Here is a 47,131-nt window from a genome sequence, read left to right as displayed (position 1 = left end):
GTGACCCGCCGTAAGGGCGGAACCCTAAGTGGCCGTTACCGCAGCAACGGATATGTACTCGATAACCACCAAACACCAAGGCCCGAGTCCGATAACCGCCCACAAAAAAAATGCCCCGATCTCTCAACCAGGGCATTTCACTCAAACCACGTAACCAGAACTTAGTGCGAAACCGCCCCGCTCGCCCCAAGGCCAGTCTGCGAACGCACAAACTGCGGGAAGAACAGCGCCCGCTCGTTCTCGGCTGCTGCGGACTTGTCGGTAATCGAGAAGAACCAGATCCCGATGAACGCGATCACCATCGAGAACAGCGCCGGATACTCGTAAGGGAAGATCGCCTTCTCGTGATGCAGAATCTGCACCCAGATGGTCGGGCCAAGGATCATCAGCCCCACCGCACTCACCAGCCCCAACCAGCCACCGACCATCGCGCCGCGGGTGGTCAGCTTCTTCCAGTACATCGAAAGCAACAGCACCGGGAAGTTGCAGCTCGCCGCGATGGAGAACGCCAGGCCGACCATGAACGCGATGTTCTGGCTCTCGAACAGGATACCCAGACCGATCGCCAGCACGCCCAGGGCGATAGTGGTGATCTTCGACACGCGAATCTCATCCTTGTCGTTGGCCTTGCCCTTCTTGATCACGCTGGCATACAGGTCGTGCGACACCGCCGAAGCACCGGCCAGGGTCAGACCGGCCACCACCGCCAGAATGGTCGCGAACGCCACCGCCGAGATGAAGCCGAGGAAGATACTGCCACCCACTGCGTCAGCCAGGTGCACCGCCGCCATGTTGTTGCCGCCGAGCAGAGCGCCCGCTGCATCCTTGAAGGCCGGGTTGGTGCTGACCAGCAGGATCGCGCCGAAGCCGATGATGAAGGTCAGGATGTAGAAGTAGCCAATGAAGCCGGTGGCATACAGCACGCTCTTGCGCGCTTCTTTCGCGTCACTCACGGTGAAGAAGCGCATCAGGATGTGTGGCAGGCCGGCAGTACCGAACATCAGGGCCAGACCGAGGGAGAACGCCGAAATCGGATCTTTCACCAAACCGCCCGGGCTCATGATCGCTTCACCTTTAGGGTGAACCTTGATCGCTTCGGAGAACAGCATGTTGAAGTCGAAGTTGACGTGCTTCATCACCATCAGCGCCATGAACGAGGCACCGGACAGCAACAGCACCGCCTTGATGATCTGCACCCAAGTGGTCGCCAGCATGCCGCCGAACAGCACGTACATGCACATCAGGATACCGACCAGAATTACCGCGACGTAGTAGTCGAGACCGAACAGCAACTGGATCAGCTTGCCGGCACCGACCATTTGCGCGATCAGATAGAACGCCACCACCACCAGCGAACCGCAGGCAGACAGGGTGCGGATCTGGGTTTGCCCGAGGCGGTAGGACGCCACGTCGGCAAAGGTGTATTTACCCAGGTTACGCAGGCGTTCGGCGATCAGGAACAGAATGATCGGCCAGCCCACCAGGAAGCCGATCGAATAGATCAGGCCGTCGTAGCCGGAGGTGAACACCAGCGCGGAAATCCCCAGGAAGGACGCCGCCGACATGTAGTCACCGGCAATCGCCAGACCGTTCTGGAAACCGGTGATCTTGCCGCCCGCTGCGTAGTAGTCTGCGGCCGACTTGTTGCGTTTCGAGGCCCAGTAGGTGATGCACAAGGTTGCGCCGACGAACACCACGAACATGGCGATCGCGGAAACGTTGAGCGGTTGTTTGTGGACTTCGCCGGTCAAGGCGTCAGCGGCCCAGACGGCTGGCGCGAACGCTGCGATGCTCAAAAGAGCCAGTAGACGCCGGATCATTGCTGAGCCTCCTTGAGAATCGCATTGTTCAGGTCGTCAAACTCGCCGTTGGCGCGCCGTACGTAGATCGCGGTCAGGATGAAGGCCGAGACAATCAGACCGACACCGATCGGAATACCCCAGGTAATCGACGACCCGGGACTGAGTTTCGCCCCGAGCACTTGCGGCCCGTATGCGATCAGCAGGATGAATCCGGAGTAAAGCCCGAGCATGATCGCCGAGAGTATCCAGGCGAACTTTTCTCTTTTTCGCACCAGCTCCTTGAAGCGCGGGCTGTTTTGAATCGAGAGGTAAATGCTGTCGTTCATTGTTTTTATCCTCGCAGCACAGATTATTGTTGGAACGTATCCACTGTATGCGGCTGCGGAACGGGTTCCAGACGACCTTAGTATTAGAACGACATGACGTTTTCGCCAATTTTCAGCACACAAAAAAAATGTGGGAGCTGGCTTGCCAGCGATGGCGTCGTATCAGCCAACTAATCAGTTGACTGACAGACCGCTATCGCGGGCAAGCCCGCTCCCACAGGATGTGCGGTGAACCGAAGCGATTTTGGGTTATTTGGTCCAGTCAGCCACGCGATCCGGGTGCTTGGCGACCCAATCCTTGGCCGCCGCTTCAGGCTTGGCGCCGTCCTGGATGGCCAGCATGACTTCGCCGATCTCGTCTTTCGACGCCCACTGGAAGTTTTTCAGGAACTTGGCGACTTCCGGAGCCTTCGTCGCGAGTTCTTTGCTGCCGATGCTGTTCACGGTTTCAGCCGCGCCATACACGCCTTTCGGGTCGTCGAGGAAGCGCAGTTTCCACTTGGCGAACATCCAGTGCGGCACCCAACCGGTGACGGCAATCGATTCGTTCTTCTTCTCGGCACGGGTCAGCTCGGCAATCATGCCGGCGCCGGAACTGGCCTTGAGCGTATATTTGTCCAGGCCGTAATCCTTGATCGCCTGATCGGTTTTGAGCATCACGCCTGAACCGGCGTCGATGCCGACGATGCGGTTCTTGAAGGTGTCATCGGTCTTGAGGTCTTCGATCGATTTCGCCTTGACGTACTCCGGCACGATCAGGCCGATTTTCGCGTCCTTGAAGTTCGGGCCGTAATCGACGACCAGATCCTTGTTCTTCGTCCAGTACTCGCCGTGGGTCACCGGCAGCCATGCCGAGAGCATCGCGTCGAGTTTGCCGGTGGCCACGCCCTGCCACATGATCCCGGTGGCGACGGCTTGCAGCTTCACGTCGTAGCCGAGTTTCTGCTTGATCACCTCGGCCGCCACGTGGGTGGTCGCGACGCTGTCGGACCAGCCGTCAACGTAACCGATGTTCAGGGTCTGTTTTTCAGCGCTGGCGAATGTGGAACTCATCGCAAGCACCAGAGCGGCACCTGCGCCTAAAAGTCGTCGCATCTTCATCGTTTACTTCCCCGAAATGCTGCGCCCGACGGATGCCGGGCATCGTCAACGTATTGTTATGGTGCACAGCGCCCCCATCACGCCTGACCGCAAACTCGCTCGAATGCCAGTGGAGTACTGACGCTTTCGATCATCGGCCTGACGCCCGCAGCGACCTGCTCTGTCAGCGACCTCAATACAGCGAGAAACGACATCAGAAGGCCATTAATCACCTCTGAATAATTGGCGCCAGACAATCCGCCCGAACTTTGCATGTGCAAATCATGCAGGCCACCAACCCGCGGATAAATGCAGGTAACATGCGTCGCTTTGCAGCCACTCGGCCTGACCATGTCCGCGACTTCCCGCTTCCCGTTTGTTCCTTATCTCTTCGCCTGCCTGCTCGGCCTGTTTGCCCTTGGCGGCTTCTGGTACGGCCTCGGCAAACCGGTGATCCTGCCGGACGCCGCGACCCCGACGCACAAGTTGCAATGCGCCTCCTACACGCCATTCGACAAGGACCAGTCGCCGTTCGACGTGCCGTTCAAGCTGCGCCCGGAGCGCATGGACGCCGACCTCGCCCTGCTGGCGACGCGCTTCGAATGCATCCGCACCTACTCGATGACCGGCCTCGAAGCCCTGCCGCAACTGGCGCGCAAGCACGGTCTGAAGTTGATGATCGGCGCCTGGGTCAACAGCAACCCGGCGGACACCGAGAAAGAAGTCGACCTGCTGATTGCTTCGGCCAACGCCAACCCGGATGTGGTCAGCGCGGTGATCGTCGGCAACGAAGCGTTGCTGCGCAAGGAAGTCACCGGCGCGCAACTGGCGAAGCTGATCAACAAGGTCAAAAGCCAAGTCAAGCAACCGGTCACTTATGCCGATGTCTGGGAGTTCTGGCTCAAGCACCCGGAAGTGGCGCCGGCGGTGGATTTCCTGACCATTCACTTGCTGCCGTATTGGGAAGATGATCCGTCGAACATTGACGTCGCTCTGCAACATGTGGCGGATGTGCGTCAGGTGTTCGGCAACAAATTCGCGCCCAAAGACGTGATGATCGGCGAGACCGGCTGGCCCAGCGAAGGCCGCCAGCGTGAGACCGCCCTGCCGAGTCGGGTCAATGAGGCGAAGTTCATTCGCGGTTTTGTCGCGATGGCCGAGAAGGAAGGCTGGCATTACAACCTGATCGAAGCGTTCGACCAGCCATGGAAACGTGGCAGCGAAGGTGCGGTCGGCGGTTATTGGGGCCTGTTCGACGCCGATCGTCAGGACAAGGGCGTGCTCGCCGGGCCAGTGACCAATGTGCCGTACTGGAAGGAATGGCTGGGCGTCGGTGGGCTGATTTTCCTCGGCACGCTGCTACTCGGCGGCCGGGTTCGCACCACGCAATCGGCGTTGGTTCTGCCCCTGCTTGCGGCAGTTGCAGCCTGCTCTATCGGCGCCTGGGGCGATCTGGCGCGAGTGACCACGCGGTTTGCCAGCGAATGGCTGTGGGTCGGCTTGCTGACAGCGTTGAATCTGTTGGTGCTGGCGCATGCCGCGCTGACCTTGAGCAACCGTCAGGGTTGGCGTGAACGCGCGTTCAATCTGCTGGAACGCCGCGCTGGCTGGCTGGTTGCGGCAGCAGGTTTTGCGGCGGCGGTGATGATGCTGGAGATGGTGTTCGACGCGCGTTATCGCAGTTTCGCCAGCATGGCGTTCATTCTGCCGGCGCTGGTTTTCGTGTGCCGTCCGGTCAGCGTGCCACGCCGGGAAATCGCCCTGCTGACCTTTATCATCGGCGCCGGCATTGCGCCGCAGCTGTATGAAGAAGGCTTGTTGAATCAGCAGGCGTGGGGCTGGGCGCTGGTCAGCGGGTTGATGGTGGCGGCGCTGTGGCGCTGCCTGCGGGTTCGCAAGGGATGATCTTCAGCATCTGAGCCGGCCTCATCGCTGGCAAGCCAGCTCCCACAGGTTTTCGGGTCGTACATACATGTTGTGTTCACCCAAAACCCTGTGGGAGCGGGCTTGCCCGCGATGACTGACTGTCAGGCGCTACGAGACGCTCTGACCAACCGCAATCCGCCAATAACCAGCGCAAACACCGCCAGCGTCGTGTTGTACAACGCCAGCGCCGGCAACCCGAACACCAGCGCCAGCACCGCCAGCCACCACCCTGCCCGTCCGGGCAACACAAAACCGAGCAGCGCCGCACCCAGCGCGGTCCAGCCCAACACCTTGAAGTGGATCATCAGCCCCAGGTTCGAACGCACCGAGCATTCCCAGCGGCTCGCCTCATCGACGCAGATGCCGACCCACTGCCCATCTTCCATGAAGCCATAACGCACGCCATAACTGGCGGCCAGCCACAGCGGCAACAGCACGAGCAACAGAATCACGGGCAAGCGGCGGGACATGAATCTCTCCAATCAACGAAATCGGCGGCCAGCTTAATCTGCCCGCACGCATTGGCAAGCACTAACAACTGTTAACTGGTCATCCGCGCCTTGCAAAGTGTATCGTCCAGCTACTATTACTCCGAATTCTGCCTGTTTGGTGCCGAGGCATGGCACTTTGGCGCAAGCCCGGTGGTCATAGCCTGCGAACTTCATTCGGCACCTTCCTTTAAGGGATCCAGTCATGCTCCGTTCCTTGCGCTTCGCCGCGCTGTTCAGCGGCCTTATTCTGAGTGCGTCCGCACTGGCGGTGGATATCGATGCCGCCAGTTATGGCTATCCCCTGACCAACCCGTTCGAGGCGACCATCGCCACCACGCCACCGGACCTGCGCCCGGAGTTGCCGTCGAACGACGAGATCAATCAGTCCGACCACAGCATCACCCTGCGCCCGGAACGGGCCTTCATCCTCCCGGACAATTTCTGGGCGGTGAAAAAACTCACCTACCGGATCGCCGAGCAGGACAAACCGGCGCCGCTGATCTTCCTGATCGCCGGTACCGGCGCGCGCTATGACAGCACGCTCAACGAATACCTGAAGAAGCTCTACTACAAGGCCGGCTACCACGTCGTGCAGTTGTCGTCGCCCACCAGCTTCGACTTCATCAGCGCCGCTTCACGCTTCGCCACCCCGGGCATCACCAAGGAAGACGCCGAAGACATGTACCGGGTGATGCAGGCCGTGCGTGCGCAGCATCCGAAACTGCCGGTCACCGAGTACTACCTCAGCGGCTACAGCCTCGGCGCGCTGGATGCCGCGTTCGTCGCGCATCTGGACGAGACCCGACGCAGCTTCAACTTCAAGAAAGTCCTGCTGCTCAACCCGCCGGTCAACCTCTACACCTCGATCAGCAACCTCGACAAGCTGGTACAGACCGAGGTGAAGGGCATCAACAACAGCACCACCTTCTATGAACTGGTGCTGAACAAGCTGACCCGCTACTTCCAGCAGAAAGGCTACATCGACCTCAATGACGCCCTGCTCTACGACTTCCAGCAGTCGAAGCAGCACCTGACCAACGAACAGATGGCGATGCTGATCGGCACTTCGTTCCGTTTCTCGGCGGCAGACATTGCCTTCACCTCCGACCTGATCAACCGTCGTGGCCTGATCACTCCGCCGAAATTCCCGATCACCGAAGGCACCAGCCTCACGCCGTTCCTCAAGCGTGCGCTGCAATGCGACTTCGACTGCTACCTGACCGAACAGGTGATCCCGATGTGGCGCGCGCGCACTGACGGCGGCAGCCTGCTGCAACTGATCGATCAGGTCAGCCTGTATGCGCTCAAGGATTACCTGCACGACAGCCCGAAAATCGCCGTCATGCACAACGCCGACGACGTGATCCTCGGCCCTGGCGACCTCGGTTTCCTGCGCAAGACCTTTGGCGATCGCCTGACCGTTTACCCACTGGGCGGCCATTGCGGCAACCTTAACTACCGCGTCAACAGCGACGCCATGCTGGAGTTTTTCCGTGGCTAAATATCTCCTGCTGATTGCAGCGCTCCTCAGTGCAGGCGTGGCCCAGGCCGACAACAGCAAAGCCAACGCACCGGTGGTGGTCGACAGCGACGGCTTCAAGGAGCCGCTGTCCAAACTCAAGTTCAACCCGGGGCTGGACCAGCGTGAGTTCGAGCGCTCGACGCTCAACGCACTCAACGTCTATGACCCGCTGGAGTCGTGGAACCGCCGCGTCTACCACTTCAACTACCGCTTCGACCAATGGGTGTTCCTGCCGGTGGTCGACGGTTATCGCTACGTGACGCCAAGCTTCCTGCGCACCGGGGTGAGCAACTTCTTCAACAACCTTGGCGACGTGCCGAACCTGGTCAACAGCCTGCTGCAGTTCAAGGGCAAGCGCTCGATGGAAACCACCGCGCGCCTGTTGCTCAACACCACTATCGGCATTGCCGGTCTGTGGGATCCGGCCACCGCCATGGGCCTGCCGCGCCAGAGCGAAGACTTCGGTCAGACCCTGGGCTTCTACGGCGTACCGGGCGGTGCCTACTTCGTCTTGCCGATCCTCGGCCCGTCGAACATTCGCGACACCGCCGGCCTCGCCGTGGACTACACCGCCGAATCGGCGATCAACTACCTGAACGTGTCGGAAGTCAGCTCCAACCACCCGGAAATCTGGGCCCTGCGTGCGGTCGACAAGCGCTACCAGACCAACTTCCGCTACGGTCAGATGAACTCGCCGTTCGAGTATGAGAAAGTGCGCTACGTCTACACCGAGTCGCGCAAGTTGCAGATTGCCGAGTAACCTCAGCGACAACAAAAAAGGGCCATTCGATGCGAGTCGAATGGCCCTTTTTCATGGATCACTGAAATCCAATGTGGGAGCGAGCCTGCTCGCGAATGCGGTGTCTCAGACCCGAAGGGGGTGGCTGACTCGACGCCTTCGCGAGCAGGCTCGCTCCCACAGGGTTATTGTGTTCAGCCTTTGATTGCGCGCCAGATTTTGCCGACCACCGAAACCACCGCCAGCACTGCCGCGCCCGCGATGATCCCCGCCACGCCATTGAGCAGCACAGGGACTGCGAACCCGGCGCTACCGGCCGCCACACCGACACTTTCAATCCAGTGATGCACCACGGGAATGCCGTGGGTGAGGATGCCGCCACCGACGAGGAACATTGCCGCCGTGCCGATCACCGACAGGCCTTTCATCATGTACGGGGCGGCGCGCAGGATTGCATTGCCGATGTTTTTTGCTGCCGTACCCGATTTCTGGGTCAGCCACAGGCCCAGATCGTCGAGTTTGACGATGCCGGCCACCAGGCCATAAACACCGACGGTCATGACGATAGCGATGCCGGACATGACGATCACTTGCTGGCTCAGCGATGCGTCGGCCACGGTACCAAGGGTAATGGCGATGATTTCCGCCGAGAGGATGAAGTCAGTGCGGATCGCGCCTTTGATCTTGTCCTTCTCGTAAGCCACCAGATCGGTGGTCGGCTCGGCCACCGCCGCGCTCAATTGCGCGTGGTCGGCATCAACTTCGGCCTTGCTGTGCAGGAACTTGTGCGCGAGTTTCTCGAAACCTTCGAAACACAGGTACGCGCCACCGACCATCAGCAGCGGCGTCACCAGCCACGGCACGAATGCACTGATCGCCAGCGCCGAGGGCACCAGAATCAGCTTGTTGAGGAACGAGCCCTTGGCGACCGCCCAGACCACAGGAATTTCCCGCTCGGCGCGCACCCCGGAGACTTGCTGGGCATTGAGCGCCAGATCGTCGCCGAGTACGCCGGCGGTCTTCTTCGCGGCCATTTTGCTCATCAACGCCACATCATCCAGAACGGTGGCAATATCGTCGATCAGCACCAGCAAACTGCTTCCTGCCATGAATCTTGTTTCCTTATGTGAATAATGTCGCGCAGCATACCGCGACTGCAGGCCACACGGGGCATTCTTGAGCCGTGCGCGAGGCCGGTGCTACCATGCGCAACCGCCAGAACAGGCAAGGAACCACCGGGTTTATGAGCACAATCCGCGAGCGCAACAAAGAACTGATCCTGCGTGCCGCCAGTGAGGAATTTGCCGACAAGGGCTTCGCTGCGACCAAAACCAGCGACATCGCCGCCAAGGCAGGATTGCCCAAGCCCAACGTCTACTACTACTTCAAATCCAAGGAAAACCTCTACCGCGAGGTCCTGGAAAGCATCATCGTGCCGATCCTGCAGGCTTCGACCCCGTTCAACCCGGACGGCGTACCGAGCGAAGTGCTCAGCGGCTACATCCGCTCGAAGATCCGCATCTCCCGCGACCTGCCCTTCGCCTCCAAGGTGTTCGCCAGCGAAATCATGCACGGCGCTCCGCACCTGAGCGCCGACTTGGTCGAGCAGCTCAACAGCCAGGCCAAGCACAACATCGACTGCATCCAGAGCTGGATCGACCGCGGCCAGATCGCCCCGATCGACCCCAATCACCTGATGTTCAGCATCTGGGCCGCGACCCAGACCTACGCCGATTTCGACTGGCAGATCTCTGCGGTCACCGGCAAGGACAAGCTCGACGAGGCGGATTACGAGGCGGCGGCGCAGACGATTATTCGGCTGGTGTTGAAAGGGTGTGAGCCGGATCAGTGAGACCGCGCTGCCCTTATCGCTGGCAAGCCAGCTCCCACAGGTGTTTGTGTTGAACACAATTTTTGCGAACGACGCAAATCCCCGTGGGAGCTGGCTTGCCAGCGATAGGGGCAACTCGATTCAGAAGTGTTAAAGCCAAACTGCATCCCACAGCGGATAGTCGCCAAGTTTCTCCACCAGTCCAGCCCGTAACGGGTTGGCCACTACATACCGGGCCATTTTTACCAAGTCATCTTCCATTCGAAGCGCCCGGTCGTGATAGCCCTGTTGCCATAGCGGGCCGCTCCTGCCGGTGCAATGGTTCACCTCTCGAGTAGCCAGGGACTTGGTCTCGCGCATCAGTCTGCGCAAAGAACAGTTTTCCAGCTCAACAAGCCAATGAAAATGGTCCGGCATGACCACCCACGCCAGTGACTTTGCCAATCCAAACTCTTGTGCCCGCCGAAATTGATGAACCACCAATCTGCCCAAAGCGAAGTCAGCAAAGATCGGCTCGCGATCAAGCGTGTTGGTTGTCAGTAGATAGATTCGATTGGCTTCGGCGTAGCGGCCAGTTCGCAGACGATGTGAAGCTGGAAGATCAGGCAATCCATTGCCCCTTCATGATGAGTTCATCAGAAGGCTAGACCTCAATGATCTGTTTGATTGGTTTGGTCTTTTTTCTTGATGTGTCAGACAGGGCGCCATCGCTGGCAAGCCAGCTCCCACAGTGGCTTGTTTCGTTCACAAATCGTTGCTAAACACAAAACCTTGTGGGAGCTGGCTTGCCAGCGATGACTTTTGATCAGACGCTACAAAATCAAGCAGCCACCCCCGCATCCGCCCTCAAATCCAGAGCCTCCACCGCTTTGATCGCCACCTGCTCATCAATATCCGACAGATCGCCGCTAATCCCGATCGCCCCCAGCACATTCCCCGCCTGATCACGGATCAACACCCCGCCCGGGGCCGGGACCACGCTGCCCTGGCCCATGCTGTTGAGTGCGGCGATGAAGGCCGGGCGTTGTTGGGCGTCCAGCGCCAGCAGGCGTGAGCCCTTGCCCAGAGCGATAGCGCCCCAGGCTTTGCCGATGGCGATGTTCGGGCGCAGCAGGCTGGCGCCGTCTTCGCGTTGCAGGGTGATCAGGTGGCCGCCGGTATCGAGTACCGCGATGGTCAGCGGCGCGGCGTTGATCCCGCGCCCGGTGCTGATGGCTTCGTTGACCAGGTTGACTGCGACTTTCAAGGTTAAAGCGCTCATGGTGCCGTCCTCATTTTGTTATTGGGAAAGTCGTGGGGCTGCGCTTAAGTGCCGCAGCCCGATGCCACAAATAGAACACAATGAATTATTTTTTTGTATACAATAATTATCGAAAAGCGCCACATGCGACGAAAAGCCACAGCAGAACCGGGCTTACGACGAATGAAACAGGCGCTTGAGAAAATGGATTGACCTGCGCCGTCCGCCGTGAATACACTCTGCGCAAAGCCACTTGTATACAATTACAAAACGTAAAGAGGCACAAAACCATGAGCAAAATGAGAGCAATCGAAGCCGCCGTTCTGGTGATGCGCCGTGAAGGGGTTGATACCGCTTTTGGCATTCCGGGTGCTGCGATCAACCCGCTGTACTCCGCCCTGCAGAAAGTCGGTGGCATCGATCACGTCCTCGCTCGTCACGTCGAAGGCGCGTCACACATGGCCGAGGGTTACACCCGCACCAAGGCCGGCAACATCGGCGTGTGCATCGGTACGTCCGGCCCTGCCGGTACCGACATGGTCACCGGGCTCTACAGCGCCTCGGCCGACTCGATCCCTATCCTCTGCATCACCGGCCAGGCACCCCGCGCCCGTATGCACAAGGAAGACTTTCAGGCAGTCGACATCACCAGCATCGTCAAGCCCGTCACCAAGTGGGCGACCACCGTTCTGGAGCCGGGCCAGGTGCCCTACGCGTTCCAGAAAGCCTTCTACGAAATGCGCTCCGGTCGTCCAGGCCCGGTGCTGATCGACCTGCCGTTCGACGTGCAGATGGCTGAAATCGAATTCGACATCGACGCCTACCAGCCGCTGCCGCTGGCCAAGCCAACTGCGACCCGCGTTCAGGTCGAGAAGGCTTTGGCCCTGCTTGATCAGGCCGAGCGCCCATTGCTGGTGGCCGGCGGCGGCATCATCAACGCCGACGCCAGCGATCTGCTGGTGGAGTTCGCTGAACTGACCGGTATTCCGGTGATCCCGACCCTGATGGGCTGGGGCACCATCCCGGACGATCACCCGCTGATGGTCGGCATGGTCGGCCTGCAGACTTCGCACCGTTATGGCAACGCGACGCTGCTGAAATCCGACGTGGTACTGGGTATCGGTAACCGTTGGGCCAACCGCCACACCGGTTCGGTGGATGTCTACACCGAAGGCCGCAAGTTCATTCACGTTGACATCGAAGGCACGCAGATCGGCCGCGTGTTCACTCCGGATCTGGGCATCGTCTCCGACGCCGCTGCCGCGCTGACCGTGTTCATCGAAGTCGCCCGTGAATGGCAAGCCGCCGGCAAGCTGAAAAACCGTAGCGCCTGGCTGCAGGATTGCCAGCAGCGCAAGGCCAGCCTGCACCGCAAGACTCACTTCGACAACGTGCCGGTCAAGCCGCAGCGCGTATACGAAGAGATGAACCAGGTGTTCGGCAAAGACACCTGCTACGTCAGCACCATTGGTCTGTCGCAGATTGCCGGCGCGCAGTTCCTGCACGTCTACAAGCCGCGTCACTGGATCAACTGCGGTCAGGCCGGCCCGTTGGGCTGGACCATTCCGGCAGCGCTGGGCGTGGTCAAGGCCGATCCGAGCCGGAAAGTCGTGGCCCTGTCGGGGGACTATGACTTCCAGTTCATGATCGAGGAGCTGGCGGTCGGCGCTCAGTTCAAACTGCCTTACATCCACGTCGTGGTGAACAACTCGTACCTGGGGCTGATCCGTCAGGCCCAGCGCGGGTTCGAAATGGACTACTGCGTGCAGCTGTCCTTCGATAACCTGAACGCGCCGGAACTCAACGGTTACGGTGTCGACCACATCGCAGTCGCCGAAGGCCTCGGCTGTAAAGCCCTGCGGGTGTTCGAACCGTCGGAAATCGCCCCTGCCCTGCGCAAGGCCGAACAGATGATCGAAGAGTTCAAGGTACCGGTGATTGTCGAGATCATCCTGGAGCGTGTGACCAACATCTCCATGGGGACCGAGATCAACGCCGTCAACGAATTCGAAGACCTGGCGCTGGTCGGCAACGACGCGCCAACGGCGATTTCGTTGCTCGACTGAACGTAACTGGCTCCCTCTCCCTCCGGGAGAGGGCTGGGGTGAGGGAGCGATTTTGTGTCGTTCGGGGAATTTGGGGCCAACCCTGATTCCCCCCTCACCCTAACCCTCTCCCCCTGGAGAGGGGACTGATTGGGTTTAGTCTGACCACCCGCGTCAAAACCGTTTTAGGAGACCACCATGCCGCGTTTCGCAGCCAACCTGTCCATGCTGTTCACCGAACAGGATTTCCTTGCCCGTTTCGACGCCGCCGCCAAGGCCGGTTTCAGTGGCGTGGAATACCTGTTCCCGTACGACTTCAGCTCCGCCGAAATCAAGGCCAGGCTCGATGCCAACGGTCTGACCCAAGTGCTGTTCAACCTGCCGGCCGGTGACTGGGCCAAGGGCGAGCGCGGTATCGCGTGTCTGCCGGATCGCGTTGAAGAGTTCCGCGCCGGGGTCGATCTGGCGATTGCCTACGCGCAAGTGCTGGGCAACACCCAGGTCAACTGCCTGGCCGGTATCCGTCCGCAAGGCGTGGACGATGCCACCGTGGAAAAAACCTTCGTCGCCAACCTCAAATATGCAGCCGACAAGCTGCAGGCGGCGGGTATCAAACTGGTGATGGAAGCGATCAACACCCGCGACATCCCGGGCTTCTACCTGAACAACACGGCGCAAGCCCTGTCGATTCGCGAGCAGGTCGGCAGCGCCAATCTGTTCCTGCAATACGACATCTATCACATGCAAATCATGGAAGGCGATCTGGCCCGCACCCTGCAATCGCACCTGGGCGAGATCAACCACGTGCAGCTCGCGGACAACCCGGGGCGCAACGAGCCGGGCACCGGTGAGATCAACTACCGCTTCCTGTTCGAACACCTGGATCGCATTGGTTATCAGGGTTGGGTGGGCTGTGAATACAAGCCGCTGACCACCACTGAAGCAGGCCTCGGCTGGCTGAAAACCCACAACGCCATTTAAGAACACTGCAAAACCCTTGTGGGAGCGGGCTTGCTCGCGAATGCGGTGGTTCAGTCAACACGGATATTGAATGTTCCACCGCATTCGCGAGCAAGCCCGCTCCCACCCAAAGCAACACCCCCTATTTCGCTTGAGCAAGACAAAAACAAGAGGATTTTCTCATGGCTAAAATCGGATTTATCGGCACCGGCATCATGGGCCACCCAATGGCTTCGAACCTGCAGAAAGCCGGTCACAGCCTGTTCCTGTCGGCGCACCACGACGCCGCTCCAGCCGATCTGGTCGCCGCTGGCGCCGTCGCTCTGGCCAACCCGCGCGAAGTGGCGCAGGAAGCTGAATTCATCATCGTCATGGTGCCGGACACCCCGCAGGTCGACGACGTGCTGTTCCGCGCCGACGGCGTCGCTGCCGGCATCGGCAAAGGCAAAGTGGTGATCGACATGAGCTCGATCTCGCCGACCGCCACCAAAGCCTTCGCCAAGAAGATCAACGAGAAAGGCGCGCAATACCTCGACGCGCCAGTGTCCGGTGGGGAAGTCGGCGCCAAGGCTGCGACCCTGAGCATCATGGTCGGTGGCGATGCCGATGCCTTCGAACGCGCCTTGCCGCTGTTCCAGGCCATGGGCAAGAACATCACCCTGGTCGGTGGCAATGGCGACGGTCAGACCGCCAAAGTGGCGAACCAGATCATCGTCGCGCTGAACATTCAGGCCGTGGCTGAAGCCCTGCTGTTCGCTTCGAAAAACGGTGCTGATCCGGCCAAGGTGCGTGAAGCGCTGATGGGCGGTTTCGCTTCGTCGAAGATCCTCGAAGTGCACGGCGAGCGCATGATCAAAGGCACCTTCGATCCGGGCTTCCGTATCAGCCTGCACCAGAAGGACCTGAACCTGGCCCTGCAAGGCGCCAAGGAGCTGAACATCAACCTGCCGAACACCGCCAACGCCCAGCAAGTGTTCAGCACCTGCGCGGCGATCGGTGGCAGCAACTGGGACCATTCGGCGCTGATCAAGGGTCTGGAACACATGGCCAACTTCTCGATTCGCGACAAAAAATAAAGCCTGCACAAAACCCTGTGGGAGCGAGCCTGCTCGCGAAAACGGTTGCACATTCAACATCGATGTTGGCTGACACACCGCCTTCGCGAGCAGGCTCGCTCCCACAAGGGGTCCGAGTTGCCCTTTCGAATAACAAGAATTCCGGGAGCCCGCCATGTCGGTCGATCCGCAACAACTGCTGCGCGAGCTGTTTGCCACAGCCATCGACGCGGCCCATCCGAACCAAGTCCTCGAAGCCCATCTGCCTGCCGATCGCACGGGTCGGGTGATCGTCATCGGCGCTGGCAAGGCCGCAGCCGCCATGGCCCAGGTGGTCGAGCGCTGCTGGCAGGGTGAAGTATCCGGTCTGGTGGTGACCCGTTACGGTCACGGCGCTCCATGCGAAAAAATCGAAGTGGTCGAAGCCGCGCATCCGGTACCGGACGCTGCCGGCCTGGCCGTGGCCAAACGCGTGCTGGAACTGGTCAGCAATCTGACTGAAGACGACCGCGTGATCTTCCTGCTCTCCGGCGGCGGTTCTGCCCTGCTCGCGCTGCCAGCCGAAGGCATCACCCTGGCCGACAAGCAGTCGATCAACAAAGCCCTGCTTAAATCCGGCGCGACCATCGGCGAGATGAACTGCGTGCGCAAGCACCTCTCGGCGATCAAGGGCGGCCGCCTCGGCAAGGCTTGCTGGCCTGCCACCGTCTACACCTACGCAATTTCCGATGTACCGGGCGACCTCGCCACGGTCATCGCCTCCGGCCCGACCGTGGCCGACCCGAGCACTTCGGCCGAAGCGCTGGCGATCCTCAAACGCTACGGCATTGAAGTCCCGGCGTCGGTGCGCAACTGGCTACAAAGCCCGGAATCGGAAACGGTCAAACCCGGTGATCCGAGCCTCGCTCGCAGCCATTTCCAGTTGATCGCCCGCCCGCAGCAATCGCTGGATGCAGCGGCGGTGAAATGCCGTCAGGCCGGTTTCAGCACATTGATCCTTGGCGACCTGGAAGGTGAGTCACGTGAAGTGGCGAAGGTCCACGCCGGCATCGCTCGGCAGATCATCAACCATGGTCAGCCGTTGGCGGCGCCGTGCGTGATTCTTTCCGGCGGCGAAACCACGGTCACCGTGCGCGGCAATGGTCGCGGCGGGCGCAACGCCGAATTCCTCCTCAGCCTCACCGACAGCCTCAAGGGCCAGCCCGGCGTTTACGCGCTGGCCGGTGACACCGACGGCATCGACGGTTCAGAAGACAACGCCGGCGCGATCATGACCCCGGACAGCTACGCCCGCGCCGCCGCCCTCGGTTTGAGCGCCAGCGACGAGCTGGATAACAACAACGGTTACGGCTACTTCGAGGCGCTCGATGCGCTGATCGTCACCGAGCCGACCCGCACCAACGTCAACGACTTCCGCGCCATCCTGATCCTTGAGAACTGCAAATCATGACGCCTGATAAAAAGGTCAAAATCCTCGCCACCCTCGGGCCTGCCGTCGATGGCATCGAAGACATCCGTGAACTGGTCGAGGCCGGGGTCAACATCTTCCGCCTGAACTTCAGCCACGGCGATCACGCCGACCACGCCAAGCGCTATCAGTGGATCCGCGAAGTCGAGCGCCAGCTCAACTATCCGCTGGGGATCCTGATGGATTTGCAGGGGCCGAAACTGCGCGTCGGCAAGTTCGCCGACGGCAAGGTGCAACTGCATCGCGGTCAGGCGTTCCGCCTCGATCTGGACGCCACACCCGGCGATGAACGCCGGGTGAATCTGCCGCATCCGGAGATCATTGCCGCGCTGGAAGCCGGCATGGATCTGCTGCTGGATGACGGCAAACTGCGCCTGCGCGTGGTCAGCAAATACTCCGACGCGATCGACACCACCGTGCTCAACGGTGGCGAACTGTCGGACCGCAAAGGCGTGAACGTGCCGCAGGCGGTGCTCGATTTGAGCCCGCTGACCGCCAAGGATCGCCGCGACCTGAGCTTCGGTCTGGAGCTGGGCGTGGACTGGGTGGCGCTGTCGTTCGTGCAACGTCCGCAAGACATTCTCGAGGCCCGCGAACTGATCGGCGACAAGGCGTTCCTGATGGCGAAAATCGAGAAGCCGTCAGCAGTTGAACAACTGCGCGAAATCGCCGAACTGAGCGACGCGATCATGGTGGCGCGCGGTGACCTCGGTGTCGAAGTGCCGGCGGAAAGCGTGCCGCAGATCCAGAAGAACATCATCAGCACCTGCCGCGAACTCGGCAAACCGGTGGTGGTGGCGACGCAGATGCTCGAATCGATGCGCTTCTCCCCGGCACCGACCCGTGCTGAAGTCACTGACGTGGCCAACGCTGTGGCTGAAGGCGCGGACGCAGTGATGCTTTCGGCGGAAACCGCATCCGGTGAATACCCGCTGGAAGCGGTGCAGATGATGAGCAAGATCATTCGCCAAGTGGAAAACGGTCCGGACTATCAGACTCAACTCGACGTCAGCCGACCGAAAGCCGAGGCAACGGTGTCCGATGCCATCAGCTGCGCGATCCGCCGCATCAGCAATGTGCTGCCGGTGGCAGTGCTGGTCAACTACAGTGAATCGGGCGCTTCGACGTTGCGTGCAGCGCGGGAGCGGCCGAAAGCGCCGATCCTCAACCTGACGCCGAACCTGCAAACGGCACGACGTTTGAGTGTGGCGTGGGGTATTCATTCGGTGGTCAACGATCGCCTGCGTCAGGTCGATGAAGTGTGTTCGACCGCGCTGGAAATCGCTCAGGCGCAAGGCATGGCCGAGCGTGGCGATACGCTGCTGATCACTGCGGGGGTGCCGTTCGGGCAGCCTGGTTCGACTAACTCGCTACGGATTGAAACATTGATTTAGCGCCTGTACCGGCCTCTTCGCGAGCAGGCTCGCTCCCACAGTTGATTTGTGTGCATCACAAACTCAATGACTGAACAAAGATTCAATGTGGGAGCCAGCCTGCTGGCGAAGAAGGCAACTCGGTTTCACTGACTTTCAGAACTGCCCATGCCTGCCAATCATTTCAACACCCACTGCCCCGACTGGGCCGAGGCTTTGCTCAACGGTTTCAGTCAGATATTCCTCCAGCGCCACCCGCTATGCGGCCTGTTGTGCCTGCTGGCGATCCTGCTCACTGCGCCGGTGCTGTTTGCCGGCGCGCTGCTCGGGGCGGTCGCTGGATTGCTCACTGCACAGCGACGTAACTATGCCAAGGCTGATCGTCAGGCCGGTTTGTTCAGCTACAACGGCGTGCTGCTCGGCTTGTTGCTGAGTCTGTATTTCCCCTGGTCACCGCTGCTGCCGCCGCTGATTCTGGCGGCTGGCGGCGTCAGTGCGATGCTCACTCAGCAATGGCTCAAACACGTTTACCGCAGTCGATCGATACCGGCCTACACCTCGCCATTCGTGGCCATCGGCTGGATCCTGCTGCTGTTCGCCGAGCCGTCCGCGCCGACAGCGCACATCGAGATGAACACGCTGAATTTGCTCGCCGCTGAGTTGCGTGGACTGGGTCAGGTGATGTTCCTTGATCATCCACTGGCCGGCGCATTGATCGCCATTGGCTTGTTGATCGCTGATCGCCGCGCCTTTTGCTGGGCATTATTCGCGTCAGCCATCGGCCTTGCGTCCAGTCTGCTGCACCACGAAACCGGCGCGGCATTGCTGGGACTGGGCAGTTACAACGCGGTACTCGCCGCCCTCGCCTTCAGTGCGCAGCGCCAACAACCTTGGCTGCCGCTGCTGGGCATCGTCCTTGCGCTGCTGGTCACCCCGCTGTTCGCCGCCCTTGGTCTGGCAACACTGACCGCACCGTTCATCCTCGCCGGCTGGCTGATCCGCGCCGGGATCCAGATGCTTGGCAAAGCGGCCGTCGACGCCACGCCTTGCGCACAGGGGGACAATCAACCTAGGCTGCGCTGATCTTCAATTCAGGCGTTATCCATGGACAGCAGCAACAGTTGGCGCGAACGGCTTTACGTGATGATTTTCCAGAGCGACACCCTCGCCGGGCGGCGCTTCGACGGCACCTTGCTGTTGATCATCCTCGCCAGCCTGGTGGTGGTGATGCTCGACAGCATCGACAGCATTCACCAGAACTACGCCGATGTGCTGGCCTACATCGAGTGGGGCTTCACCGTCATTTTTCTCGGTGAATACATCCTGCGCCTGTATTGCTCACCGAAACCGTTGCGCTACGCCTTCAGTTTCTACGGACTGGTGGACCTGCTGGCGATCGTGCCGGGGATCCTCGCGCTGTATTACAGCGATGCGCAGTACCTGCTGATCATCCGCATCATTCGGATGCTGCGGATTTTCCGCGTGCTCAAGCTCAGCCCGTACCTCAAGCAAGCCAACTACCTGATGTCGGCGCTGCGTGGCAGCAAGCAGAAGATCGTGGTGTTTCTGGTCAGCGTCTGCACCCTAGTGACGGTGTTCGGCACCCTGATGTACGTGATCGAAGGCCCGGAACATGGCTTCACCAGCATCCCCAAAGGCATCTATTGGGCTATTGTGACGTTGACCACCGTCGGCTTCGGCGACATCGTGCCGAAGACCCCGCTGGGCCAGGTGATTTCGTCGCTGGTGATGATCACCGGTTACTCGATCATCGCCGTGCCCACCGGGATTTTCACTGCAGAACTGGCCAACGCCATGCGCGGCGAACAGCTGCAACATGACTGCCCGATTTGCAAGAAAAACAGCCATGAACAGAACGCAGCGTTTTGCTCGCGGTGCGGCAGTCAGCTGTTTAAGAAAGTGGAATAAGCACAGAGCTTTTTAATCTTTAAACGACTATGCCAGCCCGGCTATAGTCGCTGGCAAAACGGTATCACCCCCGACCGTTATCACCGACACAACAAGGAATGCGCAGTGAAAAAACTCTTTGGCGCCTCACTTCTCGCCGCCGGTCTTGCCTTTGGCAGCGTGGCTCAAGCCGCACCGACCCTGCTCAACGTCTCCTATGACGTGATGCGCGATTTCTACAAGGATTACAACACTGCGTTCCAGAAACACTGGCAGGCCGAGCACAACGAAAACATCACCGTGCAAATGTCCTTCGGCGGTTCGAGCAAGCAGGCGCGTTCGGTGATCGACGGCCTGCCGGCTGACGTCATCACCATGAACATGGCGACCGACATCAACGCCCTCGCCGACAACGGCAAACTGGTGCCGGAAAACTGGGTCAGCCGCCTGCCGAACAACAGCGCACCGTTCACCTCGGCCACCGTGTTCATCGTCCGCAAAGGCAACCCGAAAGCCCTGAAAGACTGGCCGGACCTGCTCAAGGACGGCGTGCAAGTGATCGTGCCGAACCCGAAAACTTCGGGCAACGGCCGCTACACCTACCTCTCGGCCTGGGGCTATGTGCTGAAAAACGGCGGTGACGAGAACAAGGCCAAGGAGTTCGTCGGCAAACTGTTCAAACAAGCGCCGGTGCTGGACACCGGTGGCCGCGCCGCGACCACCACGTTCATGACCAACCAGATCGGCGACGTGCTGGTCACCTTCGAGAACGAAGCCGAGATGATCGCTCGCGAGTTCGGTCGCGATCAGTTCGAGGTGATCTACCCAAGCGTCTCCGCCGAGGCCGAACCACCGGTGTCGGTGGTCGACAAAGTGGTCGACAAAAAAGGCACCCGCGCCGCCGCCGATGAATACCTGAAATATCTGTGGTCGCCGGAAGGTCAGGAAATCGCCGCCGCCAACTACCTGCGTCCACGGGACCCGGCAGTGCTGGCGAAGTACACCGACCGTTTCCCGAAAGTCGACTTCCTGTCGGTTGAAAAGACCTTCGGTGACTGGCGTTCGGTGCAGAAGACCCACTTCAATGATGGCGGGATCTTTGATCAGATCTACAGCCAGTAAGATTTGGCGGACATGAAAAAGGCGACCCTCAGTGGTCGCCTTTTTTCATGGCAGTTTTGCCCTCACCCCAGCCCTCTCCCGGAGGGAGAGGGGGCCGACCGAGGTGTCTGGCGAGTTACATCGACCTGAAAGACCTTATAGATTATGGATTCGGCAACCAAGTTTCAGGTCGGCATATTGCTTCAGCATCCCCCAAACAGTCCCCTCTCCCTCCGGGAGAGGGTTAGGGTGAGGGGCTTTTACATAGGCGGCGTGACGCCATCCTTGCCGGCGGAAATCGATTGCGCCGTTAATGTGCCATCGGCGTCCTGGGTGACGAAGCTGACAATTTTCACCCCCACCTTCAGCAAACTCCGATCCCCCGGCGTCAGATTGACGATCGGCACATCCTCCGGCACCAGAATTTTCTGCTGCCCGCCCTTGTAGTTGACGGTCAGCACCCGGCCATTGCTGACCACCAGATCACCGACGCTGCCATTGGTCATGCTGCTGCCCTTGGCCAGATCAAACGGCCGATGACCGTCACCGCTGCCGGCCAGTTCCGGCGGGAATACGTGCACTTCCATTGCCTTGAGGGTGCCATCTTCCTGCGGCATGGCGGCCGAGCCAATGTAGCTGCCGGGTTTGATGTCTTCGATATTCGCCAGCGTGACGGCACGCACCTTGGTGTCCGCAGTCAACCGGATCACCACGTTCTCGCCGCTGTTGACGTGGACTTTCAGCGAATCGGCGCTGACCCCGGTGATCTCACCGCGCACGCCGAGACGCATACCCGGGGCATCGGCGGCCTGCGCCGCAGTGGCACTGAGCAGGCCAATCAAGGCAATCGTGGTGGTGTGACGCAGCAGCTGGCGCAACATGGCAATCCTCCGTTGATGAACAGTAAAAGCGCAGCGGTAAACATAAGCACGCTATCGAAGAAGATGTAAGTGAATGTATCATCGACCCTCCCCGGCCGGACGCAAGGTTCGCCGATGGACGACACCCTGTTGGAAGCCAATCATTCCGCAACGGAATAACTGATATCGATACAAGGCTTCTACCGCCGCTTCGGTACGTCCCTTAGCCTCACCGCATTCCCTTTCGCTGGATCGAGAAACCTTATGAACGCCACAACTCACGCAATGACCCGAGGCATGGTGCTGCTGTTCGCCTTCTGCTGCGGCGCGATCGTCGCCAACATTTACTACGCGCAGCCGATCATCGGCCTGATCGCGCCGGACATCGGTCTCTCCGACACCATGGCCAGCTTCATCGTTTCGCTGACGCAGATCGGCTATGCGCTGGGCCTGTTCTTCCTGGTGCCGCTGGGCGACCTGCTGGAAAACCGCCGGCTGATGATCATCACCACCGTGGTGGCGATTGCCAGCCTGCTCGGTGCAGCGTTCACCAGCCAGCCGAATGTGTTTTTGCTGATCTCGTTGCTGGTGGGCTTCAGTTCGGTGTCGGTGCAGATCCTGATTCCGCTGGCCGCGCATCTGGCGCCGGAAGAATCCCGTGGCCGGGTGGTCGGCGGGATCATGGGCGGCCTGCTGTTGGGCATTCTGCTGGCGCGGCCGGTGTCGAGTGTCGTCGCTGACCATTTCGGCTGGCGCGCGATGTTCATGATTGCCGCGGCGTTGATGGCCGCGATCAGCGTGGTGCTGGCGTTGACCGTGCCCAAGCGTCAACCGGATCACAGCGCTTCCTACGGCCAGTTGCTCGGCTCGCTGTGGACGCTGCTGCGCCAGCAACCGGTGCTGCGTCAGCGCGCGTTTTATCAGGGCTGCATGTTCGCCACCTTCAGCCTGTTCTGGACAGCGGTGCCACTGGAACTGGCGCGCAACCACGGTCTGTCGCAAAGCGAGATTGCGATCTTCGCGCTGGTCGGTGCCATCGGTGCCATCGCCGCGCCGATCAGCGGACGCCTGGCTGACGCCGGCCACACCCGCATCGCTTCGCTGCTGGCCATGCTGTTCGCCAGCCTGAGCTTCCTGCCGGCCTTCATTCACCCGGCCTACAGCGTCATCGGCCTGGCGGTGACCGGCGTGGTACTGGACTTCTGCGTGCAGATGAACATGGTTCTCGGCCAGCGCGCGGTCTACTCGCTGGACGCCAAAAGCCGTGGTCGCCTCAACGCGCTGTACATGACCAGCATCTTCATCGGCGGCGCTTTCGGCTCGTCGGTCGCCAGTGCGGTGTATGAGCATGGCGGCTGGTTGTGGATCGTGATTGTCGGTAGCGCATTCCCGCTGCTGGCGTTGTTGCGGTTCCTGAGTGCGTCGCAGCGTGGTGCTTTGGCAACGGCGTAAGATGTCGAGCAAGCTCGCTCCCACAGGTTGCTCACTGGGCCTGTGAGAGCGATGACGCTTAATACCGAACCAGCTTCTCCATCGCCGCATCTGCCAGAAACGAAGAGCGGCTTTTGACATTGTGTTCACGCACATAGCGATCGATGCGCTGGATCACATAGCCTGGCAACGTCACGTTGACCTTCTCGGTCTTGCCCATGTACGGCGAGATATCCAGCTCGAGCATCCCCCAGCCCATGTCGGCAAACTCCGGATTATTGCGATGGGCCGCTGCCGACGTCGGCATCGGAATCGATTCCCCGTCCGCCGCCATCTCCTGCAACATGAGATGGGCGACTTCAACGGCTGCGTTATAGGCGTCCTCGAAAGTGTCCCCGGCCGTGACGGCGCCGGGAATGTCAGGTATCTGAATACCGATGGCGGTGTTGTCGTCACCCCATTCGATGCAGATCGGATATTGCATTATGGATCTCCCTTGTAGCTGGCTGGCGGGTGGTACAACCCGGCACGCCTCCTGATGCTTTTGACCGTCCCCAGCGGCAAATCCTTTTTAGGGTGAGGAACGGGAATGGTGTACGGGTTGTAACGATGCGTGAAGATGTGATGACTGCCGGTGACTCGATCCAGCGTCCAGCCTGCCTCCTCCAGCTCCTTGATCAATAGCCTGCTTTGCACCTACCGCCTCCTTGCTTCGGCCGAACAAAAGTAACCCTAGAGTTATCTTTACTCAAGCACATAAATCTGCAGGACGACGTTTGGTTGTTTTACCGCATGTGATTGAATGGACGCGGATTACACTCAGCACCCTATTCCCTGTGGGAGCGGGCTTGCTCGCGAAGGCGTTGGATCAGCCAATACATGTGCTGAATGTCAGACCGCTTTCGCGAGCAAGCCCGCTCCCACAAGGGGACTACGACAACTTTCAGATTTGCAGGAAGACTGATGGACCGCCTCGCCGCCATGGAAACCTTCGTGTACGTGGTCGAAACCGGCTCCTTTTCCGCCGCCGCCCGACGCTTGAATATTGGCCAGCCCGCCGTGTCGAAAACCATCGCTCAGCTGGAAAAACGCCTGGCGGTAAGCCTGTTGCTGCGCTCGACTCGCGGCCTGACCCCGACCGAAGCCGGACTCGCGTTTTTCGAACGGGCCAGACGCGCCATCGACGAAGCCAACGAAGCCGATAACGCCGCCCGTGGCAGCGCCAGCGGTTTAAGCGGCAACCTGCGGATCAGCGCTGCGGTGACTTTCGGTCGCCTGCACGTCGTGCCGCAGCTGGGGCCGTTTCTCGAGCAGCACCCGCAATTGAACATCGACCTGATGCTCGATGACCGCAATATCAATCTGGTCGAAGAAGGTATCGACGTCGCCCTGCGCATGGGCCCGCTCAGCGACTCCAGCCTCACCGTGCGTAAAATCGCCGACTGTCGCCGCGTAGTGCTCGGCACCCCGGCCTACTTCGCCCGCCACGGCGAGCCGAGCTGCCCTGCCGATTTGGATAAGCACCAAGGCATCGTCTACAACCTCAGCGGCGGCGCCACCTGGACCTTCACTCAGGGCAGCGAACAACAGACGCAAACCCTCACCGGCCGCCTGCGGGTCAGCGCCGCCGAGGGTTTGCGTGCAGCCGTGCTGGCCGATCAGGGCCTGACCATCGCCTCGCAATGGATGTTCGCCCCGGAGCTGGCAAGCGGCGCGGTCAGGGCGGTGATGAGTGACTGGGTATTGCCGGATCAGGACTTGTGGGCGGTGTTTCCCACGGGGCGGATGGTCAGTGCGAAGGCGCGGGCGTTTGTGGATTATGTGCAAGGGTTGTTGACCAGCGAACTTTGAAAACAGCAGATCAAAAGATCGCAGGCTTCGCCAGCTCCTACAGGGACATCATCAATGCCCGGCAACACACAAAAAAACGGCGATCCAGAGATCGCCGTTTTTCATTACTGCCCGAACTGTTTGCCCAATCCCGGCGGCACGCCGTGGATATCGGTGTCTTCCCACGGGCCGTTGGGGCTGACGGAGCGAGTCCAGCCGTTGTTCCAGCGGAAGTAGGTGCGCTGGCGGTAGAAGGTGTTGGGCTGGTCGTCGAGGACGTAGACGCCGAGCTTCTGGTCCCAGTGGCTGTTGCCGCCCGGTGGTGGGGCGAAGCTGGCTGAGGTGCGTGGGACTGGCTTGGACGGTTTGGCCGGGATGCTTTTGCCCGGTGTCGGCGAGGTCGACGGGGTCGGGCTCGGTTGTGACGGCGGGATCGGCGGCAGGTTGGTGGTCGGTTCCGGTCGGTGCACCGCACATGCGCTCATGCTCAAGGCCAATGTGATGACGGAGATGCGGGCGAGGCTGTGCATGGCGGTGCTTTCCTGTGGGTTCCGGGGTTATTGGTCCGGGCTGTCGATGGTCAGTGTTTGCGGCGCGGTGGTGCTGCTGGCCAGCGGGCCGCTGCGACCTACCCACTCCCCGGCGGTTGGCTGACCGGCGCGAGAGATGCGTGCAACCAGTTGGACTTCAGGAAAGTTCGACAGTTTCAACTGCGGCATCATCGCGTCGGCATCGCCCAGTTCGACAGTGACCGGCAGATCGGCCACGGTCAGACGCTTGGCCGCCAGCGGTGCCGGTGGGCCGGAAACGGCGCGGGCGAAGATGAACACGCTGTCGCCCGGTTGCACCTTGCCTTTGAGTTCGCTGGCCAGATCGACACGCACCTTGAGCAGTGCGGCAACCTTGGCGGCCGGCGCTGCGGCGACCTTGCCGCCACTGGCTTGCAGGCGCTCGGTGGCTCGCTCGATCCCGCCCTGCAAGGCGGTGCGGGAGTTGTCGCCCTCTGGCAACTGCGCCAGCAGCCGGTTCCAATAGTCGATTGCCTGCTGATAACGCTCACCCTCGAACGCGGCGATGCCGAGCAGGCCGAGGCTGGTGACTTCTTTCGGATCGGCTTTCAGCGCTTCATCGGTCAGGGCCTGGATCTTGTCCGACCACTTTTTACCGTCGGCGAAATACTGCGCCTGCGCCCACTGGCCGAGCAGCTCCGGCTGGCGACCGGCCAGGTTGGCGGCGCGTTCGAACATCTTGGCCGCATCTGCCGGACGATCCTGGGCCATGTAGGTGCGCCCGAGGAAGTACAGGCCTTCCGCCGAATCCGGTTGCGCGGCGACGGCACGCTCCAGACGCCGGGTCATCTCTTCCATCGACTGCGGCGCCTGGGCGAATTCGCGGGTCAGTTCGACTTTATCGGCAGCACCGAAATGCAGGTACAGACCCAGGCCCAACACCGGCACCAACACCGCCGCCAGCAGCGGCAACGGCTTGCCCAGTTTCGACACACGCGGTGCGGCAACGCCTTCGGTATCGGCGAGCAGCTCACGCGCAGCTTCCGCGCGCCCGCTGTCCATTTGCGCCACATCGAGTACACCTTCAGCCTGCTGCGCTTGCAACTCGGCCACGCGCTCCTGATACAGCGCCACGTTCAGGGCAGTTCGATCCTCTTCACGCTGGGCGCGACGGCCACGCAAAACCGGGATCAGCAGAAAACTCAGGGCGACCAGAAGCAACAGCCCTGCGGCAAGCCAGAAATCAATCATTCTTGGTTTTTATCCAACAGTTGGTCGAGGCGCTGACGCTCTTCGGTTGACAGCGATGGCGGGGTCTCGGTGCGTTGTGCGCGGCGTCGGCGAACGATCACCGCGATCACCACCAGACCGCCGAACAACAGACCGGCCGGGCCGAACCACAGCAAGGCTGTCTTGGCATTGAGCGCCGGTTTGTAGCGGACGAAATCACCGTAGCGATCGACCATGAAATCGATGATCTGCTGATTGTCCTTGCCCTCGCCGAGCATGCGGAAAATCTCTTTGCGCAGGTCGGCGGCAATCGGCGCGTTGGAGTCGGCGATGTCCTGGTTCTGGCACTTGGGGCAGCGCAGTTCCTTGGTCAGTTCACGAAAGCGCTCGCGATCGCCTTCCTTGGCGAACTCGTAGGTGTCGATCGCGGCATGCGCCACACCGGCCAGACTCAGGCCCAAGACCACGGCAGCGATAAAGCGCTTCATGGCTTGGCCTCATCGACCAGCGCCTGATATTTGGCTGCAAGTTTTTCGCGCCAGACCTGCTCGTCGATCACCCCGACGTACTTGTCACGGATGATGCCCTTGGCGTCGATGAAGAAGGTTTCCGGCGCGCCGTACACGCCGAGGTTGAGGCCCAGCGAACCTTCGTCGTCACGGATATCCAGCAGGTACGGGTTGTGGAATTCGGCCAGCCACTTCAACGCATCGGCGTTGGTGTCCTTGTAGTTGATGCCGTAGATCACCACGCCGCGCTCGGCCAGTTTGTTTAGCACCGGGTGCTCGACCCGGCAGGAAATGCACCAGGTGCCCCAGACGTTGACCAGCGCCGGTTTGCCGAGAATGTCAGCCTTGGTCAGGGTCTTGTCGCCCTGCACATTCGGCAGAGTGAACTCCGGGAAAGGCTTGTTGATCATCGCCGACGGTAGCTCCGCCGGATCGAGGTACAGACCGCGATACAGAAACACCGCCACCAGCAGGAAAATCGCCAGGGGTACCAGCATCAACCAACGTCTCATGCAGCCGCTCCTTGCAGGCCGAGGGCTTCACGCACCCGGGCTTTGACCTTGACTCGATAACGCCGATCCAGCGCCGCCAGCAATCCGCCCAGACCGGTCAGCAAACCGCCGAACCAGATCCAGCGCACGAACGGTTTGACGTGAACCCGTACCGCCCACGCGCCGTTTTCCAGCGGCTCGCCCAGTGCAACATAGAGATCGCGGGTGAAACCGGCATCGATCCCGGCCTCGGTCATCATCGAACTCTGCACGGTGTACAGGCGTTTTTCCGGGTGCAGCACGCTGATTTCCTTGCCGTCGCGGATCACCCGGATGGTGCCCTTGTCGGAGGTGAAGTTCGGCCCTTCGAAGTGCTTGGCACCTTCGAAAACAAACTGATAACCGGCCAGGGACATCGATTCGCCCGGCGCCAGACGCAGATCACGCTCGGCACTGTTCTGACTCGACAGCACAACGCCGAGGGCGCACACGGCGATGCCCAGGTGAGCGATCTGCATGCCCCAGTAGCTGCGGGTCAGGGTTGGCAGGCCTTTGATCAGGCCCTTGTGGCGAGTCTTGTCGAAGATGTCGCGCACACCGGCGAGCAACACCCATGCAGCAAGCAGGAACGTCGCGATCACCGCCCAGTTGAAATCGCCGTAAGCGACACCGGCCACCACGGCCAATGCGACGCTGCCGAGCAGCACCGGGGTCAGCATGTTCGCCAGCCACTTCACCGGGGTGTCCTTCCAGCGCACGATCACGCCGACCGCCATCACCACCATCAGCAACGCCATCAACGGGATGAACAACGCGTTGAAGTACGGTGGGCCAACCGACAGTTTGGCGCCGCTCAAGGCATCGAGAATCAGCGGATACAGGGTGCCGAGCAGAATCATCGACGCCGCCACCACCAGCACCAGGTTGTTGCCCAGCAACAGGGTTTCCCGCGACCACAGGTTGAAGCCGACCTGGCTCTTGACCACTGGCGCGCGCAACGCAAACAGCGTCAGCGAACCGCCGACCACAAACAGCAGGAAGATCAGAATGAACACGCCGCGCTCAGGGTCCGAGGCAAACGCATGTACCGAAGTCAGCACGCCGGAGCGCACGAGGAACGTACCGAGCAGGCTCAACGAAAATGCGGCAATCGCCAGCAACACCGTCCAGCTCTTGAACACACCACGTTTTTCCGTGACTGCCAGCGAGTGAATCAGTGCGGTGCCGACCAGCCATGGCATGAACGAGGCGTTTTCCACCGGGTCCCAGAACCACCAGCCGCCCCAGCCGAGTTCGTAGTACGCCCACCATGAACCGAGGGTGATGCCGATGCCGAGGAAGGCCCAGGCGACAATCGTCCAAGGGCGCGACCAGCGTGCCCACGCGGCGTCGAGACGACCACCGAGCAGTGCGGCAATGGCGAAGGCGAAGGCCACCGAGAACCCGACATAACCCATATAGAGCATCGGTGGATGGACGATCAGGCCGATGTCTTGCAGCAGCGGATTGAGGTCACGCCCATCCGCCGGAATCTGCGGCAGAATCCGCGAGAACGGGTTGGAGGTGAGGATCAGGAACAACAGGAAACCGGTGCTGATCATGCCCATCACCGCCAGCACACGGGCGAGCATGACTTGCGGCAACTGCCGGGAGAATACCGACACGGCGAAGGTCCAGCCACCGAGGATCAACGCCCACAGCAGCAGCGAACCTTCGTGGGCGCCCCACACCGCGCTGAACTTGTAGTACCACGGCAAGGCGCTGTTGGAGTTCATCGCCACATAACCGACCGAGAAATCGTCGGTCATGAACGCGTAGGTCAGGCAACCGAAGGCAAACAGCAGGAACGCAAACTGACCCCACGCCGCCGGCTGGGCCAGGCCCATCCACATACGATCGCCGCGCCACGCACCGAACAGCGGCACCACGGCCTGCACCAGCGCAAAACACAGCGCCAGAATCATCGCCAGATGGCCGAGTTCGGGAATAAACAGTGCAGAAGTCATCGATCAACCCTCCTTCGCTGGGGTCGGTGCCGATTGACCACTGTCTTTCAGCGCTTTGGTCACTTCCGGCGGCATGTACTTCTCGTCGTGCTTGGCCAGCACTTCATCGGCCACCACCACGCCGTCGGCGTTGAGTTTGCCCAATGCGACGATGCCCTGCCCTTCGCGGAACAGATCCGGGAGGATCCCGCGATAGGTGATGGTCACGGCTTTGTTGAAGTCGGTGACAACGAATTTGACGTCCAGTGAGTCCGGCGAACGTTGCAGCGAGCCCTTCTCGACCATGCCGCCGGCGCGGATGCGCGTGTCGTGCGGCGCTTCGCCGTTGGCGATCTGGGTCGGCGTGTAAAACAGGTTGATGTTTTCCTGCAGGGCGCTGAGGGCCAGGCCGACGGCAGCGCCGACCCCGACCAGGATCGCCAGAATGAGGGTCAGACGTTTTTTGCGCAGCGGATTCACTTGCCGTTCTCCCGGCGCAGACGACGCGCCTCTTGTTGCAGATAGCGCTTGCGGGCCGCGATCGGGGCGACCACGTTGAGGATCAGCACCGTCAGACAAATGCCGTAGGCCGACCAGACATACAGGCCATGATGGCCCATGGCGAGGAAGTCGCCGAATGAAGCGAAACTCATCGCGCGGCCTCCAGGCTGTTCTGCACTTCTTCTTTCACCCAACTGGCGCGGGCTTCGCGCTTGAGCACTTCAAGGCGCATGCGCAACAACAGCACGGCGCCGAAGAAGCAGTAGAACCCCAGCACCGTCAGCAACAGCGGCAGCCACATTTCAGCGGGCATCGCCGGTTTTTCCGTGAGGGTGAAGGTCGCGCCCTGGTGCAGGGTGTTCCACCACTCCACCGAGTACTTGATGATCGGGATGTTGATCACCCCGACGATCGCCAGCACGGCGCAGGCCTTGGCGGCGCTGTCACGATTGCTGATGGCATTGCCCAGCGCAATCACGCCGAAATACAGGAACAGCAGAATCAGCATCGACGTCAGCCGCGCATCCCAGACCCACCACGAGCCCCACGTCGGCTTGCCCCAGATCGCCCCGGTGACCAGCGCCACAGCGGTCATCCACGCACCAATCGGTGCCGCACATTGCAGGGCGACGTCGGCCAGTTTCATTTTCCACACCAGCCCGACCACGCCGCACACCGCCAGCATCACGTAGATCGACTGCGCCAGCATTGCCGCCGGCACGTGAATATAGATGATGCGGAAGCTGTTGCCCTGCTGATAATCCGGCGGTGCGAAGGCCAGGCCCCAGACGACGCCAATGCTGATCAGCAGCAACGCGGCAATGCTCAGCCACGGCAGAAACCTGCTGCTGATGCCGTAGAACCACTTGGGCGAGCCGAGCTTGTGAAACCAGGTCCAGTTCATACTGTTTCCATCACGGGTGCCGCTCATCGGTGTGAGCAGTCTCAGGGTCTTTGCTGGTTAAATTTTAACCAGACCTCATTATTCGCCGACGCTGATCTTCAGGCCAGCAGCTATTGCAAAAGGTGTCAGGGTGATCGCCAGGGCGGTCAGGCTACCCAGCCACAGCAGATACCCGGTCGCCGGCATGCCTTGCAAGGCGGCCTGCAAAGCGCCACTGCCCAGGATCAACACCGGGATGTACAACGGCAGAATCAGCAACGCCAGCAACAGGCCGCCGCGTTTCAAACCAACCGTCAGCGCCGCGCCCACCGCACCGAGCAGGCTCAGCACCGGTGTACCCAGCAGCAACGACAACAGCAACACCGGCAGGCAGGCGACCGGCAAACCGAGCATCAACGCCAGCAACGGCGAGAGCAGAACCAGTGCCAGTCCCGAGAACAGCCAGTGTGCCAGCACCTTGGCCAGCACCAGTAGGGGCAGCGGGTGCGGCGAAAGGACCCACTGTTCCAGGGAGCCATCTTCGAAATCACTGCGAAACAGTCCGTCCAGCGAAAGCAGGACCGACAACAACGCGGCCACCCAGACTAACCCCGGGGACAGGTTTTGCAAGACTTGAGTTTCCGGGCCGACGGCCAGCGGGAACAAGGCGATGACGATGGCGAAGAAAATCAGCGGATTGGCCAGTTCCGCCGGGCGACGAAACAGCAAACGGGACTCACGGGCAACCAGCAGGCCGAACACACTCATACTGCCCAGTTCCCCAGATCGATATCGCGATAACCGGCCGGCATCCGGCTCAATGTGTGGTGCGTGGTCAGAACCACCAGACCGCCGCGCTCGCAGTGCCCGGCCAAGTGTTCTTCAAGCTGCGCCACGCCCTGTTTGTCGAGCGCGGTGAACGGCTCGTCGAGAATCCACAGCGGCGGGCTGTCCAGATACAGCCGCGCCAGCGCCACGCGGCGTTGCTGACCGGCGGACAGGGTGTGGCAGGGAACGTCTTCGAATCCGCGCAATCCTACGGCTGCCAACGCCTGCCAGATCGCCTCGCGCCCGGCCGGCCGATGCAGGGCGCAGAGCCAGGACAGGTTCTCTTCCGGGGTCAGCAGGTCCTTGATCCCGGCAGCGTGGCCGATCCACAACAGGTTGCGCGCCAGTTCGCTCGGTTGTGCAGTCAAGGGCTGGCCGTTGAGCAGCACTTGACCGCTGGTCGGCTGCATCAACCCGGACAACAGACGCAGCAGGCTGGTCTTGCCGCTGCCGTTGGGGCCGCTGATCTGCACCATATCGCCACTGGCCAGTCTTAATTCGAGATTTTCGAAGAGCAGCCGCAGGTCTCGCTCGCAGGCAAGGGCAACGGTTTGCAGGACAGGACTGGTCAAGGGATCACGGGCCTTATACGGTTCAAGTCGGCTCTGGCGCGGCCGTTAAAGAGATGCAGGATAAATGCAATGACGGTGCGAAGCAGAGAGCTGGATCAAACAATTGCTATGTTTTCTGAACGAAGCGCAAGACGCGCGGCATTATACATGCCGTGCCTTACTCCCAAGAGCGCAATTTCCTCAGGTTGTGTCCGCGTATGACAGGCGAAATGAACATCCTCCCGCTGCCGCCCACCACCCCGGCGAACGCGCGTCCGCTGGTGATGAGCGGTGAGTTGCTCAAGCTGTTGACCCCGGTCGAAGGCCTGATCGGCGCCGGGCAAAGCGCTCAGGCCGAGGTGTTGTCACTCAAGCAGGCGGATCAGACCTTTCAACTGCTGCTCAAGGTCACCGTCGACGGCGGTCGGCAGACCACCGTGCAAGCCAGCAGCAACCTGCCGTTGCCGACCGGCACCAACCTGGCCGTCACTCAGCCGTCGGCGGGCAATCTGGCGATCACCGTGCAACAGGCGATTGCCAGCAGCGTCGCCGCCCTCACCCGCATCGACACCGCGCAGTTGCCGGTCGGCACGCTGCTGCAAGGCAAGGTGCTGACCTCGCAGACACTGCCGCAAGTGTCGGGACAGCCGACGGTGTACCGCTCGCTGGTGAGCCTGCTCAACACCGCGCAAAGTGGCGCCACACTGGACATCGACAGCCCGACGCCACTGTGCATCGGCACCCTGCTCTCGGCACTGGTCGAAGACTCGCAAACCCTCAAGTTCGTGCCGCTGAGCAGCCGCCAGGAGCAATTGGCGGTGAGCCAGCAACTGCTCGGCCAGCAGACTCGCCAAGGTTCGCTGGACGGTTTGCTCAATGCTCTGCAAAACCTGCCGAGCGACGACGATCAGACCTCGCAGGACCTGCGCGCTGCCGTCGCGCGCCTGCTCGCCAACCTGCCCGATGTGCAGCAAATGAGCACCGCCAAAGGCGTGGCGCTGGCCCTGGCCAACAGCGGCGCTTTCCTCGAAGCCAAATTGCTGACCGGACAGAATCCGGCGCTGGCCCCGGACATGAAAGCCGATCTGCTCAAACTTATCGCGCAGCTGTCGCCGGGTGCGCCGGGCAATGCCAGTTTCAACGCGATCATCGCTGCCAACACGCTGGCGCAAGCACTGCCGAGCTTCGTGCGCAACGCCCTCGGCACCCTCGGTCAGGTCAGCGCCAAACCGCTGCCCAGCAGTTTCCCGTTGCCTGACCGTCTACTGCAAAGCCTCGACGGCGAAGGCGATCTGGAACACTTGTTGCGCCTCGCTGCAGCCGCCGTGTCGCGCCTGCAAAGCCATCAGCTGTCGAGCCTGGAACAGACCGGGCTCACCGATGACGGCCGTCTGCTCAGCACCTGGCAGCTGGAAATCCCCATGCGCAACCTGCAGGACATCGTGCCGTTGCAGGTCAAGTTTCAGCGCGAGGAAGCGCCGGAAAGAGAACCGCAAGCCAACGAACGCCGTGACGAACGCGAACCCAGACAACAGCTGTGGCGCGTCGACCTGGCGTTCGACATGGAGCCGTTGGGGCCGATGCAGATTCAGGCGCAGCTGATTGCCGGCAGCCTGTCGAGCCAGCTCTGGGCCGAACGCCCATACACCGCCGACCTGATCGGCAATAATCTGTTCGCGCTGCGTCAGCGCCTGCTCGATCGCGGGCTGAATGTCGGCGATCTCGACTGCCACCTCGGCACCCCGCCGCAAGGCAATCAAACCCGCCTCGAACACCGCTGGGTCGATGAAACCGCATGAACGATTCCACTGCTCCACGCCAGGCCATCGCCCTCAAATACGACGGCAACCACGCCCCGACCCTCACCGCCAAGGGCGACGAGGAACTGGCCGAAGAAATCCTGCGCATCGCCCGCGACTGTGAAGTGCCGATCTATGAAAACGCCGAGCTGGTGCGGCTGTTGGCGCGGATGGAACTGGGCGACAGCATCCCTGAGGAGCTGTACCGCACGATCGCCGAGATCATCGCGTTCGCGTGGAATCTGAAGGGGAAATTCCCCGAGGGGCAGGACCCGGATGCGCCGATGGTCGAGAAGGACGTTACCGAACGCGGGGCTGATTACTAGTCCGCGCCGGATACAGGCTCAAGTGCACGCGTTCCCGCTCGACATTCAATTCAAGCGCGCTCGCCACTGCAGGTTCGCCCATTCAAACCGCTGTGAACGTCCATAATCCCTGATCCCGACGGGCCTACCTTGCTCGGACAGATTCAGTGCCTTGAAGCCGACTTTCCCGATTCGCCAGTAATACTCATGCACAGGATCGTTGACGCGATAGGGAAGCAGGATCTGCCTGCCCGTCCCCAGCCCGTAAGGCCGCACGTCGGCCCAATTAAGCACGCTCGTCTCGAAAGCCGGAGACGAAGGCTCTTCGAACTCTCCGCCGCCAGGATTTGCGACTTTCCAGAAATTGATATCACTACCGTCTGATCGAGCGTGCAGCACCCATACATCGGTCAGTTTGGTAATCGGCGAATCCAGCACTGCGGTCTTTGAACGCGCAGAATAGAAGCCCGGCAATTCCAAGACTTTTTCAAAATCCAGAGAACGGCCACTGCTCCTGTAGGTGAGCAGCTTCAAGAACTGCTCACTTGAATCAACAGCGAGCACATCATCCTTGCCATCGTTGTCCAGCCTGGCGCTGTAGAAATGGACCGGCAATGGGTTTTTTCGAGCATCTCCCCAGTGAGCAGGAACGCCCAGACTCGCCCCTTTATTCTCCATCAGCCAGAAATCGGACACTGTGTTATTCAGGGTTTGCACGATCAACACATCTTGCTTGCCGACGCCCCTGAAGTCGCCAGCCAGATATTGCTGAGCTTGCCGGTAGGCATGTCCTTGCGGAACCGAACGCCAGATAACCGGATCAGCAAAATGCCCGCCTTCATTCTTCAATAGCCTGAAAATGGTTTCGTCAGCTTTTCCGGGCGATATCGCCATCAGATCAGCCTTGCCGTCACCTGTGAAATCCGCCAGCAGATAGCGCGTAGTGTCGTAGCAAAGGGCTGTAGCACACCCGGAATCAAAAGAGTCTGGATCAAATGGAAGTCTGTCCTCATACCATTTCTCGGATGCAATCGCGTCTGCGTCCAGCGACGTGACCCAAATATCGACACCTGGACCATCCTCCCGGCGCTGCACTTGTACCGTCCGGTTCGTCCCGTCACCGATGACATCCCCCGTCAGCGCCACTTCCATCGAATCATTGCTGTCGATGTTATCGATGCTGCGCACCCACAACGTAGAACCCGCAAACTCCCTGCAATCCGCTATCAAGCTCGGCTGTACTCCGTCCAGGCATTGCCCCTGCGCTCCGGGAACATAGATTTTCCCGAAATCCCACGGAGTCCAGTGTTGAGAGGGCTCATTGCTTTCACATGCGCGTTCGATCAATTGGCCATTCTGACGCGCTATGCAATGGCCAGAGGCTGTTTTCAGCAGTGCAACTCCCCTGCTCGCGCCGACTGCAATGTCGGAGGGCACAAACGCCCAGCGCTGGTCAGCGTCTGGCTCACATCCATCCAGTGTCACCTGCTGCCCCAATCCATTGGCAACCAGGCACTGTTGCGTCTGGAAATTGACTAGCGGTCTGAAAGGGATATTGACCAGTGGCCCGGCAGCGTGAGCATGGCTGAGCGTGAAATTGAGTCGCGCCACCCAATTGCCATTCCAGGTGGCTTCACTGTACGCACTGCTGACTGGCTCAGCCCCTTCAAAATGAAAGTAACTGGCGACAACATGCCGTTTCGCCTGCACCGCTGCCGGGTCCACGTTAGGAGCGACGGCCGCCGAGGGATAGGTCTCGTGATAAACCACCGGGATATCTGCACTGATCCCGCGCAAGGCCAGGCGCGTCAAACGTGCCGAATAAATATGGTCAGGATGCTCCGTGTACGGGACGGTGTCCGGATTGAGTGCATACACCCGGGTGGCTCCTTCATTGACGATCAGCTCAGTCAAGAGCTGCACAAAAGATGTTCGACTGTAGAGGTTTACCGGACCTGAAGCCGAGTCCAGATAGGGCCAACTCCGAACAGTTTTATCGAGGTCGAGCAAATCGGCCAGCGGCACATCTCCACCACGAACGTCCCCTCCCGGCACACGCAAAAATATGAGCTTCAATCCAGGTCGCTCATTGGCCTTGACGCTCATCACAATGGCTGAATCAGTGAATATCAGGTAAGGCGTCCATCCGGTCGCAAAACCCAGCATTTTCTCATAGGCTTTTGTCGATGCGCTTTCGCGCTTCAGTACATAGTCGAAGCCGGCGCCAGAACTGCCACCGTTCATGAAGATACTGGTCACACAGCCGCCGGCAGCCAGAACTTGCGAAATCCGCGGATCAATAAACAGCAGATCGTCGTCCATATGCGCAACGACATTGACCAGGTGGACACCGTGACAATTTTGCCGGTCGGCAATATCGGCTTCTGGAGCAAGCCTGCTGACCTGAGCCTGACAAGCCGTCAGGAGCAGCACGACTGCCAGCCACAGGGCGGCAACACCGAGAGACTGCACTTTTCTTGCGCGCTCGATTCTGGCTGGCAAATGCATACCCACTCCACGATTGGCTGGATCGGTGAATTGGCGATCAGACGCGTCTGCCTGAAAAGCCGACGGGACTATCGCGAGTCACGAGCAGTGTGAGGAGCGATGAGCGAAATTCTCTACTGTCAGAAATAACAGTTCAGACAGACGGCCATGGGCGAATCAGGCAACAAATCGAGCGCAAAAAAAATCGCCGGCATGACCGGCGATTCTTATTCAAATGACATGCCTCAACGCATATCAACTTCTGTGCAGCTTGCGCATCAACTCCGCCTCAGCCTGGGTCAAGCCGCAGGACTGGGTCAGCTCATCGACGCTCGCGCCCATGCCCACCAGTTTCGCCGCCTGGGCGAACGACAGGCTCGACGGGTCGCGTTGTTCCAGCGCGACAATCTTGTCCGGCAACGGACCGACGACCGAGCGCAGCTCGTGCAGGGCTTCGCCCATGCGCACGTTGCCGTTCTGATAGTCGTCGACACGCTTGGCCAGGTCCTTGATGCGCTGATCACGCAGCGCATCGCCCTGAGCCTGTTGCGCAGCGATCACCCGCTGCGCCTTGATGTACGCCAGAAACATTGCCAGCGTGCCTGCCCAGAAGAGGAACAGGACAATGACCGCAACCTCGAGAATCAATCAGATGCTCTCCAGTTCCGACCATTCTTCTTCGCTCATCATCTTGTCCAGCTCGACCAGGATCAGCAACTCGTTGTTCTTGTTGCACACGCCCTGGATGAACTTGGCCGACTCTTCGTTGCCGACGTTTGGCGCAGTCTCGATTTCCGACTGACGCAGGTAAACCACTTCGGCCACGCTGTCGACCATGATCCCGACCACTTGCTTGTCGGCTTCGATGATGACGATACGGGTGTTGTCGCTGATCTCGCCGCTGTTCAGGCCGAAGCGCTGACGGGTGTCGATCACGGTGACCACGTTACCGCGCAGGTTAATGATGCCCAGCACGTAGCTTGGCGCACCCGGTACCGGCGCGATTTCGGTGTAACGCAGGACTTCCTGAACGCGCATCACGTTGATGCCGTAGGTTTCGTTGTCCAGCTTGAAGGTCACCCATTGCAGGATCGGATCTTCAGAACCTTTTGCATTCGTCGCCTGACTACTCATACCCTGACCCCTCGAAAAAACCGCACTGGGCGGTGTGTGTTCTGTGTGGAGGCATTGAAAAATGCCTTCGCCTGACTGTTATGTCGGCTGCTATGTCGATTTATGTAGCGGCTTGTGGCCGCCCAAGTGCTTTGCCCCACCGCTGGCGATCAACTCGGCCAGCGCGGCTACATCAAGTAATGCACACATGTGCTCGATCACCGTGCCGGCAAGCCATGGCCGCTGACCCCGGTGACTTCTCCATTTGATTTCATTCGGATCCAGACGCAACGAACGGCTGACCTGATGCACCGCCAGGCCCCATTCGTAACCTTGTACCGAAATCACGTACTGCAGGCCCTGACGGAAGTCATCGCGATAGCGATCCGGCATGACCCAACGCGCCGTGTCCAACACTTTCAGATTGCCGGCCTGGCTCGGCAGAATCCCGAGGAACCATTCCGGCTGCCCGAACAGCGGCGTCAATTCGTGGCCAGCCAGCGAATAGATCGAACCGAGGCACACCAGCGGCACCGCCAGCGTCAGCCCGGCAACATCGAACAACAGGCATTCGAAGGCTTCCGAAGCCCAGGCCGGACGGCCATCGGTTTCCACCGGTGGCGGCGTGTTGCTCGGTGGCAGGTGCACTTCCACCACTGGCGGCACCAGCGTCTGTTCGACGGGTGCCGGCGCCACCGACGCCGGTTCGGCCACGACCGGTTCCGGCGCGGTTTTCAGCAATTGGGTTTGCAACAGCGGTGCGAGTGTCGATACCGGCGCGCGTGGCGGCTCGGCTTCTTCGATCAACGCCACTGGCGCCTTGGCGATCGGTGCGGCGGCAGGCGCGGCAACCGGGGCAGCAGGCTTGGCGGCTTTCTGCGCATCACGCGCCTGCTCTTCAAGCACCGCCGCCTGGAATTCATCCAGCGCCGCAGCGCTTTCGACCACCTCGACCGGCGCCTCGACCTGCACTTCCACTGGCGGCAACTCGTCAGGGATTTCCTGCAGCAGGCTGTCCAGATAGGACTGCAACGCCAGTTGCGGACGCGATGTCAGCTGGATTGGGCGGTTCATCGGTCAACAGCGCCAGACAGGGAAACCGCGTCGCCAGCTTCGCGAGCAGGCTCGCTCCCACAGGATTTGTGCAATTCAGGCATGCGTGATCGGAACACGGTCATCTCAGGCCACCTGCGGAACAAGTTGTTGCGCCAGCAGATGCTTGAGCAGCGCGCGGTAAGCCAGCACGCCACGACTCTTGCCGTCGAACTGCGAAGGCGTGACCCCGGCCCGGCTGGCGTCGCGCAGACGCGTGTCGACCGGGATGTAACCCTGCCAGATCTCTTCCGGGAATTTGTCACGCAGCACGCGCAAGGTGCCCAGCGATGCCTGGGTGCGGCGGTCGAACAGGGTCGGCACGATGCTGAACGGCAGCGCCTGTTTGCGCGAGCGGTTGATCATCGCCAGGGTGTTGACCATGCGCTCCAGACCTTTGACGGCCAGGTGCTCGGTCTGCACCGGGATCACCAGTTGCTGGCTCGCGGCCAGGGCGTTGACCATCAACACGCCGAGCAACGGCGGGCTGTCGATGATCGCGTAATCAAAGTCCTGCCACAGCTGCGCCAGACTCTTGGCGATCACCAGGCCCAAACCACTCTGCCCCGGCGACTGGCGCTCAAGGGTGGCGAGTGCGGTACTCGACGGCAACAGGGAAATGCGTTCGTCGCTGGTCGACAGCAGCAACTGTCCGGGCAAGCCTTGCGGCACGCTGCCCTTGTGCAGAAACAGGTCGTAGTTGCTGTGTTCCAGGCTGTCGGGGTCGTAGCCGAAATAGCTGGTCATCGAGCCGTGCGGGTCGAGATCGACCACAACCACGCGCTTGCCCGCCTCCGCCAGCAATCCGGCTAAAGCGATGGAAGATGTGGTTTTACCGACACCACCCTTTTGATTGGCGACTGCCCAGACTCTCATTCGGTTCGTTCCTCCCGGCCGAGATGCTCGACCGAGACATAGCTCAGCGTATTAATGCGGGCGACGGAGAATTGACGGCACTCTCGCGTCCCGGCGTCTTGACCGGGGACGGTGCAGTTTGTGTGCCAGCGCGCTTCAATGCCGCGTCCGGTTGCGCATTGGCGGTACCGGTACCGGTCAGGCTGCGGCGCACATCGAGGTTGCGCGACACCACCAGCACCACACGACGGTTTTTCGCCCGGCCTTCGGCGGTGGCGTTGTTGGCCACCGGCTGAAACTCACCGTAACCCACCGAGGCCAGACGCCCGGGGTTGACGCCCTGCATCGCCAGCATCCGCACGATACTCGCCGAACGCGCCGAGGACAGTTCCCAGTTGGTCGGGTACTGCGCGGTGCGGATCGGCTGATCGTCGGTGAAGCCTTCGACGTGGATCGGGTTGTCGAACGGTTTGAGGATCGCCGCGACCTTGTCGATGATGTTGAACGCGATATCACTCGGCATTGCGTCGCCACTGCCGAACAACAGGCTGGAATTGAGTTCGATCTCGACCCACAACTCGTTGCCGCGCACGGTCATCTGGTTGGAAGCGATCAAGTCGCCGAACGCGGCACTGATGTCATCGGCAATGCTTTTCAGCGGATCGCTGGCCCCGGCGATACCGGCGTCAACCTGCTCGCTGTCCTTGACCAGCGGCTTGGCCGGGGTCACGGTCTTCGGCCGTTCCTCGCCGATCGGGATCGGCTTGAGCGAGCGATCGGAGTCAGTGAAAACCCCGATCAGCGCCTCGGAAATGACCTTGTACTTGCCTTCGTTGATCGACGAGATGGAATACATCACCACGAAGAACGCGAACAGCAGCGTGATGAAATCCGCGTAGGACACGAGCCAGCGCTCGTGATTAACGTGTTCTTCCTGATGCCTGCGGCGAGCCATAGTCCATTACCCCCATCAATCCATGAAGCCCTGAAGCTTCAGCTCGATAGAGCGAGGGTTTTCACCTTCGGCGATCGACAAAATACCTTCCAACAACATTTCGCGATAACGCGACTGCCGCAACGCGATTGACTTGAGCTTGGCCGCCACCGGCAGCAACACCAGGTTGGCACTGGCCACGCCGTAGATGGTCGCAACGAATGCCACGGCAATGCCGCTGCCCAACTGCGTCGGATCAGCGAGGTTGCCCATCACATGAATCAGGCCCATTACCGCACCGATGATGCCGATGGTCGGCGCGTAGCCGCCCATGCTTTCGAAGACTTTGGCGGCCTCGATGTCGCGGGCCTCCTGAGTGTAGAAATCCACTTCGAGGATGCTGCGGATCGCTTCCGGCTCGGCGCCATCGACCAGCAGTTGCAGGCCCTTGCGTGAGTAGTTGTCCGGTTCGGCATCGGCGACGCCTTCCAGGCCGAGCAGGCCTTCCTTGCGCGCGGTGAGGCTCCAGTTGACCACGCGGTCGATGCCGCCGGCCAGGTCCACCCGTGGCGGAAACAGGATCCAGGCGAGAATCTGCATGGCGCGCTTGAAGGCGCTCATCGGCGATTGCAGCAGCGCGGCACCGATGGTGCCCCCGAGCACGATCAGCGCCGCCGGGCCGTTGGCCAGCGCGCCGAGGTGTCCGCCCTCAAGGAAGTTGCCGCCGATGATGGCGACGAACGCCAGGATAATCCCGATAAGGCTTAAAACATCCATCAGATACACGCCTCGACGATGTGCTTGCCGATGTCGTCCAGGCCATACACCGCGTCAGCCAGATCGGCTTTGACGATGGCCATCGGCATGCCGTAGATCACGCAGCTTGCTTCGTCTTGTGCCCATACCGAGCTGCCGCCCTGTTTGAGCAGACGCGCGCCTTCGCGGCCGTCGGCGCCCATGCCGGTGAGGACCACCGCCAGAACTTTGTCACCGTAGGACTTGGCTGCGGAACCGAAGGTGATGTCCACGCACGGCTTGTAGTTCAGACGCTCGTCGCCCGGCAGGATTTTCACCGCGCCACGGCCGTCGACCATCATCTGCTTGCCACCCGGCGCCAGCAGCGCCAGGCCCGGACGCAGGATGTCGCCATCTTCGGCTTCCTTGACGCTGATGCGGCACAGCTTGTCCAGACGCTCGGCAAACGCCTTGGTGAACGCCGCCGGCATGTGCTGGATCAGCACGATCGGCGCCGGGAAGTTCGCCGGCAATTGGGTCAGCACCCGTTGCAGGGCAACCGGGCCGCCGGTCGAGGTACCGATGGCAACCAGTTTGTAGGCTTTGCGTTTCGGTGCCGGCGACGACGCGCTGGCGGCTGGCGCACGCGCAGGTGCTGGAGCCGGCGCCGGACGCGTCGGTGCAGCAGCGCTGTGGCTGCTGAAGCTCGAAGCCGCCGGGGCTGGCGCAGGCGTCGGTGCAGCGGCCGGAGCCGGCGCACTGTAGGCACTGAAACGACGATTACTGCGCGAGATGCTGTGGACCTTCTCGCACAGCAGTTGCTTGACCTTCTCGGGATTGCGCGAGATGTCTTCGAAATTCTTCGGCAGGAAATCCACCGCGCCGGCGTCCAGCGCATCCAGGGTGACCCGGGCGCCTTCGTGCGTCAGCGAGGAGAACATCAACACCGGGGTCGGGCAGCGCTGCATGATGTGCCGCACCGCCGTGATGCCATCCATCATCGGCATCTCGTAGTCCATGGTGATCACGTCCGGCTTGAGGGCCAGGGCCTGATCGATCGCCTCTTTACCGTTGGTGGCCGTACCGACCACCTGGATGCTCGGATCCGCTGAAAGAATTTCCGAGACGCGGCGGCGGAAAAAACCCGAATCGTCCACCACCAGGACTTTGACTGCCATAAACACTCCATTAGGTGCAGCGGGACGTCGTCGCCCCGCTGCCCCGGATTCAAATACGCTTCGTCGCGTAACGCTTGAGCATGCTTGGAACATCGAGAATCAGCGCGATGCGGCCGTCACCGGTGATGGTGGCGCCGGACATGCCCGGAGTGCCCTGCAGCATTTTGCCCAATGGCTTGATGACCACTTCTTCCTGGCCGACCAGTTGATCGACGACGAAGCCGATCCGCTGGGTGCCCACCGAAAGGATCACCACATGGCCTTCGCGCTGCTCTTCGTGAGCGGCGGAGCTGACCAGCCAGCGCTTGAGGTAGAACAATGGCAGCGCCTTGTCCCGCACGATCACCACTTCCTGGCCATCCACCACGTTGGTGGTCGACAGGTCGAGGTGGAAGATTTCGTTGACGTTGACCAATGGGAACGCAAACGCCTGATTGCCGAGCATCACCATCAGGGTCGGCATGATCGCAAGCGTCAGCGGCACCTTGATGACGATCTTCGAGCCCTGGCCCTTGGTCGAGTAGATGTTGATCGAACCGTTGAGCTGGGAAATCTTGGTTTTCACCACGTCCATGCCGACACCGCGGCCGGACACGTCGGAGATCTCGGTCTTGGTCGAGAAACCCGGGGCGAAAATCAGGTTGTAGCACTCGGTATCGCTCAGGCGATCGGCCGCGTCCTTGTCCATCACACCGCGTTTTACCGCGATCGAACGCAGCACGTTCGGGTCCATGCCCTTGCCGTCGTCGGAGATCGACAACAGGATGTGATCGCCTTCCTGCTCGGCGGCCAGTACCACGCGACCGCCACGGGCCTTGCCCGAAGCTTCGCGTTCTTCCGGCGATTCGATGCCGTGGTCGACCGCGTTACGCACCAAGTGGACCAACGGGTCGGCCAGGGCCTCGACCAGGTTTTTGTCGAGGTCGGTTTCTTCACCCACCAGTTCCAGATTGATCTCTTTCTTGAGCTGACGCGCGAGGTCGCGAACCAGACGCGGGAAGCGCCCGAAGACCTTCTTGATCGGCTGCATCCGGGTCTTCATCACCGCGGTCTGCAAGTCAGCCGTGACCACGTCGAGGTTCGACACGGCCTTGGACATGGCTTCGTCGCCGCTGTTGAGACCCAGGCGCACCAGACGGTTACGCACCAGCACCAGCTCGCCGACCATGTTCATGATTTCGTCGAGACGCGCGGTATCGACCCGCACAGTGGTCTCGGCTTCGCTCGCCGGTTTTTCCGGCGGCGGAGCAGCTGCGGCGCGGGCCGGCGCCGGCGCAGCAGCGGCAGCAGGTTTTGGCGCTTCGGCTTTCGGCTCAGGCTTGGGAGCAGCCTTCGGCGCAGCGGCCGGAGCGGCAGCAGCCTTGGCGGCAGGCGCGGCCACAGTCGACGCGGTGCCCGCAGCAGCGGCGCCAACGTCGGTGAACTTGCCTTTGCCGTGCAACTCGTCGAGCAGCGATTCGAATTCGTGATCGCTGATCAGATCGCTGCCGGCAGCGGCGGCCGCCGGTGCGGCAGGCGCAACCGGTGCCGAGGCGATCGCCGACTCCAGCGCTTCAACGGCAAAGTTGCCCTTGCCGTGCAACTGATCGAGCAGTGCTTCGAATTCGTCGTCGGTGATGTCCGAGCTGTCGCCCGCCGCCGGTGCCGCTGGAGCGGCCGCTGCCGGTGCGACGGCGTCTGGCGCGAACTGGCCTTTGCCGTGCAGCTGATCGAGCAACGACTCGAATTCAGCGTCGGTGATTTCATCGCTGGCGGCCGCATCGGCAGCCGGCGCAGGTGCAACAGCAACCGGGGCTTCGGCCTCGGCCTTGACGGCGTTCAGCGAATCCAGCAGCTGTTCAAATTCGTTATCGGTGATGTCGCCCGAATCGCTCGAATCGCCTTCGACGACCAGTTCTTCGATCATCTCGGCCACTGGCGAAGCCGGTGCTTCGTCGGCCGTTTGCGGTTCGGCCAGACGCGCCAGCGCGGCCAGCAGTTCCGGGGTTGCAGCAGTGATCGGTGCACGTTCACGGACTTCGCTGAACATGCTGTTCACCGCGTCCAGTGCTTCAAGCACCACGTCCATCAGTTCTGCATCAACGCGACGCTCACCCTTGCGCAGGATGTCGAACACGTTTTCGGCGATGTGACAGCACTCCACCAGCTCGTTGAGCTGAAGGAAGCCGGCGCCCCCTTTTACAGTGTGGAAACCGCGAAAAATTGCGTTGAGCAGATCTGCGTCATCCGGGCGGCTTTCCAGCTCGACCAGTTGCTCGGACAGTTGCTCAAGAATCTCGCCGGCCTCAACCAGGAAATCCTGAAGGATCTCTTCATCGGCGCCGAAGCTCATTAATGGGGTGCTCCTACAGGTCTAAAAACCCAAAAAACCTAAAATTCCAAAACTCTAGAATCCGAGGCTGGATAACAAATCGTCCACATCGTCCTGACCGGACACAACGTCTTCTCGTTTATCGGCATGAATCTGCGGACCTTCACCCTGCGAGAGATGTTTTTGTGGATCTTTTTCTGCAAGCATCGCGGCACGGTCGTGTTCGATGCCCGCAAAGCGGTCAACCTGACTGGCCATGAGGACGAGTTTGAGCAAATTGCTTTCGACTTCGGTGACCAGTTGGGTCACACGCTTGATCACCTGACCTGTGAGGTCCTGGTAATCCTGAGCCAGCAGGATGTCGTTGAGGTTGCTCGACACCGCACGGTTGTCCGTGCTGCTGCGTGACAGAAAACCGTCGACCCGGCGCGCCAGTTCGCGGAACTCTTCAGCTCCGACTTCACGACGCATGAAGCGGCCCCAATCGGTGCTCAGCGCCTGGGCTTCTTCAGCCAGGCCATTGACCACCGGGGTGGCGCTTTCCACCAGATCCATGGTGCGGTTGGCCGCGGCTTCGGTCAGCTTGACCACATAGCCCAGGCGTTCGGTGGCGTCGGTGATTTGCGACACTTCCTCGGCCTGCGGCATGTGCGGATCGATCTGGAAATTGACGATCGCACTGTGCAGTTCGCGTGTGAGCTTGCCCACTTCCTGATACAGGCCGCGGTCACGGGTCTGATTGAGCTCATGGATCAGTTGCACAGCGTCGCCGAACCTGCCTTTTTCAAGGCTCTCGACCAGTTCGACCGCGTGTTTTTTCAGGGTCGACTCGAAATCGCCCTGTGAAGATTCGTTATGCTCCATAGCTCCCCCGCGCGTCATCAGCCGATGCGTTCGAAAATCTTCTCGATTTTGTCTTTCAACGCCTGAGCCGTGAAAGGTTTGACCACGTAGCCGTTCACACCGGCCTGAGCGGCTTCGATGATTTGCTCGCGCTTGGCTTCAGCGGTCACCATCAGCACCGGCAGATGCTTGAGTTTTTCATCGGCACGCACGTGGCGCAGCAAGTCGATACCGGTCATGCCCGGCATGTTCCAGTCCGTTACCAGAAAGTCGATGCTGCCGCTGTTGAGTACCGGAATGGCGGTAGTGCCATCGTCGGCCTCGACGGTGTTGGTGAACCCGAGATCGCGCAGCAGGTTCTTGATGATCCGCCGCATCGTTGAGAAGTCATCAACGATGAGGATTTTCATGTCTTTGTTCAATTCGACCTCCAAGCAGTCTTAAACGCGCCCAGCACCTGGACGCGCCACTTCAATCAATCGGCGCAGCACTCGAAGACTGTCTGGAGCACAACAGAGCAAGACCGGTGCCGTTCTCACCGCACCAGCCTCGTTCGCAGTGTCCCCACACTGCCTTCAGCGCGCTCGCCACTCCCCCAAACGCCCCCGCAAACGGGCCGCGCACTGGCTGTGTAACTGGCTGACCCGCGATTCACTGACGCCAAGGACTTCACCGATCTCCTTGAGGTTCAGCTCTTCGTCGTAGTACAGCGCCAACACCAGTCGCTCACGCTCCGGCAAATTGGCAATCGCGTCCGCCAGCGCCGCCTGGAAGCGTTCATCTTCCAGATCGCGTGACGGCTCAAGATGAGCACTGGCGCCATCCTCGTGCAGCCCTTCGTGTTCGCCGTCCTGCAACAGGTCGTCGAAACTGAACAGCCGGCTGCCCAGGGTGTCATTCAAAATCCCGTAGTAATCGTCGAGACTCAATTGGAGTTCGGCCGCAACCTCGTGATCTTTAGCGTCACGGCCGGTTTTAGCTTCAATTGAGCGAATGGCATCGCT

The 47,131-nt window shown here is 60.7% G+C and carries 48 protein-coding genes (1 of these 48 running past the window's edge); 16 read left to right on the top strand and 32 right to left on the bottom strand.

From position 1 onward, the window contains the following. Positions 1 to 161 precede the first annotated feature (161 nt). The 3 genes from QRN61_RS23220 to QRN61_RS23210 form a co-directional block, all read right to left on the bottom strand. The gene (locus QRN61_RS23220) at positions 162 to 1,820 is read right to left on the bottom strand and encodes a cation acetate symporter (protein ID WP_027613951.1); all 1,659 of its coding nucleotides are present in this window, start codon (positions 1,818 to 1,820) and stop codon (positions 162 to 164) included. Then, positions 1,817 to 2,128: a DUF485 domain-containing protein gene (locus QRN61_RS23215; RefSeq protein WP_027613950.1), complete on the bottom strand. Its 312-nt coding sequence runs from the start codon at positions 2,126 to 2,128 to the stop codon at positions 1,817 to 1,819. The genes QRN61_RS23220 and QRN61_RS23215 overlap by 4 nt, the downstream gene beginning before the upstream one ends. Positions 2,129 to 2,377: 249 nt before the next feature. After that, positions 2,378 to 3,229 carry a glycine betaine ABC transporter substrate-binding protein gene (locus QRN61_RS23210; protein WP_098967873.1) on the bottom strand — a complete coding sequence of 284 codons (852 nt, stop codon included), beginning with the start codon at positions 3,227 to 3,229 and terminating at the stop codon, positions 2,378 to 2,380. A 288-nt stretch (positions 3,230 to 3,517) separates the two neighbouring features. Between QRN61_RS23210 and QRN61_RS23205 the strand changes: the two genes are divergently transcribed. Continuing rightward, positions 3,518 to 5,113, top strand: a complete 1,596-nt coding sequence (locus tag QRN61_RS23205; RefSeq protein ID WP_285375648.1) for a glycoside hydrolase family 17 protein — start codon at positions 3,518 to 3,520, stop codon at positions 5,111 to 5,113. Positions 5,114 to 5,235: 122 nt separating this feature from the next. Here the strand turns inward: QRN61_RS23205 and QRN61_RS23200 are convergent, their stop codons facing one another. Further along, positions 5,236 to 5,604 (bottom strand): hypothetical protein, encoded by a 369-nt coding sequence (locus tag QRN61_RS23200; RefSeq protein ID WP_150367869.1) that lies wholly within the window; start codon positions 5,602 to 5,604, stop codon positions 5,236 to 5,238. A 223-nt stretch (positions 5,605 to 5,827) separates the two neighbouring features. Here QRN61_RS23200 and mlaY point away from each other — a divergent pair, with 223 nt between their 5' ends. Both mlaY and QRN61_RS23190 read left to right on the top strand, forming a co-directional pair. Beyond that, positions 5,828 to 7,126, top strand: a complete 1,299-nt coding sequence (gene mlaY / locus QRN61_RS23195) for a lipid asymmetry maintenance lipase MlaY (protein ID WP_027613946.1) — start codon at positions 5,828 to 5,830, stop codon at positions 7,124 to 7,126. Further along, on the top strand, positions 7,119 to 7,907 hold the full coding sequence (locus QRN61_RS23190; RefSeq protein WP_007969640.1) for an MlaA family lipoprotein: 789 nt from the start codon (positions 7,119 to 7,121) through the stop codon (positions 7,905 to 7,907). Before mlaY ends, QRN61_RS23190 begins: the two co-directional genes overlap by 8 nt. Before the next feature lie 173 nt (positions 7,908 to 8,080). On the opposite strand, the gene QRN61_RS23185 is transcribed toward QRN61_RS23190, so the two are convergent. Beyond that, complete coding sequence (locus QRN61_RS23185; protein WP_027613945.1) at positions 8,081 to 8,995, bottom strand: DUF808 domain-containing protein; 915 nt, start codon at positions 8,993 to 8,995, stop codon at positions 8,081 to 8,083. Positions 8,996 to 9,129: 134 nt separating this feature from the next. Between QRN61_RS23185 and QRN61_RS23180 the strand changes: the two genes are divergently transcribed. Then, the gene (locus tag QRN61_RS23180; RefSeq protein WP_034151540.1) at positions 9,130 to 9,738 is read left to right on the top strand and encodes a TetR/AcrR family transcriptional regulator; all 609 of its coding nucleotides are present in this window, start codon (positions 9,130 to 9,132) and stop codon (positions 9,736 to 9,738) included. A gap of 129 nt (positions 9,739 to 9,867) precedes the next feature. Here QRN61_RS23180 and QRN61_RS23175 read toward each other — a convergent pair whose 3' ends face one another. Beyond that, positions 9,868 to 10,326 carry an REP-associated tyrosine transposase gene (locus tag QRN61_RS23175; protein WP_115990401.1) on the bottom strand — a complete coding sequence of 153 codons (459 nt, stop codon included), beginning with the start codon at positions 10,324 to 10,326 and terminating at the stop codon, positions 9,868 to 9,870. A gap of 211 nt (positions 10,327 to 10,537) precedes the next feature. Further along, positions 10,538 to 10,978 carry a GlcG/HbpS family heme-binding protein gene (locus tag QRN61_RS23170; RefSeq protein ID WP_027613943.1) on the bottom strand — a complete coding sequence of 147 codons (441 nt, stop codon included), beginning with the start codon at positions 10,976 to 10,978 and terminating at the stop codon, positions 10,538 to 10,540. Between the two features lie 269 nt (positions 10,979 to 11,247). Here QRN61_RS23170 and gcl point away from each other — a divergent pair, with 269 nt between their 5' ends. From gcl to QRN61_RS23130, 8 genes are all read left to right on the top strand, one after another. Beyond that, positions 11,248 to 13,023 (top strand): glyoxylate carboligase, encoded by a 1,776-nt coding sequence (gene gcl, locus QRN61_RS23165; protein ID WP_096796234.1) that lies wholly within the window; start codon positions 11,248 to 11,250, stop codon positions 13,021 to 13,023. Between the two features lie 177 nt (positions 13,024 to 13,200). Further along, entirely contained in the window at positions 13,201 to 13,983 is a 783-nt protein-coding gene (hyi, locus tag QRN61_RS23160; protein WP_095050211.1) for a hydroxypyruvate isomerase, read from the top strand. A 161-nt stretch (positions 13,984 to 14,144) separates the two neighbouring features. Further along, on the top strand, positions 14,145 to 15,038 hold the full coding sequence (locus QRN61_RS23155) for a 2-hydroxy-3-oxopropionate reductase (RefSeq protein WP_003222962.1): 894 nt from the start codon (positions 14,145 to 14,147) through the stop codon (positions 15,036 to 15,038). 154 nt (positions 15,039 to 15,192) lie between these two features. Further along, positions 15,193 to 16,467, top strand: coding sequence for a glycerate kinase type-2 family protein (locus QRN61_RS23150; protein ID WP_285375638.1), 1,275 nt, complete (start codon positions 15,193 to 15,195; stop codon positions 16,465 to 16,467). Then, positions 16,464 to 17,879 (top strand): pyruvate kinase, encoded by a 1,416-nt coding sequence (gene pyk, locus QRN61_RS23145; protein ID WP_007961656.1) that lies wholly within the window; start codon positions 16,464 to 16,466, stop codon positions 17,877 to 17,879. Before QRN61_RS23150 ends, pyk begins: the two co-directional genes overlap by 4 nt. Positions 17,880 to 18,026: 147 nt before the next feature. Further along, a complete protein-coding gene (locus tag QRN61_RS23140; RefSeq protein WP_096796238.1) occupies positions 18,027 to 18,941 on the top strand; it encodes an urea transporter in 915 nt (304 codons plus the stop codon). Between the two features lie 21 nt (positions 18,942 to 18,962). After that, the gene (locus QRN61_RS23135; RefSeq protein WP_096796239.1) at positions 18,963 to 19,787 is read left to right on the top strand and encodes an ion transporter; all 825 of its coding nucleotides are present in this window, start codon (positions 18,963 to 18,965) and stop codon (positions 19,785 to 19,787) included. Between the two features lie 105 nt (positions 19,788 to 19,892). Beyond that, positions 19,893 to 20,888 carry a sulfate ABC transporter substrate-binding protein gene (locus QRN61_RS23130; RefSeq protein WP_115990404.1) on the top strand — a complete coding sequence of 332 codons (996 nt, stop codon included), beginning with the start codon at positions 19,893 to 19,895 and terminating at the stop codon, positions 20,886 to 20,888. Positions 20,889 to 21,127: 239 nt separating this feature from the next. Here QRN61_RS23130 and QRN61_RS23125 read toward each other — a convergent pair whose 3' ends face one another. Beyond that, the gene (locus QRN61_RS23125) at positions 21,128 to 21,748 is read right to left on the bottom strand and encodes a DUF5666 domain-containing protein (RefSeq protein WP_115990405.1); all 621 of its coding nucleotides are present in this window, start codon (positions 21,746 to 21,748) and stop codon (positions 21,128 to 21,130) included. Between the two features lie 243 nt (positions 21,749 to 21,991). Here QRN61_RS23125 and QRN61_RS23120 point away from each other — a divergent pair, with 243 nt between their 5' ends. Then, positions 21,992 to 23,179, top strand: a complete 1,188-nt coding sequence (locus QRN61_RS23120; protein ID WP_096796242.1) for an MFS transporter — start codon at positions 21,992 to 21,994, stop codon at positions 23,177 to 23,179. A gap of 58 nt (positions 23,180 to 23,237) precedes the next feature. Here QRN61_RS23120 and QRN61_RS23115 read toward each other — a convergent pair whose 3' ends face one another. After that, complete coding sequence (locus QRN61_RS23115; protein WP_007961664.1) at positions 23,238 to 23,642, bottom strand: type II toxin-antitoxin system HicB family antitoxin; 405 nt, start codon at positions 23,640 to 23,642, stop codon at positions 23,238 to 23,240. Next, a complete protein-coding gene (locus QRN61_RS23110) occupies positions 23,642 to 23,854 on the bottom strand; it encodes a type II toxin-antitoxin system HicA family toxin (RefSeq protein ID WP_027613935.1) in 213 nt (70 codons plus the stop codon). Before QRN61_RS23110 ends, QRN61_RS23115 begins: the two co-directional genes overlap by 1 nt. Before the next feature lie 267 nt (positions 23,855 to 24,121). Between QRN61_RS23110 and QRN61_RS23105 the strand changes: the two genes are divergently transcribed. Continuing rightward, positions 24,122 to 25,009 carry a LysR family transcriptional regulator gene (locus QRN61_RS23105; protein ID WP_096796243.1) on the top strand — a complete coding sequence of 296 codons (888 nt, stop codon included), beginning with the start codon at positions 24,122 to 24,124 and terminating at the stop codon, positions 25,007 to 25,009. Between the two features lie 104 nt (positions 25,010 to 25,113). On the opposite strand, the gene QRN61_RS23100 is transcribed toward QRN61_RS23105, so the two are convergent. From QRN61_RS23100 to ccmA, 10 genes are all read right to left on the bottom strand, one after another. Next, on the bottom strand, positions 25,114 to 25,518 hold the full coding sequence (locus QRN61_RS23100) for a hypothetical protein (protein ID WP_134785764.1): 405 nt from the start codon (positions 25,516 to 25,518) through the stop codon (positions 25,114 to 25,116). A gap of 27 nt (positions 25,519 to 25,545) precedes the next feature. Beyond that, the gene (gene ccmI, locus QRN61_RS23095; protein ID WP_285375631.1) at positions 25,546 to 26,748 is read right to left on the bottom strand and encodes a c-type cytochrome biogenesis protein CcmI; all 1,203 of its coding nucleotides are present in this window, start codon (positions 26,746 to 26,748) and stop codon (positions 25,546 to 25,548) included. Beyond that, positions 26,745 to 27,215, bottom strand: a complete 471-nt coding sequence (locus QRN61_RS23090; RefSeq protein WP_003222948.1) for a cytochrome c-type biogenesis protein — start codon at positions 27,213 to 27,215, stop codon at positions 26,745 to 26,747. Before QRN61_RS23090 ends, ccmI begins: the two co-directional genes overlap by 4 nt. Next, entirely contained in the window at positions 27,212 to 27,748 is a 537-nt protein-coding gene (locus QRN61_RS23085; protein ID WP_095139393.1) for a DsbE family thiol:disulfide interchange protein, read from the bottom strand. Before QRN61_RS23085 ends, QRN61_RS23090 begins: the two co-directional genes overlap by 4 nt. Continuing rightward, on the bottom strand, positions 27,745 to 29,733 hold the full coding sequence (locus tag QRN61_RS23080; RefSeq protein ID WP_115990410.1) for a heme lyase CcmF/NrfE family subunit: 1,989 nt from the start codon (positions 29,731 to 29,733) through the stop codon (positions 27,745 to 27,747). The genes QRN61_RS23085 and QRN61_RS23080 overlap by 4 nt, the downstream gene beginning before the upstream one ends. A gap of 3 nt (positions 29,734 to 29,736) precedes the next feature. Beyond that, positions 29,737 to 30,192, bottom strand: a complete 456-nt coding sequence (gene ccmE, locus QRN61_RS23075; protein ID WP_041072935.1) for a cytochrome c maturation protein CcmE — start codon at positions 30,190 to 30,192, stop codon at positions 29,737 to 29,739. Further along, positions 30,189 to 30,365 carry a heme exporter protein CcmD gene (gene ccmD, locus QRN61_RS23070; RefSeq protein WP_115987129.1) on the bottom strand — a complete coding sequence of 59 codons (177 nt, stop codon included), beginning with the start codon at positions 30,363 to 30,365 and terminating at the stop codon, positions 30,189 to 30,191. The genes ccmE and ccmD overlap by 4 nt, the downstream gene beginning before the upstream one ends. Beyond that, the gene (locus QRN61_RS23065) at positions 30,362 to 31,117 is read right to left on the bottom strand and encodes a heme ABC transporter permease (RefSeq protein ID WP_047599963.1); all 756 of its coding nucleotides are present in this window, start codon (positions 31,115 to 31,117) and stop codon (positions 30,362 to 30,364) included. The genes ccmD and QRN61_RS23065 overlap by 4 nt, the downstream gene beginning before the upstream one ends. 78 nt (positions 31,118 to 31,195) lie before the next feature. Then, positions 31,196 to 31,864 (bottom strand): heme exporter protein CcmB, encoded by a 669-nt coding sequence (gene ccmB, locus QRN61_RS23060; protein WP_003222942.1) that lies wholly within the window; start codon positions 31,862 to 31,864, stop codon positions 31,196 to 31,198. Then, on the bottom strand, positions 31,861 to 32,496 hold the full coding sequence (gene ccmA, locus QRN61_RS23055) for a cytochrome c biogenesis heme-transporting ATPase CcmA (protein ID WP_027613927.1): 636 nt from the start codon (positions 32,494 to 32,496) through the stop codon (positions 31,861 to 31,863). The genes ccmB and ccmA overlap by 4 nt, the downstream gene beginning before the upstream one ends. Before the next feature lie 197 nt (positions 32,497 to 32,693). Here ccmA and fliK point away from each other — a divergent pair, with 197 nt between their 5' ends. Further along, entirely contained in the window at positions 32,694 to 34,274 is a 1,581-nt protein-coding gene (gene fliK, locus QRN61_RS23050; RefSeq protein ID WP_285375626.1) for a flagellar hook-length control protein FliK, read from the top strand. After that, positions 34,271 to 34,600, top strand: a complete 330-nt coding sequence (locus QRN61_RS23045; RefSeq protein WP_007961677.1) for an EscU/YscU/HrcU family type III secretion system export apparatus switch protein — start codon at positions 34,271 to 34,273, stop codon at positions 34,598 to 34,600. The genes fliK and QRN61_RS23045 overlap by 4 nt, the downstream gene beginning before the upstream one ends. Before the next feature lie 45 nt (positions 34,601 to 34,645). Here the strand turns inward: QRN61_RS23045 and QRN61_RS23040 are convergent, their stop codons facing one another. The 12 genes from QRN61_RS23040 to fliA all read right to left on the bottom strand — a co-directional run. Next, positions 34,646 to 37,087, bottom strand: a complete 2,442-nt coding sequence (locus QRN61_RS23040; protein WP_285375623.1) for a ricin-type beta-trefoil lectin domain protein — start codon at positions 37,085 to 37,087, stop codon at positions 34,646 to 34,648. Between the two features lie 234 nt (positions 37,088 to 37,321). Continuing rightward, complete coding sequence (locus QRN61_RS23035) at positions 37,322 to 37,714, bottom strand: DUF2802 domain-containing protein (RefSeq protein WP_007961680.1); 393 nt, start codon at positions 37,712 to 37,714, stop codon at positions 37,322 to 37,324. Further along, positions 37,715 to 38,200, bottom strand: a complete 486-nt coding sequence (locus QRN61_RS23030) for a chemotaxis protein CheW (RefSeq protein ID WP_003222936.1) — start codon at positions 38,198 to 38,200, stop codon at positions 37,715 to 37,717. 90 nt (positions 38,201 to 38,290) lie between these two features. Then, a complete protein-coding gene (locus QRN61_RS23025) occupies positions 38,291 to 39,253 on the bottom strand; it encodes a CheW domain-containing protein (RefSeq protein WP_115990414.1) in 963 nt (320 codons plus the stop codon). 105 nt (positions 39,254 to 39,358) lie between these two features. Beyond that, positions 39,359 to 40,147: a ParA family protein gene (locus QRN61_RS23020; RefSeq protein ID WP_003222933.1), complete on the bottom strand. Its 789-nt coding sequence runs from the start codon at positions 40,145 to 40,147 to the stop codon at positions 39,359 to 39,361. Positions 40,148 to 40,190: 43 nt separating this feature from the next. Then, the gene (gene motD / locus QRN61_RS23015; protein WP_027613922.1) at positions 40,191 to 41,081 is read right to left on the bottom strand and encodes a flagellar motor protein MotD; all 891 of its coding nucleotides are present in this window, start codon (positions 41,079 to 41,081) and stop codon (positions 40,191 to 40,193) included. A gap of 15 nt (positions 41,082 to 41,096) precedes the next feature. Then, positions 41,097 to 41,837 (bottom strand): flagellar motor protein, encoded by a 741-nt coding sequence (locus tag QRN61_RS23010; RefSeq protein WP_007967839.1) that lies wholly within the window; start codon positions 41,835 to 41,837, stop codon positions 41,097 to 41,099. After that, positions 41,837 to 42,973 carry a protein-glutamate methylesterase/protein-glutamine glutaminase gene (locus QRN61_RS23005; protein WP_027613921.1) on the bottom strand — a complete coding sequence of 379 codons (1,137 nt, stop codon included), beginning with the start codon at positions 42,971 to 42,973 and terminating at the stop codon, positions 41,837 to 41,839. Before QRN61_RS23005 ends, QRN61_RS23010 begins: the two co-directional genes overlap by 1 nt. 49 nt (positions 42,974 to 43,022) lie before the next feature. Next, complete coding sequence (locus QRN61_RS23000; RefSeq protein ID WP_183781917.1) at positions 43,023 to 45,305, bottom strand: chemotaxis protein CheA; 2,283 nt, start codon at positions 45,303 to 45,305, stop codon at positions 43,023 to 43,025. Between the two features lie 54 nt (positions 45,306 to 45,359). After that, a complete protein-coding gene (locus QRN61_RS22995) occupies positions 45,360 to 46,148 on the bottom strand; it encodes a protein phosphatase CheZ (RefSeq protein WP_027613919.1) in 789 nt (262 codons plus the stop codon). Positions 46,149 to 46,165: 17 nt separating this feature from the next. Then, positions 46,166 to 46,537 (bottom strand): chemotaxis response regulator CheY, encoded by a 372-nt coding sequence (locus QRN61_RS22990; protein WP_024012118.1) that lies wholly within the window; start codon positions 46,535 to 46,537, stop codon positions 46,166 to 46,168. Positions 46,538 to 46,702: 165 nt separating this feature from the next. Then, positions 46,703 to 47,131: the 3' portion of an RNA polymerase sigma factor FliA gene (fliA, locus tag QRN61_RS22985; RefSeq protein ID WP_007920004.1), read on the bottom strand. The gene runs 312 nt beyond the window's last position; the window shows 429 of its 741 coding nt (coding positions 313–741); its start codon lies off the right edge, out of view; its stop codon occupies positions 46,703 to 46,705.

It is taken from the genome of Pseudomonas sp. lyk4-TYG-107, from assembly GCF_030209055.1.
Classification (GTDB): Bacteria; Pseudomonadota; Gammaproteobacteria; order Pseudomonadales; family Pseudomonadaceae; genus Aquipseudomonas; species Aquipseudomonas putida_A.
The sequence above is the reverse complement of the archived record's forward strand: the minus strand, read 5'-3'. Positions and strand labels throughout refer to the sequence as shown.

Coding starts and splice junctions, on each gene's coding strand:
- QRN61_RS23115 (WP_007961664.1), bottom strand. CDS start 23,642: ATGCAATATCCGATCTGCATCGAATGGGGTGACGACAACACCGCCATC.
- QRN61_RS23215 (WP_027613950.1), bottom strand. CDS start 2,128: ATGAACGACAGCATTTACCTCTCGATTCAAAACAGCCCGCGCTTCAAG.
- ccmB (WP_003222942.1), bottom strand. CDS start 31,864: ATGAGTGTGTTCGGCCTGCTGGTTGCCCGTGAGTCCCGTTTGCTGTTT.
- QRN61_RS23135 (WP_096796239.1), top strand. CDS start 18,963: ATGGACAGCAGCAACAGTTGGCGCGAACGGCTTTACGTGATGATTTTC.
- QRN61_RS23020 (WP_003222933.1), bottom strand. CDS start 40,147: ATGAGAGTCTGGGCAGTCGCCAATCAAAAGGGTGGTGTCGGTAAAACC.
- mlaY (WP_027613946.1), top strand. CDS start 5,828: ATGCTCCGTTCCTTGCGCTTCGCCGCGCTGTTCAGCGGCCTTATTCTG.
- fliK (WP_285375626.1), top strand. CDS start 32,694: ATGACAGGCGAAATGAACATCCTCCCGCTGCCGCCCACCACCCCGGCG.
- motD (WP_027613922.1), bottom strand. CDS start 41,081: ATGGCTCGCCGCAGGCATCAGGAAGAACACGTTAATCACGAGCGCTGG.
- QRN61_RS23185 (WP_027613945.1), bottom strand. CDS start 8,995: ATGGCAGGAAGCAGTTTGCTGGTGCTGATCGACGATATTGCCACCGTT.
- QRN61_RS23090 (WP_003222948.1), bottom strand. CDS start 27,215: ATGAAGCGCTTTATCGCTGCCGTGGTCTTGGGCCTGAGTCTGGCCGGT.
- pyk (WP_007961656.1), top strand. CDS start 16,464: ATGACGCCTGATAAAAAGGTCAAAATCCTCGCCACCCTCGGGCCTGCC.
- QRN61_RS22990 (WP_024012118.1), bottom strand. CDS start 46,537: ATGAAAATCCTCATCGTTGATGACTTCTCAACGATGCGGCGGATCATC.
- QRN61_RS23170 (WP_027613943.1), bottom strand. CDS start 10,978: ATGAGCGCTTTAACCTTGAAAGTCGCAGTCAACCTGGTCAACGAAGCC.
- QRN61_RS23180 (WP_034151540.1), top strand. CDS start 9,130: ATGAGCACAATCCGCGAGCGCAACAAAGAACTGATCCTGCGTGCCGCC.
- QRN61_RS23200 (WP_150367869.1), bottom strand. CDS start 5,604: ATGTCCCGCCGCTTGCCCGTGATTCTGTTGCTCGTGCTGTTGCCGCTG.
- hyi (WP_095050211.1), top strand. CDS start 13,201: ATGCCGCGTTTCGCAGCCAACCTGTCCATGCTGTTCACCGAACAGGAT.
- QRN61_RS23080 (WP_115990410.1), bottom strand. CDS start 29,733: ATGACTTCTGCACTGTTTATTCCCGAACTCGGCCATCTGGCGATGATT.
- QRN61_RS23125 (WP_115990405.1), bottom strand. CDS start 21,748: ATGTTGCGCCAGCTGCTGCGTCACACCACCACGATTGCCTTGATTGGC.
- QRN61_RS23030 (WP_003222936.1), bottom strand. CDS start 38,200: ATGAGTAGTCAGGCGACGAATGCAAAAGGTTCTGAAGATCCGATCCTG.
- QRN61_RS23210 (WP_098967873.1), bottom strand. CDS start 3,229: ATGAAGATGCGACGACTTTTAGGCGCAGGTGCCGCTCTGGTGCTTGCG.
- QRN61_RS23025 (WP_115990414.1), bottom strand. CDS start 39,253: ATGAACCGCCCAATCCAGCTGACATCGCGTCCGCAACTGGCGTTGCAG.
- QRN61_RS23100 (WP_134785764.1), bottom strand. CDS start 25,518: ATGCACAGCCTCGCCCGCATCTCCGTCATCACATTGGCCTTGAGCATG.
- QRN61_RS23005 (WP_027613921.1), bottom strand. CDS start 42,973: ATGGCAGTCAAAGTCCTGGTGGTGGACGATTCGGGTTTTTTCCGCCGC.
- QRN61_RS23085 (WP_095139393.1), bottom strand. CDS start 27,748: ATGAGACGTTGGTTGATGCTGGTACCCCTGGCGATTTTCCTGCTGGTG.
- ccmI (WP_285375631.1), bottom strand. CDS start 26,748: ATGATTGATTTCTGGCTTGCCGCAGGGCTGTTGCTTCTGGTCGCCCTG.
- QRN61_RS22995 (WP_027613919.1), bottom strand. CDS start 46,148: ATGGAGCATAACGAATCTTCACAGGGCGATTTCGAGTCGACCCTGAAA.
- QRN61_RS23120 (WP_096796242.1), top strand. CDS start 21,992: ATGAACGCCACAACTCACGCAATGACCCGAGGCATGGTGCTGCTGTTC.
- QRN61_RS23155 (WP_003222962.1), top strand. CDS start 14,145: ATGGCTAAAATCGGATTTATCGGCACCGGCATCATGGGCCACCCAATG.
- QRN61_RS23045 (WP_007961677.1), top strand. CDS start 34,271: ATGAACGATTCCACTGCTCCACGCCAGGCCATCGCCCTCAAATACGAC.
- QRN61_RS23040 (WP_285375623.1), bottom strand. CDS start 37,087: ATGCATTTGCCAGCCAGAATCGAGCGCGCAAGAAAAGTGCAGTCTCTC.
- QRN61_RS23010 (WP_007967839.1), bottom strand. CDS start 41,837: ATGGATGTTTTAAGCCTTATCGGGATTATCCTGGCGTTCGTCGCCATC.
- QRN61_RS23000 (WP_183781917.1), bottom strand. CDS start 45,305: ATGAGCTTCGGCGCCGATGAAGAGATCCTTCAGGATTTCCTGGTTGAG.
- QRN61_RS23140 (WP_096796238.1), top strand. CDS start 18,027: ATGCCTGCCAATCATTTCAACACCCACTGCCCCGACTGGGCCGAGGCT.
- gcl (WP_096796234.1), top strand. CDS start 11,248: ATGAGCAAAATGAGAGCAATCGAAGCCGCCGTTCTGGTGATGCGCCGT.
- QRN61_RS23065 (WP_047599963.1), bottom strand. CDS start 31,117: ATGAACTGGACCTGGTTTCACAAGCTCGGCTCGCCCAAGTGGTTCTAC.
- QRN61_RS23220 (WP_027613951.1), bottom strand. CDS start 1,820: ATGATCCGGCGTCTACTGGCTCTTTTGAGCATCGCAGCGTTCGCGCCA.
- QRN61_RS23150 (WP_285375638.1), top strand. CDS start 15,193: ATGTCGGTCGATCCGCAACAACTGCTGCGCGAGCTGTTTGCCACAGCC.
- QRN61_RS23105 (WP_096796243.1), top strand. CDS start 24,122: ATGGACCGCCTCGCCGCCATGGAAACCTTCGTGTACGTGGTCGAAACC.
- QRN61_RS23205 (WP_285375648.1), top strand. CDS start 3,518: ATGCAGGTAACATGCGTCGCTTTGCAGCCACTCGGCCTGACCATGTCC.
- ccmD (WP_115987129.1), bottom strand. CDS start 30,365: ATGAGTTTCGCTTCATTCGGCGACTTCCTCGCCATGGGCCATCATGGC.